The organism is Actinophytocola sp., assembly GCF_035634895.1.
Taxonomy (GTDB): domain Bacteria; phylum Actinomycetota; class Actinomycetes; order Mycobacteriales; family Pseudonocardiaceae; genus Actinophytocola.
The window spans coordinates 1-46419 of sequence record NZ_DASQCC010000032.1 but is presented as its reverse complement, the minus strand read 5'-3'; the positions used below and the strand labels follow the sequence as shown (position 1 = coordinate 46419).

The window sequence follows — 46419 nt, the reverse complement described above, 5'->3', positions numbered from 1 at the left end:
GGTCCACACGAAGATCGAGCAGGTGCCGCACCGGACGTATTCGCTGTCCTGGCGGGCATCGCGGCCCGGCCGGGCCGGCTGCGGGTCGCGGACTTCGCCCAGGAACTGGAAGGGTTTCTCGTCCATGCACACGACCGGACGGGCAGGATCGTGCGGGCGGGCGTAGACGGCGAGCACGTCTTCCATGCGGGCGGCGAACTCGGCGTTGGCCTTCGGCGGGATGTTCCAGCATTTCCTCAGATGAGGACGCAGTTCCGTTTTTTTAGAACCCGGCCGATGGTGGAGTGGTCCAGGTTCGGGATGTCCTCAATGAGCTCGACGTGCTTTTCCAACAGCCGCAACGACCACCGCGCATACCCGGCCGGCGGCGCCGAGCACGCCAGCGCGATCAGCCGGGCCTCGACCTCACCGGTCACCGGGGACGGCACCGGCGGCAGATCCCGCTTCTTGCGTCCGATCGTGGCCAGCACATCACCTCCAGTCTCAGCGAACCGCTTGGCGACCAGCCGCAGAGTTTCACCCGAGACCTCGAGCCTGTCCGCGATCACTTCCTTCGGATCAGGCTCGCCCACCGAGGTGTCCAACGCGAGCAGCACTCGTGCCCGCCTGATCGCCGACGCCGGATGCACACCTGTGCTGACAAGCCGGATCAACTCTTCACGATCCCGCGCCGACAACATGACTGGCCGCTTCAACTGGGAGCCCACGACCACAGCCTCCCAGCAACCTCCACCACAACTAAGCAGCGACACACTACTAGTACTACATGGCTAGATCTTTGGTGTGTTGATCCCTGAGATCGGCTGCTGGTTATGCGAGTGTTTGCGCCATTTACCGAGCTGTTTCTTATTTATCACCTGCGGCGGACAGATGGGTAATGAAAGTTTACCTGGAAGCAGTCGTTCGCGGTCTCCATCACAACGCAGCGACACAATCCGGATGCGGATCATGACCCAACCAAGCCAAATCACAAACTGGCGGCCGCGTCCGCCGGCGCACCCGACCCGGTCCTCGTACCGACGTCGCGTGGCGGCATACTCGGGGCCGTGAGTCCGGAGAGTCGTGGACGGAAGCCCAAGAAGCGCGACAAGTCCGCAGTGCGGTCCGCGCCCCTCAGCCTGGTCGCGGACACGGAGCCGTGTGACTGCCCCGCGTGCGCCGGGCCGCCGGTCGAGTTGTCCGAGCTGGTCGACGGAATACTCGCCGCCGTCGCGGACGGCGCGTTCCCCACCGACCCGATGGCGGCCGAGTTCGGGGCGGCGTTGTTCGTCGCCATGTGTGAGTTGGCTGGGGAGGATTACGAGGACGCGCTGGTTCACGGGTTCGTGCCCGAGTTCGAGTCGCGGGCGGACTCCGCCGCCCTGATCATGCTGCTGGCGCTTGGTTCGGTCTGCGGTGGCCGGGCGGGGGAGGCCGCGGGCGACGCCGCGCGTCGGATGGTCGGCGCCGGGGTCGAGTCGCCTGTCTGGGCTGCGGAGGTGGCGGAGCCCCTTCTGGTCGGAGACTGCTGGCGGTTTGCCGATCCCACCGGCGCCGGGGCCATGCTGATCTGCACGTTCGACCGGGCCGGGCGTTCGCATGCGTTCACGGTCGGCGTCGACGACACCGACTGCGGGGCCGCGGTGAGCATCGAGCTGCTCGACGCCGAGGGGGTGTCGCAGGCCATGGAGATGGTGCGGCGGTCCGGGGTCTCGGTCAGCGAGGAGCGGTTGGACCCGACGGAGCTGCGCTGGCAGGTCGAGTGCGCTCTGGATGCGCGGGCGGCACACGACGTGGGGGAGTTGCCGCTGGACGAGGACGGTCTGCCGGACTACTACCCGCTGGCCGTGCTGCTCCGGGCCCGGCTGAGGGGGCTGCCCGACTCCGGCAAGCCGAAGCCACCGCACGAGGACTCGCTGTCGTCGTTGCCACGGCTGTTGGATGCGCGGGCGATGCGGCCCGTGCCGCCGAAGCCGACCGGGCCGGCGCCGGTTTACCAGCTCAAGGTTGGTTTGAGCGGGGCGAAACCCCCGATCTGGCGGCGGTTGGAGGTGCCCGCGGACGTCAGCCTCGACCGGCTGCACGTGATCATCCAGGTCGCGTTCGACTGGGATGGCAGCCACCTGCACGTCTTCGAGACTCCCTACGGGGACTTCGGTCTTCCCGACCCCGAGCTTGGGCACCGGCCGGCCGACGAGGTGTCGCTGGCACAGGTGTTGCCCGGCGAGCGCGCGAAGATCACCTATGTGTACGACTTCGGTGACAACTGGCGGCACGAGATCGTCGTGGAGAAGGTGCTTGACCCGGACGGCTTGGTGACCTACCCGCGCTGTACCGGTGGTCGCCGGGCCACGCCGCCGGAGGACTGCGGCGGCATCTGGTCCTACGCCGACCTGCTGGAGGTGCTCGCCGACCCGGCGCACCCGGAACATGCCAACAGCCTGGAATGGCTGGGCCTGGACAGCGCGGCCGAGTTCGATCCGGCTGCCTTCGACGCCCCGGCGATCACGAAGGCGCTGTCGAGCCTGTCCTGACGCCGGCGTTGTCCCTCGCCGGGCCTGGGCCGAAACGGGCTGGCGAGCCAGGCTTGCCTGTCGGTCGAGTGAAGCGCGCCTTCAGGAAGGTCGCAGTGGCCGGAAATTGATCATTCCTCCCAGGGAATTGCGGCGCGCTATCCGCCACGACAGCGTGTGCATCGCAATCCCCAGAAGGAGGAGATTTTGCGTAACCCAAACGAGTTGGCCGATCGTTATGTGTCGGTTTGGAACGAGGCATTGCCGGACGTGCGCCGGGCCGCCGTGCGCGAGCTGTGGGCAGAGGACGGCGCGCACTTCCTCCAACCGCCGGACGAGGTCGTGGAGATCGCCTCCCGGCCCGGGGTCGGGGTCATCGCCGTCCTCCAGGCCCGTGGGCACGACGAGCTGACCGCACGGGTCGAGAGTGCCTACACCGAGTTCGTCGCGTCCGGGCAGCTGACCTTTCGGCGCCGCGGGGAGGTCAGCCGCGTGCACGACGTCGTTCGGTTCAGTTGGGAGGCGGTGTCGTCCGCCGACGGGTCGGTCGGTGGGTGGGGTACCGACTTCCTCGTCCTCGATGCCGACGGCCGCATCCGCGCCGACTACCAGTTCGTCGAGGCATGACCGGGTTCGGGTACCTGTTGCCGACCTTCGAACGCGGCGACATGGTCGAGCTGGGAGTCCAGGCGGAGGCGGCGGGGTTTGACTCCGTGTGGGTACCTGACAGCCCATTCGTGTATGGGTTACCTGATCCGGTGATGGTGTTGGCGGCCTTGGCCTCGGCCACGACTCGAGTGCGGCTGGCCACCGGTGTCCTGCTCGCGGCCCTGCGGCAGCCCGTGCTCCTGGCGCACAGCCTCGCCACGCTGGACCGCCTGTCCCACGGGCGGTTGATCGTCGGCCTCGGCTACGGCTTCGACGGGCCGGACAGCGAGCGGCAGTTCGCCGCCGCCGGCGTTCCCTTCGACACCAGGGTCGGCCGGGCGATCGAGACGGTCGGCATACTTCGCGCGCTGTGGACCGGCAAGCCCGTCAGCCACGCCGGGCGCCACTTCTCGTTCGACGAGTTGACCCTCTCGCCCGCACCGTCCCGTCCGCCGCAGATCTGGCTCGCCGGGACCGGTGCCGCCGCGGGCCGGCTGGCCGACGGTTGGTTGCCGTACCCACCCACTCCCGAGCTGTACGCGGCCGGCTGGCGTCGCGTGCGGGACGGGGGACGCGAGGTGACCGCGGGGCTCTACGCCACCGTCGCGCTTGACTCCGCTGAGGACACGGCGCAGCGACGACTCCGCACGACCGTCCAGCGGTGGTACGGACGCCCTTTCGAGGCTGTGTCCGCACGTCAGGCGATGTACGCGGGCACGACGCGGGGTCTGCGTGACTGGCTCGCGCCCTACCTCGACGCCGGTGTGCGGTACGTGGTGCTCCGTGTCGCGGACGACGACCCGAGGCGTGGGCTCGATGCCCTGAGCCACGCGATCGGCTCGTTGTAGCCGTTCGACGCGAAGGCCGGGGCGGGTGGCCCGCCCCGGCCTTCAACGTCAGAACGAGACGCGTTCGACGCTGTCCGCGCGCAGCACGGACTCCTGGTGGAACTGTGCCTTGTAGTCGGTGCGGATCTCCTCCAGCTCGCGGTTGGCCGAGTGGTCGCGGAAGGGGTACAGGATGATCAGCACGTACGAGTCCTCCTTGCCGCCCATCCACTGACCGTGTGCCTCGAGCCACGTGAGGCCGTCGGGGAAGGCCGGGGTGACCTCCTTGTCCAGGAACAGCTCGAACTCGGCGGGCGTGATCACGGAGCCGTCCGGCCGGCTGCCGCCGAAGTACAGCTCCGTGCGCTTGTACGACTCGCCGGGCGCGGCGGCGGTCCTGGTCGGGTCGGAGGCGGCGGTCCCTGCCGCGCCGGCGGTCGTGAACCCCACCAGGAGGGCGGTGAGCATGCCGGCGATGGCGGTGCGTCGTGTCGTCATGAGCCACATTCAAACGCCGACCGGGCAGGTCGCACAGACCGTCTCATTTTTGTCGGTGCCGAGGACTACCGTCGTCGGCGTGCGAGTTGCCACCTGGAACGTGAACTCTGTCAAGCAGCGGGTGCCCCGGCTGCTGCCCTGGCTCGACCAGCGGCGGCCGGATGTCGTGTGCCTGCAGGAGACCAAGCTGACCGACGCCGCGTTCGACGACTTACTCGGGACCCAGCTCGCCGAGCGGGGCTACGAGTTCGCGCTCGCGGGGCAGGCTCAGTGGAACGGTGTCGCGATCCTGTCGCGGGTGGGGCTTTCCGACGTCACGGTCGGGGTCGACGGGGCGCCCGGGTTCCCGGATCCGGAGGCCCGGGCGGTCGCCGCCACCTGCGGCGGCGTGCGGGTTCACTCGCTCTACGTGCCCAACGGCCGCACGCCGGACTCCGACCACTACCGGTACAAGCTGGCCTGGCTCGCCGCCCTGCGGGACGTCGTCAGGGCCACGCCCGGTGACGTGATGCTCTGTGGCGACATCAACATCGCGCCCGCCGACGCGGACGTCTTCGACCCGGCCGCCTACCTCGGGCAGACCCACGTCACGGGGCCGGAACGTGCCGCGCTGGCCGAGCTGCTGGCGCTCGGCCTGCACGACGTCATCCGCGAACGCTGGCCGGACGAGCGGGTCTTCACCTACTGGGACTACCGCGCCGGCATGTTCCACCAGGACCTCGGCATGCGCATCGACCTCGTGCTCGCCACCGCCCCGGTCACCGGGCGGGTCGCCGCCGCCTGGGTCGACCGTCACGCGCGCAAGGGCACCGGGCCCAGCGACCACGCGCCGGTGATCGTCGACCTCGACGAGGCGCCGGACGGGGACATCGGGCCGGTCGTGCCGCCGCCCTCGTCCCGTGGGCCGCGGAAGGGGGCGGTGAAGCTACCGCAGGCTAAATAGCACGTTCGAGGCAGACCGACAGCGACGAACCGACATAGCTGCCGAACAGCGGGATCTCGTGGTACCCCTCGCGGAGGTAGAAGCGTTGGGCGTCGGGTTGTTCGGTGCCCGTCTCCAGGCGCAGTGTCCGCCAGCCCCGCTCCGCGGCGGCCGTCTCCAGCGCACGCAGCACGTCGGCCGCCACCCCGCTGCCACGCAGCCGGGGAGTCACGTACATGCGCTTGATCTCCGCCAACGTGCCGTCCAGCCGGCGTAGCGCGCCGCAGGCGACGGCCTCCCCGGTCGGCCGGACCGCGACCAGGAACACGTCGGTGTCGGCCGCGGACGGCGGGGGACCCGGCTCGTGGTCGTCGGTGCCGTAGCGGGCGTCGAGCTCCGCGCGCTGCCGGGTGCGCAGCTCCGCGCCGGCCGGGTCGTCCCACGGCCTGGCCTCGATCGTCCACTCCATCGCGGCCCGCCTTTCGTAACATCTGTTACCGTAACAGATGTTATGGCAAGAACAGCCGATCGAACGGCCCGGCTCTCCCGCGCGGTGTGGGACGTGCTGGCCCACCAGGGCATCGAGCGCCTCACCATCCGCGCGGTCGCCGCGGCCGCCGGTTGCACCACGGGTCTGGTCATGCACGCCTACCCCAACCGCCAAGCCCTTCTCCGGCACGCCCGGCAGCTCCTGCACGGACGCACCCGCGAGCGCGTCGAGGCCATCGAGGCCGAGGCCGCGGACGCGGGGACCGCGCTGCGGGCCGTGCTCGCCCAGGGCCTCGCGCTCGACGACGAGACCGCCGCCGAGAGCATCGTCTGGGTGGGCTTCCTGGCCGCCGCCGTCGGCGACGAGCGGCTGATGTCCCTGCACCACGCCAACAACCGCGTCTGGCGGGAGCGTGTCGGCAGGCTCCTCGAAGCCGTCGCACCGGACTGGCCGGCGGAACGCGTCACCGCGACGGCCTTCGCTCTGATGGCGATGACGGAAGGCGCCGCCGCCCTCGCCTCGACCGATCCGGACGCCTACCCGCCCGCCACGCAGCTCGCGATGCTCGACACCACTCTCGCCGCGTTCGGCCTCTAGCGTCCCGCGCCGGTGGATCCAGGGTCCGCTGGCAAGGCGGCGGGTCGTACCCAGGCGGACCGGCGACGTCGCCAGGCGGAAGCCGGGCCGGCGCACCAGTTGCCAGAGTTCCAGGCGCGGGACGCTAACCGACCGTCGCCGCGATCGCGCGGACCGCGTCCCGTAGGTCGTGGCCCGAGGGGACGCTGTCCGGGTCCACCAGCCACTGCGCGGCCAGCCCGCCGACCAGCGCCTGGAGTACGGCGCCCGCCGCGTCGCCCGGCACGCCGAACAGGTCCGCCAACCCCTCCCGCGCCTGCTGGTTGGCCGCCGCGAACGCCGCCTGGATCTCCGGCTTGCTGTCCAGGAACGCCAGTATCTCGAACTGGACCGCCCAGAGCCGCTGGTTCGCCGCGAACGACCTGATGACCTGCGTCCACACCTCCTCGAACCGCTCCGCCGGCGTCGCGTCCCGGCGGGCCGACAGCGCCTCGCCCAGGTCGTTGCCCCATTCGGCCAGGGCCTGGTACAGCGCCGCGTTCAGCAGCTCGTCCTTGGTGCCGTAGTGGTAGCCGATCGCGGCCAGGCTCACCCCGGCCGCCGAGGCGATGTCGCGCGCGGTCGTGCGGGCATAGCCCTTCTCGTACAGGCATCTCATCGCGCCGGTCAGCAGGTCTTCTCGGTTACCCATGAGACAACCGTACAACACATCCGTCTTGCACATTTGTCTGACACAGGTGTACCGTCGGCGACGACAACGACAAAGGGAGCAGTCATGAAGCGCACCACCGTCCTCATCTCCGGCGCGGGCGTCGCGGGTATCACCCTCGCGTACTGGTTGCGCCGCAACGGGTTCACGCCGACCGTCGTCGAGCGGGCACGGTCCGTCCGGGACGGTGGCCACAAGATCGACATTCGTGGCGCCGCCCTGCCGGTCGTCGAGCGCATGGGACTGCTCGACCAGATCCGCGAGCGGGCCACCGGTGTGCGTGTGGCCTCGTTCGTCGACCACGAGGGCCGCCGGCTCGCGAGCATGGACGGCGACGCGTTCGGTGGCCGCGGCCACGACGACGCCGAGATCCTCCGCGGCGACCTGCTCCGCCTGCTGTTCGAGGCGACCGAGGGCGTCGAGTACCTCTGGGGCGAGGAGATCGCGGACCTCCACCAGACCGCCGACCACGTCGAGGTCACCTTCGCCCGCGGGGTCCGCCGCAGGTTCGACCTGGTCATCGGCGCGGACGGCGTGCACTCCGTGACCAGGGAGAAGGTGTTCGGCCCCGGTCACGTCCGCGACCTCGGCCACCGCGTTGCGGTCGCCGCCGTGCCCAACCACCTCGACCTGGACCGCGAGGAGGTGACCTACGCGAGCCCGGGTCGCACGGTCATCGTCTACTCGACCGCCCACGACACCGGCGCCAAGGCCATGTTCCTGCTCGCCGACGACCAGCCCGTGCCGGCCGACGCCCACCGGTACCTCGCCGACCGGTTCGCGGATGCGGGCTGGGAGGTGCCGACGCTGCTGGCGAACGCGGGCGACGACGTCTACCTGGACGCGGTCTGCCAGGTCCACCTGGACCGCTGGTCGTCCCACCGTGTCGCGCTGGTCGGCGACGCCGCCTACTGCGCGTCGGTCGCCTCGGGTCAGGGCACCAGCCTCGCGCTCGTCGGGGCGTACGTCCTCGCGGGCGAGCTGGCCGCCGCCCGGGACCACGCGGCGGGCTTCGCCGCCTACGAGGCCGAGCTGCGCGAGTTCGTCGCGATCAACCAGAAGATGGGGCCCGCCAACATCAAGCGCATGGTGCTCCGCGGCAGGGCAGGGGTCTGGCTGTCCATGAAGATGCTGTCGCTGCTGTGGAAACTGCCCATCAGGGACAAGATGATCGAGAAGGTCACCGGGCCGATCGATCGTGCCGCGAACGCGATCACGCTGAAGCACTATCCCGTGCGATGCTTCGCGGCATGACTGAACCGCGCAGTAGGTGGTCCGTGATCGCGGTGTTCGCGTTACTCGGGGCCGTCACCCAGGTCCTGTGGGTCACCTACGCCCCCGTCACCGACGCGGCCGGTCGCTACTACGACGTGGGTGACGGGGCGATCGGCTGGTTGGCCAACGTGTTCCCCCTGCTCTACGTGCTGCTCGCGATCCCGGCCGGCATCGTGCTGGACCGCCGGTTCGGCGGCGGGCTGGCCGCCGGCGGACTGCTCGTCGCGGCCGGCGCGCTGATCCGGATCCTGGGCGACGGCTACGCGTTCGCGCTCGCCGGCCAGCTGGTCGTCGCGGTCGCACAGCCGCTCGTGCTCAACGCGATCACCGGCGTCGTCGGCCGCTACCTCGCCGAGCGGGACCGGCCGACGGGCATCGCGATCGGCTCCGCCAGCACGTTCGCCGGGCTGATCGTCGGGTTCGGCCTCGGGGCCGTGTTCCCCGACGACCTCCGCACGCTCCTGCTGGTGCAGGCCGTGCTGGCGGTACTGGCCGCCGTCGCCGTGCTGGCCGTGCTGCGGACCCCGGCCGAGCATCGGGTCGAGAGCCCACCCGCCGGCCTCGGCGCCCTGCGGGTGGCGTGGGGCGACCCGTTCATCCGGCGGCTGTGTGCGCTCGTGTTCGTCCCGTTCGGGGTGTTCGTCGCGCTGTCGACGTTCACCCAGCCGCTGCTCGAACCGGCCGGGGTGTCCGAGTCGACCGCCGGCCTGATCCTCATCGCGAACGTCGTGGCCGGGGTGGTCGGGTGCGCGATCGTGCCGATCTGGGCGAACCGGCACGGCCGCGAGCTGGTCGTGCTGACGGCTTCACTGCTGGTCACGGCCGTTTCCTGTGTCGTGCTGGCGGTCGCCCCGGGGGTGGTGACGGGGTTCGTCGCGCTCACGCTGATCGGGTTCGGGCTGCTGCCGGCGCTGCCGATCGTGCTGGAGCTGACCGAGCGCCGGGCCGCCGCCACCGAGGGCACGGCCGCGGGGCTGATGTGGCTCACCGGCAACCTCGGCGGCCTTGTCGTCGCCGCCGTGACCGGCGCGCTGGTGAGCGTCCCGGCGCCCGCGTTCCTGCTGCTCGCGGCGCTGAGCCTGCTGACCCTGCCGTTGCTGCGGCTGTTCAGCCGGGTGAGTACGTCCTCGCCAGTGCGGCAACGGACGCACTGATCCGCTCCCGCAGCTCCGCAGGCGCGAGGACCTCGACGTCCGCGCCGAAACCGAGGAACAGCCGGTGCGCGTGGTCCATCTTCTCGATCGGCACCGTCGCGGTGATCCAGCCGTCCTCGTCCGGCTCCGACGCCGTGTCCTCCACCGCCCGGTGCACGCTGGGCTCGACCGCGTCCAGCAGGTGTTCCCGCAGTTCTGGGGAGACGCGGACGGTCGCGGTGTCGACGTGCCGGCGGGCGTCGAAGTCGGCGAGGTAGGACGCCCAGTAGGCGGCGAGGTCGAACCCGGGCGGGCGCTGGAACTCCTCGTCGAGCACGGTCAGCTCGCTGATCTGGGAGACGCGGTAGGTGCTGATCCGCTTGCTCGCCGCCACGAGGTACCAGCGGCCGGCCTTGAGTACCAGGCCGTAGGGGTCAACCGTTCGAGTTACCTCCGTCGGGGCACGCCAGCGGTGGTACCGGATGTGCACGCGCCGCTCCCGCCAGACGGCGTCGGCCGCGGCCGCGAGCGCGGGGGTGTCGTCCGGCTCGGCGTACCAGTTCGGCGCGTCGAGGTGGAACCGCTGCTGGATGCGGGTGGCGCGGTCGCGCAGCTCGGGCGGCAGGGCGGCGGTGAGCTTGAGCCGGGCCGCGGCGACCTCGGCGCCGAGGCCGAGCTCCCGCGCGGGGCCGGGGAGCCCGGTGAGGAACAGGGAGTCGGCCTCGTTCTCGGTCAGGCCGGTGAGCCTCGTGCGGTAGCCCTCGACGAGCTGGTAGCCGCCCGCGTGGCCGGCCTCGCCGTAGAGCGGGACGCCGGCCGCGTGCAGCGCGTCGACGTCGCGGTAGACCGTGCGGACGGAAACCTCCAGCTCGGCGGCCAGCTGCGCGGCGGTGAGCCGGCCCCTGGTCTGGAGCAGGAGCAGCAGCTGGACGATCCGCGAAGCACGCACGGACAATACTGACATTGGATGTCAGTGGATGCCCAATAGCTTGCGCCCATGAACAACTTCGACTGGCTCCACGGCACCTGGCAGACCACGCAGCGGAAGACGAAGCCGCTCAGCGGGAGCGACGAGTGGGAGACCACCGACGGGACGCTGACGTGCCACAACCTGTTCGACGGCGCCGCCAACGTGGACGAGGTGGACCTGCCGGGCTTCGGCTTCAAGGGAATCTCGCTACGGCTGCTGAACCCGGAGACCCAGGAGTGGTCCATCTACTGGGTGAACTCCCGCAACGGTCAGCTCGCACTGCCTCCGGTCGTCGGTCACTTCGACGAGACCGGCGTCGGCGAGTTCTTCAGCGACGAGGAGTACGAGGGCCGGCCCGTCCGCGTGCGGTACCGGTGGTCGAACATCACGGCGACCACCGCCCGCTGGGAGCAGGCGTTCTCCACCGACGAGGGCGAGACCTGGGAGACGAACTGGGAGTCGGACTTCACCCGCCCCGGGCGGTGATGGGCGGGTTCCGCGCACCCTGAACACCACGGCACCCTGACCGGGCTGCTACGCGTTCAGCGACCCGGACCGGCGATCGTGGTCCACCAACAGGGAGGAGGGGGCGCGCCACGCGAACCTGAAGCAGGCGGGCTTTCCGTTGAGCCGGGCGACGTCCCCGCCGGGAGCGGGGACGTCGCCGCGCCCGGCGCGTTCGCCGCCCCGGGCGGCGTAGAACGCCTGTGCCGTGGCGTTCTGCTCAAGAACCCACAGGTACAGGCCGGACGTCGGCGACCACCGCAGAACGGCCGCCGCGGTCAGGGCCAGCAGCCGGGTGCCGATGCCCTGCCTCTTGACCGTGTGCCGCACATGGAGGTTGTCCACCAGCGCACCCCAGCGCGGGTCGTTGTCGAGGAACGTGTGGGCGAGCCCGACCAGCTCGCCGTCGTGCTCGGCGAGGATGGTGCGGGTGTCGGCCGGCGCTGCCAGGCGTTCGGTCCACATGCGAGCCAGGTAGGCAGGTGCCTCGTCGTCCAGGAACGTGTCCGCGTACGCGCCCCGGTAGTGCCGCTGCCAACTGTCGGCATGCAGGCCGGCGACGGCGGGGGCGTCTTCCGCGCGGGCACTTCGGAACCGCGGAGCTGGCGCCGGCATGTCGTTCCTCCCCAACGGATGGCCCGTGACGGGTCACGCCGGTTGTGCCTTCCGTGCCGTCAGTGGGTGTGCGCCTCGCGGAGCGGAAGGCCGGTCAGGCGGGTGGCCGCGATCCTGGCGTGGTTCGGGCAGCCGCGGACGCCGTTCGGGCTTGGACAGGCCAGGCCGTGGACGATGGCCGTTCGGGCCGCCTGGGCCTGGGCGATGCGTTCGTCCAGTTCGGCGAGCTTGCGTTGGGCCAGCTCGCGCCAGACCCTGTCCTCGCCCACGGTGCGCTCGGTGACGATCACCTTCACCTCGCGGAGGGTGAAGCCGGCGTCGCGCAGTATCAGGATCTCCCCGACCAGGTCCACGGCGGACCGCGCGTACCGCCGCTGGCGCGACACCCGGGCCGGGGCGGGCAGCAGGCCGAGCTCCTCCCAGTAGCGCAACGCCGAGGTCGCCACACCGGTGGCGCGGGCCAGTTCGCCGATCGTCAGCTCTGTCATTGACTTCAAGCGTACTTGAAGATCTTGACTGTCGGCCATGACAGCACAGTCCATCAAGCGGCGCCTCATCAGCCAGTTCCACCGGCCCCGCGGTGTCGTCGGGCGCGCGGTCGGGTGGTTCATGGCCCACCGCGGTTCCAACCGGCAGCGCAACATCTGGGTCGTGTCCATACTCGACATCCAGCCGACGGACCGGGTGCTCGAGGTCGGCTTCGGGCCGGGCATCGCCATCGCCGAGCTGGCTCGTCGTGTCACCCGGGGGCGCGTCTACGGCATCGACCACTCCGAGGTCATGGTTCGCCAGGCGACCAGGCGCAACGCGGCGGCCGTGCGTGCCGGGCGGGTCGAGCTGCTGCACGCCCCGGTCGACCGGTTGCCGGCCTTCGACACCCCGCTCGACGTCATCCTCGCCGTGAACTCGCTCGGGTTCTGGCCCGATCCCGCCCAGCGGCTCAGCGAGCTGCGTGACCTGCTCCGGCCCGGCGGGCGGATCGCGCTGGTCAGCCAGCCCCGGTGCCCCGGCGCCGACGCCGCCACCACCGAGCGGGCCGGCCGGGAGCTGCGTGACCGGCTCACCGCGGCGGGGTTGACCGACATCCGCGTGGAAACCCTCGACCTCGACCCGCCGGTGGCCTGTGTCATAGCTCGTTGAACGGCTGGGCGTAGGCGAACGGCCCGCGCGCCGAACCGTCGTATGTGGACAGTGGACGGGCCTGGAAGTGGTTGCCCCACAACGGGTCCGGCGGTTCGATGCCAAGGGAGGCCGCGGGCCGGAAGCCGAACCTCGGGTAGTAGTCCGAGTGCCCCAGCAGCACCACCACGGGCTCGTCCAACGCGTCGGCCGCGGCCACCACCGCGTGCATCAGCGCGCTGCCGACGCCGCGCTTCTGCCGTGCCGGCAGCACACCCAGCGGGCCCAGGCCCAGTGCGGGCCGGCCGGCGACATGCGCACGGGTGCACACGACGTGCCCGACCACCCGGCCGCCGTCCTCGGCCACCAGTGACAATCGCGGGAGCCAGGCGGACGACGCCCGCAGGGCCGCGACCAGGTCCTTCTCGGCGTCACGCCCGAAGGCCGCCACGTGGATCGCGTCCGTCGCGGGCACGTCCGCCGCTTCTTCTCGTCTGACCAGCACGACGAGCACCCTCGCACGTCCGGCGTGTTCGGCTCACGTCGATTTCGCCCGCAGGGTCAGCAACTCCGGCGCCAGCACCACCACCGCGCCCGGCTCCACCGCCACCAGGCCCTCATCGGCGAGCGTGCCCAGCGCCCGGTTCACCGACACCCGCGTCAACCCCAGTGCCTCCGCCAGCCCCTGCTGCGCCCCCGCGCGGCCCGCGCACCGGCGGCGCCTGGCGCAACTCCACGAGGACGGCGTGCTCGTCATGGCCGGCCCCTGGGCGGACGATGGCGGCGCCCTGCTCGTGTTCGACGCCGACCGGTCCGAAGTGGACGCGGTCCTGGCCGAGGACCCTTACTACACAACGGAAGGCGTCCGGATCACGGGCCTACGGGACTGGCGGCCGATCGTCCCGTAGCCGGGGCGCGGTCTCGCGGATCAACGCGACGAGCGTCGTGGACAGCATGACCCGTACCTGTAGTCGCGAGAGTTCCTTGCGTACCAACCACTCCCGGCACGCCGACTTCACCATGCCGCCGTACGCGCGGACCATCGCCCGCAGCTCACCCGTGTCCGCGGACAGGCCCATCGCCTCCAGGACGCGGTCCGCGGCGGTCTCGTCGGCGTCCGCGAGCAGCCGTTCCACGTCCGGGTCCCAGCCACCCGTCGCCGCGAGCCACGCCTTCGGGTTGCGCGACACGCCGTCCAGGAACCATTCCACGGCCGAGGACACCCGTATCTCCAGCGGTCCGTCCGGCAACTGCTCGATCGCGAACCGCGGGATCGTCACCAGCCGCCGCACGACCTCCAGGTACAGGTCCCGCTTGGTGCCGAAGTAGTGGTTGATCAACCCGCGGGCGACGCCCGCCTCCCTGGCCAGCTCGGTCGTCGACACCGCGGCGTACGGGTGCTCGCCGAACAGCCGCATCGCGCACTCGAGGATCTGCTCCCGCCGCTCGTCCGGCTGCATGCGTTGGGTCGGCGGGCTCCGTTTCGCCCCGCCTGCCCCCGTCGTCGCGGGCTCGCCGTCCGGTCCGCACTCCCGAGCCGGCTCCCCGTTCCGGCCGGCGGCGGGCCCGGTGCCCCGCTCCCGGAGCCGCCGACCCGGTGCTGCGGTCATGCCGGCTCCCGGGGATCTGTTGGCAAATGGTCAACAGCCGGAGTATAGGAGCGTTCAGTGCCGCGCGCTGCCGACCAGCGACCGCAGCTGGGACAGCAGCTCGCTGCGGCTGGACGCGCCGAGCCGCTGTCGCATCCGCGCCACGTGGTGCTCGACCGTCTTCGCCGAGATGAACAGCCGGTCGCCGACGTCCTTGTACGTCATCCCGGACACCACCAGCTCCGCGACCTGAAGCTCCCGCTCCGACAGCGTCACCGACGACATCGTGGCCTGCTCGTCCGCCAGGTCCGGCACCCGCCGGGCGGTCACCGGCTTGCCCTGCAGCAGCCGCGCGCAGTCCAGCAGCCGCACCATGGCCTTGCGGTCGGCCGTCCGCGTCGCCGCCCGTCCGGCCAGGCGTGCCCCGTCCCAGGTGAACCCGGCCGCATGCAGTCCCTGCGCCGCGTCCTCGACGGCGTCCGGGTCGACCTTGCCGGCCATCAGGTCCGCCCAGCACCGCCCGGCGTTCGCCAGCATCCCGAACTGCTCGTCCTTCGCCGCCGCCCGCGCCATGGCCTCGACCTGGCGGTCGGCCTCGTCGGGCTGGTCGGCGATGACGGCCGCCTGCAGCCCGCCCCACCACAGGGGCGTCGCCCACAGCGGGGGCTCACCCAACCCGGACAGCAGCGCCCGAGCCTGCGACAGGTGGGCCGCCAGCCGCGCCTCGTCCCGCAGCCGCGCCGCGGCCACCACCAGCTCGCCGAGCGGCAGGATCGTGAACAGGTCCATGGGATGGCGCAGCAGCGCCTCGCCGGCCTGCGCCCATGCCCGGCCGAGCGTGTTCGTGTCCCCGGCCCGGCGCGCCACCCCCAGCTCGATGGCCACGGCGAACAGCCAGTCCCTCGGTTCCAGGTGCGTGCCCCGCAGCGAGGACAGCTGCTCGGCCGCCGCCGTCAGGTTGCCGCGCAGCATGGTGATCCACGTCCGCAGCAGCTGGTGCCGCATCGTGAGCGGCGCACCGCCGGTGCCGGCCGCGACCGCCCGGTCCAGCAGCGAGGACGCCGTCCCCAGCTCCCCGTAGTGCAGCGCGAGCAGTGCGCCCAGCGCGGCCGGGCTGTCCGGCAGCAGCACACCGCGTCCCACCGGCTCCAGCATGCCCGCCGCCCGCACCATCATCGAGAGCGCGTTGGTGGGTGTTCCGGCGACCGACTCGTGCAGGCCGCCGGCCATCAGCGTGAGCGCGCTGGACAGCGACGTCGGCGGGCCGTCCGAGGAGGCCGAGCCACGCAGCTCCCGGGCGTCCGCCAGGTCACCGATGCCCAGCAGCCCGAGCGTGGCGAGGTGCTTGCCCTCCTCGGTCCCCGACCACCGGTACAGCTGCGCGCTACGCAGCAGCTGACCCCGGTGCGCGAGCGCCGCCGCGGCGACCCCGGCCGCGTGCCGCCGTCCCGCCGCGGCCTCGGTCGTGATCACCTCGTCGGCCAGCCGCAGCGCGCCGTCCAGGTCGCCGGTCAGCGCGAGCGCCTCCGCCCGCCGGGCCGCGACCTGCAGCGGTGGCCGGCCGGCCGTCACCGCCGCCTCGTACAGCCTGGCCGCGAGCGCGGGATCCGTCGGCAGCGCCTCCGCGGCCGCCGCCTCGAACGCGGTCGCCGCGGCGGCCCCGCCGATGCCCGTGCCCAGCAGGGGCCGGACCAGCGCCAGGACCTGACCGCCGCGCGCCAGCTGCAGCTCGGCGAGCCGCTGGCGCATCCACGCCCGTCGCTCCACCGGCACCAGCACGCGGATCGCCCGGCGCGCGATCGGCAGCATCGCGCCGCCCTGGCCCATGAGCCCGGTCGAGCGGGCGGCGGCCACGATGTCGGACACCGCCGCCGCGTCCCGCTCCAGCAGCTCGGCCAGCAGGTCGAGGTGCAGGCCGATGCCCGCGTCGGCGGCCAGGACGAACGTCAGCACGTCGTCGTCGAGCCGGCCGAACTCGGTGCGGAACTCGGACAGCACCGCGACCGGCACCTCGGGCCTGCCCTCCGGCAGCGCCCGGGCCAGCCGGTCCACGAACGCCGGCACGCCGCCGGTCTCCGCGTGCACGAACTCGGCCAGCGCGTTGGTGCGCCGCCCCGCCGGCAGGCACGCCCTGACCTGCTCCTTGTCGAACGGCACGGGCAGCACCTGCTCCTGTGCCAGCTCCAGCAGCTCGGCGAGCGCAGGCGGGCGTGGCCACGGCCGGGCGGCGACCACCAGCCGGACCTGCACCGCCAGCGCACGCAGCCGGGCGAGGTCGGCGTCGTCGAGCAGGTGCGCGTCGTCGACGAGCAGCACGCCGTCGGTGGCGTCGGCGGCGGCCGTGTGCACCGTGGTGCCGGCCGCGCGGATCGCCGCGCCGAGCCGGTTCAGCTGGGTGGTCTTGCCGTACCCGCCGGGCGCGACGATCGCGACGTGCGCGCGCGGGTCGGCGGCCAGCGCGTCGAGGTGTCGCGTGGCGGCCTGGTCCAGGATCGGCGTCACTCGTCGTCCTCGTGGTCGGTCGGTCGGCGGCGTCTGCGGGGTGACTCGTCGGGGTCGCGGTCTCTGCGCCTGCCGGCCCGGTCGTCCAGGTCGTCGTACCGGTCGCGGTCCAGCTCGTCGACCTCGGTGCCCGCGCGGGTCCGGCGGGTGAGCCGGGCGAGGCCGCGGGCGGGCGGGTCGAGCGGCGCGAGCTCGACCGGCGGGCGGGGTGGCGGCGGGCCGATGTCGACCGCGTCGGGACCCAGGTCGTCGAACCGCATCAGGTCGGTGTGCGCGGTGACGCCCTCGGCCGGCGTGACCGTCGGCGTCACCGGCAACGGCTGTGCCCGTACGGTCGGCTTGGCCACCTTCCCGCCGGCCAGCGCGGCGCCGCGGGCGATGGCCGTGACCGGGTCGTCCGCCGCGGCGACCCGCACCCGCACGGCCGCCGTCACCAGCTCGGCGATCAGCGGCACGTGCCCACTGCCGCCGACCAGGACGACCGCGCGCAGCGCGTCCGAGTCCGCCCCACTGCCCTGGATCGCCTGCTGCAGGATCCGGACGGTGTGCTCGACGACCGGGCGGACCATGGTGTCGAAGTCGCTGCGGTTCAGCAGGACCGTGGCCTTCTTCGACCCCGGCGGCGTCGGGATGGTCACCGCGACCGCCGTCGACAGCCGCTCCTTCGCCTCGACGCACGAGGCCCGCAGCGCGGCGAGACCGGCCGGGTCGGCGGGGAGCTCACCGAGGTCGGCGGCGGCGTGTTCGGCGACCATGTCGTCGAACAGCGTGCCACCCAGCACGTCCACGCTGTCGGCGTGCCCCCGCAGCTCGAACCCGAACGCCCCGCGGCGCAGCACCGCCGCCTCGAACCGGCTCGCGCCGAGCGAGTAGACGCCGATCTCCTGGCCCACCTCGAGCCGCTCGGTGGCGGCGTAGGCCTCCGCGGCGGCGACCGGGCGGGGAAGCAGGGTCAGCTCGGGCAGGTTCAGGTCCCGCAGCGCCGACTGGAGCACGGTCCGCCGATGCACCCCCCAACCCACCGGGTGGGTGACCACCAGCTGGCTGGCGGGGGTGCCCTCGTGCTCTTCCACCCGGTCGGCCACCCACGCCACGAGCACGGCCGCGAGCATCTCGGCGGGGTAGTACCGGTCGCCGAGCGCGAGGGGGACCTCGTCGCCGATCCGGTCGAGGAAGTCACGGGCGACACGCTCGGGCTCCGCCGCGCCGGCGTGGATCGCCGCCTCGCCGACCTCGACCGCGTCGTCGCTGGTCAGGTACAGCACGGAGGCCACGCCGGGAGCGGTCGCGGCTGGGTCGAGCGGCACGACCTCGGGCTCGCTCCAGCTGTCGCGGTGGTTGCGGCTGACCGCCGCGACGGTCCGCGCGGAGCCGAGGTCGACCCCGAGGGCGTAGGGCATGCGGGCGTTACCTCCGTCCGTGCGAGCCGGCTCAGTCGTACCAGGGGGCGGCCCCCGAGGGGCAACCCCCCGGTCGGGGCGGGGGCAGCCCCTAATCCCCTAACGAGTGAGTCATTGTTAGCCCTAAGGGGCGAATCGACAACTCGGAGTGATCCCCGATGTCCCCCGGCCCCCGGCCTCCCTAGGTTGATCAACGCACGGCACCGCGGTGTCGGCCCACGCGTTCTTCCCGATCACCGCCGAGTGCCAGAACTAAATCCGCATAGGAGAAGTTGTTGTCCGCCAAATTCGAGAACTCGTCGTCAGCCTCGGCTGAAGCGGCCCCTGCTGAGGCCTCGGCGCAGACCACCACCGGTGCGGTCGCCGGCCCGGACACGGGTGCGTGCGCTCCTGGGGGAACGCTGCACGACTTCGTGTCGAACCTCATCAACGACCAGGCCGCCAAGGCCGCCTACCTCGCCGACCCGCTGGGCGCGCTGGGCGCCGCCGGCCTCGGTGACCTGACCCCCGCCGATGTCCAGGAGGTACTCCCGCTCGTGGCCGACAGCCTGCCCACCGACCTGCCCGCGCTGCCCGTCGCCGGTCTCCCCGCCGTGGGTGACCTGACCGGCGGTCTTCCGCTCGACGGCCTCTCGGGCCTGACCGGGGCTCTCCCCGTCAGCGGCCTGCCGTCGCTGGGCGACCTGCCCATCGACCTGCCCACGGGTGGCCTCCCGGCCGTCGGCGACCTGCCCGTCGTCGGCGACCTGCCGGTGGCCGTGCCGTCGCTGGACGACCTGTCGTCCGGTGACCTCCCGCTCGTCGGCGACCTGCCGATCGCCGTGCCCGCGCTGGGCGACCTGTCGTCCGTCCTGCCGGCCGGTGGCCTGCCCAGCCTGGGTGACCTGCCGGTGAGCCTGCCGAACGGTCTGCCGAGCCTCGGCGACCTGCCGATCGCGGTGCCGGGTCTGCCGACGCTGGAGACCCCGCTCGGCGACGTGACCACCGCCGTCGGCAACGCCGCCGCCGCGGTGGACCTGAACGGTGACGCCGTCGACGCCGCCGTGTCCGGTGTCCTGGCCAACCCGGCCGAGGGCGACGCGCCGACGGTCTCGGCCGCGGTCTCGTCCGTGTTCGGTGACTTCGCCGCGGGCGGCAAGGTCGACCCGCACGAGTTCGGCGGCTCCGTCGCCGGTAGCACCCCCCTCGCCGATTTCGGCACGGGTCTGGTCGGCCATGTCGGGGGCGACCTAGGCGCGTGGGGCGGCGCTGACACGGTGGTCGGCGACCTCGCCGGTGGCTTCATCGCCGGTCCGGACGGCGTGGAGGTCGCCGCGGAGTCTCCGCTGGGCAGTGTCCAGCTGAACTCCCACGGCGACTTCTCGATCCAGCCGGTGGACACCGCCGACCTGCTGGACGTCGACCACCTCGGCGCCACCGGTGACGTGGTCGCCGGCACCGTGGCCCACTACGTCAGCTCCGGTGCCGACGTGCTGGCCGGCGGCGTGGCCGCCGGTGGTGCCGGCCTCGGCGGTTACCTGACCGGCCTGGGGGCGGTCAGTGACACCGTCGAGTCCACCACGGACACGGTCAGCAACGGCATCCAGCAGGGTGGCGACACCCTGTCGGAGCACCTGAGCAACCTGCCGACCACCGACCACCTGCCGCTGGACCAGCTGCCCGAGCTGCCGCAGCTGCCGGACCTGCCGGACGTCGACTCCCACGACCTGCCCGGGTTGGGCGACGTGACCAGCCACCTGCCGGTCTCGCTCGACCAGCTGCCGGTCGACACGAGCGCCGTCACGGGTCTCGTGTCGAGCAACCCGGTGACCGATGTCGTCCACGACAGCCCTGTGGGTGGGCTCGTCAACGGCGTCACCGATCACCTTTCTCAGGTCGGCAACCACCTGCCGGTTGTCGGTGACCTGGACCTGGGTCTGTAACGCGCCTTTCAGCCCAGAATGAGGGGTTTGCCCCAACCCCGAGAAGCCGGGGCCCGCACCATCGCGGGCCCCGGCTCTTTCAGCCAGATGGGGGACACGGCACACTCTTCCGGGTGAGGACTCCGCCCTGGCTCACCGTTCTTGACGACACCATCGCGGCATGCATCACCCATCACCGGTCTGACCTGGCCGGACGGTTGGAGAAGCGGCGCTCGTTACTACTCGAGCCGAAGCTGCGGGTGCCGGTGATCGGTGAGCCGAACCAGGGCAAAAGCCAACTCGTCAACGCCCTCGTGAACGCCGAAGTGTGTGCCGTGGGTGATGATGTGACCACAATCACGCCGACGACTGTAACGCATGCCAAGACAGCCGCGGCCGCATTGGTCACGGACGTCTCGTCCGCCGGACGCCGTGCGATCGGACCGTCGAGCGAGGCGGCGAGGACCCCGGTGCCCGTTGAGGAGATCGCCCGGCGCGCGCTGGCGAGCCGGCACGCGGACGGTGGCGGCGAGGTGCACGCCGAGGTCGGCCTGCCCCGCGAGCTGCTCGCCGCCGGGCTCGTGCTGATCGACACGCCCGCGATCAACAGCACCGGCCCGCTGCGCACCGCCACCACGTTCGCCGCGCTCGCCAGCGCCGACGCGGTGCTCATGATCTCCGACGCCACGGGCGAGCTGTGCAGCTCCGAGCTCGAGCTGCTGAAGCAGGTCACCTCGCTGTGCCCGGTCGTGACGGTCGTGCTCACGAAGATCGACATCGTGCCGCGCTGGCGGGTCGTCGCCGAGCGCAACCGGGCCCGGCTCGCCGCCGCCGGCCTGCGGGTCAAGGTCGTCCCGGTCTCCGCGACCGTGCGCCTGGCCGCCGCGCGGACGGGTGACAAGCAGCTCAACGAGGAGTCCGGTTTCGGCGAGCTCGTGCGGACGCTGTCACAGGACGTGCTCGGCAACAGCGACGCCATCCACCGCGCGACGACCGCCGTCATGACCGCGCAGGTGACCAAGCAGCTGATGGAGCCGCTGACCGAGGCGCTGACCGAGATCCGCACCAGCGAGCAGGGCCGCGCGCAGGTGGTGTACCGCGCCGCCCAGCACCGGCTCGACGAGCTGCGCAGGCGCACGACCCGCTGGCAGACGATGCTGGCCGACGAGGTCGCGGACCTGATCTCCGACGTCGAGTACGACCTGCGCGACCGCACCCGCAAGATCGTCCGCGCCGCCGACGAGTTCTTCGACGCCGCCGATCCGGGCAAGACCTGGGACGACTTCGCGGAGTGGCTGCGGGAGGCGCTCGTCGAGACGGCCGACGTCAATTTCGCGTGGCTCGTCGAGCGGTTCCAGTGGGTGGCCGAGAAGATCGCCAGGCAGGTCGCCCTCGAGGAGGCCATCCCGGAGGAGCTGGCCACCGACGGCCTGCTGGACCACATCGGTGACCTGGAGCCGCCGCGCGTGGAGAAGTTCACCGTGGGCCAGCAGCTGTTCATCGGCCTGCGCGGGTCCTACGGTGGTCTGCTCATGTTCGGCCTCGCCACGACGATCGCCGGACTGCCGCTGATCAACCCGATCTCGCTGGGCGCTGGCGCCGCGTTCGGCGCGAAGAGCATCTGGGACGAGCGGTCGGGCCGGCTCAAGCGGCGGCAGGCCCTGGCGAAGCAGGCCGCGCAGCGCCACGTCGACGACTTCTTCCTGTCCTACGGCAAGGCCAGCAAGGACACCGCGCGCCAGGTGCAGCGCAAGCTCCGCGACCACTTCCAGTCGGTCGTCGAGCGGCTGCAGGAGGGCATCGCCGAGCAGGCGACCGCGGCCAAGCGCGCGGCCGAGGCGGAGATCGCCGAGCGGCGCAGGCGCAGCCAGGAGATCACCACCGAGGTGGAGCGGCTCGCCGGGCTGCACAAGCGGATCCAGGCACTGGTGGGCCAGTCCCCGGCACGTAAGGAACTGACGGCGTGAGCCTCGCGGACCGGGCGCACGGCATGTTGCGGGACGCGATCGAGGTGTACCGGGACAGCCCGCGCGCCACACACTGGCTGCGCCGCCACGTCGACCGGCTCGCCGAGCCCCTGCGGGTGGCGGTCGCCGGGCAGCCGCAGGTGGGCAAGTCGACGCTGGTGAACTCGCTGGTCGGCGAGGAGGTCGCGCCGCTGTCGGTCGAGGAGGGCAGCCAGGTCCTGGCGTGGTACCGGGGCGGGGTGAACCCGAGGGCCCAGGTGTTCCCGACGCAGGCGCCGCCGCGGGACGTGCCGGCCGCGCGGATGGGCGGCCGGTTGCACATCGACCTGGAAGGGTGGCGGTCGGACCGGATCGACCGGGTGGTCGTCGACTGGCCGTCGCGCACGCTGCGTGGCCTGACCCTGATCGACACCCCGGGCGTCGACCCGTCCGACGCCGGCACCAGGATCTCGCTGGACGCCGACGCCGTGCTGTACCTGATGCGCCAGCTGCACTCCACCGACGTGGGCTTCCTCCAGTCGCTCCAGGACCACCCCATCGCGCGCGAGACGCCGGTGAACTCGCTCGTCGTGCTGTCCCGGGCCGACGAGGTGGGTGGCGGCCGGATCGACGCGCTGACGTCGGCCAAGCGGCTCGCGCGGCGGTACCGCAAGGACGTCGCGTTGTCGGGGGTCTCGCAGACCGCGATCGCCGTGTCCGGTCTGCTGGCGCACGCCGGCCGGACGCTGACGCCGGAGGAGCTGTCGTCGCTGCAGGTGCTGGCCACGGCCGCGCGCCGGGAGCTGGAGATCGCGCTGGTGTCCGCGGACCGGTTCGTCGGCGAGGGCGTGCCGCTGCGGCTGGACGCGCGTACCCGTACCGCGCTGCTGGACCGCTTCGGCATGTTCGGCATCCGCCTGGTGACGACGCTGATCAGGCAGGGCTTCACCACGGTGGAGTCGCTGTCGGAGGAGCTGGTCGGCCGCAGCGGGTTGCACGAGCTGCGGGAGACGATGCGGCAGTGCTTCACCGACCGGCACGACGTGCTGAAGGCGCGGTCGGCGCTGCTCGCGCTGGAGGTCGTCCTGCGGATGGAGCCGCGACCGGCGGCGCGGCGGCTGGTCACGGAGCTGGAGGCGCTGGTGGTGAGCGCCCACGACTTCCGCGAGCTACGTCTGCTGGCCGCCATGGACGGCGGCCGCACGGCGCTGCCCGACCCGCTGGCCGACGAGGCCCGCCGCCTGGTCGGCGGCGTCGGCACGGCAATGCCCGCCCGGCTGGGCTTCACCCGTGAGGCGTCCGGCCACGAGCTGCACGGCGCGGTGTCGGACGCCCTGCGGCGCTGGCAGGAGCAGGCCGAGAACCACGCGCTGGGCGCCGGGCAGCGGCGCGCGGCGCGAGTCGTGGTCCGCAGCTGCGAGGGCATGGTGGCGGAACTGGCCAGGTACTGAGTCCGCTAGGTTGGCCACCTCAGACTTCGTACGTTCGTCAGTTTCGTTCTTCGAGGAGGACCCCGTGGCGCGCGACCCCGACACCATCCAGCGGGAGATCGAACAGGCGCGGGACGCGCTGGCGTCCACGCTGGACCAGCTGGGCACCAAGGCAAACCCGAAAAAGCTCGTGGACGAGGCCAAGACAGGCGCCGCAAACACCCTGTCCTCCCCAAAGGTCAAGTACCCCCTAATGGCCTTCGGCGCCCTGATAGTCCTAGTCCTCCTCCGCAAACTCTTCCGCTAACACCCGCGAGTCCCGCGTTCAGACACACCGAGTTCCGCGTTCACGCACACCGAGTTGCGGTTTCGTGCAGGCTGGCTGGACACGCACGAGGACGCGACTCGCCTTGCTGAAACGCAACTCGCCATGTCTGAGTGCGGGACTCGCTATGTGTGAGCGCGGGACTCGCGGTGTAAGCAGACCCCCATGTCTGAACGCGGGACTCGCGATGTTTGGGGGTCAGGTGCTGGAGTGGGCCGTTTCCTCGGCGGGGGCCGGCTGGGTGGTCGGTGACTCCGCGCGTGGCGTCGGGGTTGGCTTGGTCGCCGCCTCTGGGCCGGCCTTTGTGGAGGTCGCCGGGTGTGGGGCATCGTCCTCGGCGTTTGGGCCCGGCTCGGCGGGTGTCTCTGCGGCTTCGGCGGTCTTGGTGGCTTCGCCAAGGTCGTCGGCTGGCTTGTCGGCTTCGGCAAGCGCGTCGGCCGGCTCGTCGGCTTGACCGGGCGCGTCGGCTTCGGCTGGTGCCTTGGCTCGGGTGTGCTCGTCGCCTTTGCCGGGCTCGGTCGGCTCGTCGGCTTCGGTGGAGCCCTTCGGTGCGTCCGGGTTCGGTTGGTCCTCGTTGGTCTCCTCGGCGGCCGGGGGATCCTCGGTTCTTGCCAGGCGGGCCGTGAGGTAGGCGGTCGTGAACTCGACCGCGTCGCCGTTGAGCATGTGGACCACTGTCTTGCGGCCCGACTCCTCGGGGGTCAGCTGCGTCACCAACTGGTCGGCCATGTCGCGCGCCGCGATCAGGCCCGGGGCCCGTCCCGTCAGAGTCCGCCCCCGGCCCTGCACCGCGACCGTCCACTCGTCGCCGTCCAGGGTGTAATGCGCTTCGATCGGGTCAGCCATCTTCTTGTCTCCCGCCCTCTGTTGGCCTTCCCGCCCCCCGGTGGGAAAACCCCGTTCCGCTGACCATAATCGATCGGCGGTAACCGTGCGTGGTTAATCCGGACGCAGGCCGAACCAGACCATCCGCATCACCAGCTCGGCCGCCGCGGCGGCCGAGACGTCATCGCGCTGGACGTACCACAGCGACAGCCGCTCGCATGCGCCGACGACCATCTCCGCATACGCCTCCCGCTCATTGTGCGCCAGATCCTGCAGGAACGACGCGAACAGCCTGGTGTTCACCGCGGTCTGCTGCTGGCGAACGGCCTCGATCTCGGCCACCGCACCCGGCCCGGCGACCGCCGCCTCGGCCTGCAGAAGCTTCCACGACCGCCGGTGGGAGTCGGTGAACTCGAAGAACGCGGTGAGTCCGCGCCGCATCGCCTCCTCCGCCGACGTCACACCTTCGACTGATTTCAATGTCACGTTGAGTAGTTCCGCACGTGCCGACCGGATGCACGCGACGAACAGGCCCTCCTTGGAGCCGAAGTACTCGTAGATCATCGGTTTGGAGACGCCGACCTGTCCGGCCACGTCGTCCATCGACGTCGCGAGGAACCCGCGGTCGGCGAAGATCTCCTCGGCCACCTCGACCATCTGCCGCTCGCGCTCGGCACGCGGCATCCGCCTGCGGCGTTCTCTGGTAGGCCCCACGACACGACTCTACCGGAAGTAACCTACTCACAGTAAGGTAGGCCGGCATGGAGCTGCACACCGTCGTGATCGGCACCGGCTTCGCCGGCCTCGGCATGGCCATCCAGCTGAGACGGGACGGCCGGGAGGACTTCGTCGTGCTCGAGAAGGCCCACGACGTGGGCGGCACCTGGCGCGACAACACCTACCCGGGCTGCGCGTGCGACATCCAGTCGCACATGTACTCGTACAGCTTCGCGCTGAACCCGGCGTGGACCAGGTCGTTCTCGCCGCAGCGGGAGATCTGGGACTACCTGCGCGGGATCACCGAGCGGTACCGCCTGCGGGACCACATCCGCTTCGGCGTCGAGGTCACCGGCGCCCGCTGGGACGCCGCCGAGCGCCGCTGGCACGTCGACACGAGTGACGGTGAGTACGTCGCGCGCTTCCTCGTCGCCGGCATCGGCGCGCTGCACATCCCCAACGTCCCGAGGCTGCCCGGCATCGAGGGCTTCGCGGGCGAGTCGTTCCACTCCGCGCGGTGGAACCACGACTACGACCTCACCGGCAAGCGCGTCGCCGTCGTCGGCACCGGCGCCAGCGCGGTCCAGTTCGTCCCCCGCATCGCGCCGGACGTCGCGAAGCTGACCGTCTTCCAGCGCACGCCGCCGTGGATCATGCCCAAACCGGACCACGCGATGCCACGGTGGACGAGGACCCTGTTCCGCACGGTGCCCGGCGCGCAGCGGCTGTACCGCCACCTCATCTACTGGCTGCTCGAGGTGCGCGCGCTGGGCTTCAACGGCCACCCGGCGCTCATGAAGCTGGCCCAGCGGGTGCCCCGGGCCCATCTGGAGCGGCAGGTGAGCGACCCGGAGTTACGCCGCAAGCTCACCCCGGACTACCTCATGGGCTGCAAGCGCGTGCTGATCGCGAACGACTACTACCCGGCGCTGACCAGGGACAACGTCGAGGTCAACACGTCCGGGGTACAAGCGGTCACCGAGCACGGGGTCGTCGACGGGAACGGCGTCGAGCACGAGGTCGACGTGATCATCTACGGCACCGGCTTCCACGTCACCGACGCGTTCGACTACCTGGACATCACCGGCATCGGCGGCCGCGACCTGGCGAAGGAGTGGCGCGAGGAGGGCATACAGACCCACCTCGGCATCACCGTCGCCGGCTACCCCAACCTCTTCTTCCTGCTCGGACCCAACACCGGACTCGGCCACAACTCGGTCGTGTTCATGATCGAGTCACAGATCAGGTACGTGTCGCAGGCCATGACACTCGCCGACGAGTCCGGTGTCGCGGCGCTCGACACCAGACCGAGCGCGCAGGCCGAGTTCCAGTCGGACATCCAGCGCAGGCTGGCCGGCGGCGTGTGGACGCAGGGTGGCTGCACGAGCTGGTACCTGGACGCCCGGGGCGTCAACCGCACCATCTGGCCCGGCTTCACATGGCGCTACTGGCTGCGCACCCGCAGGCTCGATCCGGCCGCGTTCGACCTCGTTGCGTGACGGGGCGTAGGCATTAGGGGCACAGACGGGAAATAAACCACCCGTTTGGCCACACTACCCCTCTCACCTGCTTAAACTGGCTCGGAAAGCGCCACGAGTGGCTGATATCTGGCATCTGGGAACAGCGTGGGACCAATCTCCCGGGCCGATGATTCGCCACGAGCCCGGTACTCTGAGCGACGTGGTGATGACCCAAGAGCATCAACCACGAGGGCGAAGAGGGTAGTTGACCGGGCACCGCGAGGGTCGAGATTCGCCTTGCGGACGGCGGATGGCGGGGCAGCGTGATTCGTCGCTGACCTGGGCAGGTCTGCCACATACGAAGGTCGACACGGGGGTTGACATTGAGCCGAGGAACGCCCGGGTTCGCCGCCGCGCTGGCGGTGACCGAGTTCCGCGCACTCTGGTTCGCCGAGACACAGTCCGTGTTCGGGGACCAGCTCGCCAAGGTCGCGCTGACCATCCTCGTCTACGAAAGAACCGGCTCGCCGCTGCTCGCCGCACTGATGTACGCGTTGACCTTCCTGTCCGCGCTCATCGGTGGCCTCGGCCTGTCCCAGCTCGCCGACCGCTTCCCGCGCCGCAGGCTGATGATCGTGAGCGCCCTCGGTCAGGCCGTGCTGGTCGGCCTGATGGCCGTCCCGGGCATGCCGGTCGCGGTGCTGTGCGCGCTCGTGCTCGCCGTCGGTCTGCTCCAGTCACCCTCGGCCGCCGCGCAGAACGCGCTGACCCGCGAGATCTTCACCGACGACGAGGTGTACCTGCGCAGCCAGGACCTGCGCGGCATCAGCACCAACACGATCATGCTGGTCGGCCTGGCCTGCGGCGGCATGCTGGTGGTCGGGGTCGGCGCGAGCTGGGCGCTGGCCCTCAACGCGGTGACGTTCCTGATCAGCGCGTTCCTGATCGCCCGGTTCGTCAAGGAACGGCAGATCGCCGGCAGCAAGGAGGACGGCTGGTTCGGGGCCGCCAGATGGGTGTTCGGGCGCAGCCGCATGCGTGTGCTGCTCACCCTCTCGTGGCTCGTCGGCCTGGTCGTCATCCCGGAGGGCCTGGTCGCGCCACTGGCCGAGGAACTCGGGGAGTCGGACGCGGCGGTCGGCTGGTTGCTCGCCGCCGACCCACTCGGCTTCGTGCTCGGCGTGTACCTGCTGTCACGCTTCGTGGCCGCGCAACACCGCGTTCGGGTGATGGGCCTGCTCGCCGCTGGCGCGTCCGCGACCCTCATCGGGTTCGTCCTCCACCCGAACCTCGTCCTCGCGCTGGTGCTGCTCGCGATAGCGGGAATGTTCGGGGCATATCAGATCACCGTCAGTGCGACGTTCAATTCACTCGTGCCCAACGACATTCGCGGAGGAGCGTTCGGCATCATTCGAACGGGCCTTCGAGTATCACAGGGAATCGGCGTGGCAATTGGCGGAGCGGTAGCACAGGGTATTGGCTCGGCTACCAATACGATTGTTTGGGCAGGCGTTGCCGGCGTCGTGATCGCGGTGCCGGCCGCGGTGGCATGGGCCCGGCTCAACCGCGCCGAGCCGGAGACCGCCGGTCTCACGCGACTGAACTCACTGCCGTCCTGAGAGTTGCGCAAAGTGTTACGTAAGCACGTCACGCCTGGTGAACGCCGCCTGCGCGGGTCACAGATCGCGGTCCATCATCGCGGTTCACCTCCTGGCGGGGGAGACCAGAGCTGAACTGGCCGTACGTGGCATGAGATTGTGAAAGTAGCGTCACAGGTCGCGATCCGACATCAAACTCACCTCCCGTGGAGACGGGGTAGGTACCGAATGGCTTCACCGGGCGACAAACCGCCGAACGCGCAGTGGTGGCATGCTAGCGGTTCACACTGTTCGTTCGTTTTCGGCTGGCTCGGCTCACACTTGCGTGTGAAACCGATGGAGGACGTTTACCCATGAGTTTCACCGCTCACGGTGGGTCCGGGCAAGCGTCGCCTGCCGGAGAAAGCCAGGACGCCGGTACGGGACACGCTGGGGACGCGCCGACCGGTCGGACACAGGCCCGAGCTCCTGCATCACCCATAAGTGTGAACGCTCAGCGTGAACCAGAACAGCGGCGGCCCCTTTTCGTAGTACATCCAAGACTTTGGGCGTTCTGGCAGCAGCGGCCGCGGCTGATCGCGTACATGCTGGTCTGCGACCTGCTGGCGATCGGGTTCATCGTCCTCGCGACGGTCACCGCCCCCGGCCCGGTCCGCGGCGACTGGTTCCGCTTCGCGACGATCGCCATCTGTGCGACGGTCCACCTGCAGCTGTCACGCCGGCAGGAGGAACGCCGGCGCAGCAGGAAGCCCACCGTGCAGATCGACCTCGTGGGCATCTGGTCCTTCGCCGGCGTCGTCGTGCTGCCGATCCAGCTGGCGCTGCTCGCGATCGTCCTGTCGAGAACGCAGCGCTGGTTCGTCGCCCGCCGGCCCCTGTACCGGTTCATCTTCTCGACGTCGAGCGTGCTCCTGGCGGCGGTGGCGGCACATGAGACGGTGCAGAGTTTCGGTGCCAACGACTGGTCGCGGCTCGATGTCCCGCAGTCGTTCACCGCTTTCGGGGTCCTCTTTCTGGGTGGCCTCGTCTACTTTGCGTCACAGGCCGTGGTGATCGGCGCCGGCGCGATCCTTCTGTCGACCACGCGGCCGACGATGCGGGCGGTGCTGGGGACCAGAGAGGACAACGAGCTGGAGGTCGTGACCATCGCCCTCGGGACGGTGGCCGCCATCCTGCTCGTGAACGTCCCGGCCGCGCTGGTGATCATGGTGGCGGTCGGTGTCATCGCCAACCGGATAGCCGAGGTCCGGCAGCTCCAGGAGGACGTCCGCACCGACCCGAAGACCGGCCTGCTGAACATGCGCGGCTGGCGCGAGGTCGCGGAGCGTGAGATGAACCGGGCCAACCGCGACGCCCAGCACTGCGCGCTGCTGATGGTGGACCTGGACCACTTCAAGAGCATCAACGACACGTGGGGTCACCCGGCCGGTGACGACGTGCTGGAGTACGTGGCCCACGCGTTGCGCAGCGCCACCCGCCCCAGCGACGTGATCGGGCGTTTCGGCGGCGAGGAGTTCGTCCTGCTGCTGCCGGACGCGGACACCAAGGAGGCCGAGGCCGCGGGCGAGCGCATCCGACAGACGATCTCGGAACTGCACGTCCCGACCACGGACAAACGCGGCGGCCCGGTCGCGATCTCCGAACGCACGACCTCCATCGGCGTCGCCGTGTACCCGGTGCACGCGGACGCGCTGGACGCCCTCCTGCAGGCCGCCGACGCCGCGGTCTACGAGGCCAAGGAAGGCGGCCGCAACCAGGTCCGCATGGCTTAGGACCCGGGGACCAGCCCGCGCACACACCGGCCGACCTGGTCAACCCCGGGTATGACGGCAAAGATCAGGGTTGAGCCTGATGGCCGAGGTGACCTTGACGAGTAGCCTTCGGGCCATGGGGAAACCAGGAGGGTTGCCCCGGTTCAGCGCTCTGGTGGGGATCGTGTTGGCGGCGGCGGGGTTCGCGGTCATCGCGTCCCGGCCCGATCCGCCGCAGACCCGGCCGCCGACGGGGGACGTCGCCAAGGCGGAACGGGCCATCGAGGACCTGCTCGACCCGAGGTCCGGCCGGGATCCGATAGCGGATCTGCCGGCGGACTTCACGAAGGTCAGCGGGCGCGAACCGGTGCACATGAAGGCACCGGACGGCACGACGAGAGCCGTCCATCCTGGCGGGGGATGCTCGTCACCGTGGGGGGCGACGCGCTGGGACTACAGCGTGGGCTGCAAGGCCCACGACCTGGGCTACGACCTGCTCAGATACGCGGCGGCCAGGGGTCAGCCGCTGTCGCCGGAGCTGCGTGAGCGGCTCGACGACCGCCTGTCCAAGGACATGCACGCCCAGTGCCACTACAACCCGCGTGACTCCGCGGGTGCCTGCGAGGCGGTGGCCGACATCTACACCGCGGGCCTGGTCGTCAACTCGTGGCACCAGCGCTGGGGGCCGCCACGCAACGAGCCGGTCGGGCCGTGGTCGGTCGCCATGGTCGTGATCATGGTCCTCGTCGTGGCGCGGGCGCCCGGGATGGCGCGGAAGGTGCCGCGCGGGACCCGCATCTCGGCGCCGAAACCGGTGCTCACCGAGACCGAGCAGGCACAGGCGCACAGCATGAGCTACCTGCGCATCCTCAGCCTGACCGGCATCGTGCTCGGCGAGTCGCTCCTGGCCTTCGCCATGCGCGACGACATGGAGCCGGCCTGGACCTGGCCGTTCACCTGGCTGCTGCAGCTGGTCCCGCTGTTCTTCCTGGCCGGCGGCCACTCCAACCTGCTGGCCTGGCGCGCCATGGAGGGCCATTACGTCACGTTCCTCGCGAGCCGCGTCGGCTGGCTGATCCGGCCGGTGTTCGCGTTCGTCGTCGCGTGGCTGGTCGTTCCGCTGTCCCTGGAGTTACTCCAGGCGCCGGCGAGTGCCGGCGCCGCGTTCAGCCGCCTCATCGTCCAACCGCTGTGGCTGCTCGGCCTGTACCTGCTGGTCGTGGCCCTCACACCGGTCATGCACCGGCTGCACCGGACGCTGCCGCTGGTCACCCCGCTGGTGCTGACCGCGGCCGTCATCGGGCTCAGCTTCGCGGGCGGCTCCATCTCCGCGCACGCCGGCGGGGTCCTGGTGGCGCTGCTGTTCGCCCAACTGGCCTTCCACTACGCGGACGGCACGTTCTGGCGTGTCCCGCGGGGTGTGCTGATCGGTACGGCCGTGGTCGCGTTCGCCGGGCTCGTGGTGCTCACCACGCTCGGCGCGCAGCCGAAGCTGCAGCTCGCGGAGCCGAGCGGGTACGCGGCGTTCGCGCCGTCGCTGGCCGGTGTGCTGCTCATCGGCATCGTGCAGACCGCGCTGGTGGCGCTGCCCCGCGAACGCGGCCTGTCCATGCTGGTGACGAGCGCGCCCGCCAGGGTGGTCGCCGTGGTCCGGGCCGCGCCGATGACCGTCTACCTGGTCTACCTGTGCGCGATGCTGGTCATCGAGGGCCTGCTCAGCGTGGCCGGCGGCATCGGCTGGTTCGCCGAGCCACGCACGATCTTCGCGGTCGGGCTGGTCGCGCTGCCGACGCTGCTCGCGTTCCTGTGGTTCGAGCGACGCCCGCCCGCGCCGCCCGAACCGGGGTTCGACCCGCTGCCACGCCGGCACTGGGCCGACACGCTGGCCGCGATCCTCGGCGTCGCGTACGGCGGCCTCGGCGTGGTGGGCTTCGCGGTGGCCGGTCTGTCCGGTTGGACCGACTCGGCGAACGTGCTGGGCCTGCCCGTCGACCCCATGGCGAACCTGATCCACCTGCTGCTCGGCTGGTACCTGGTGCACTGCGTCCACCTGCACACGAGCTCGCGGCCGGGGCCGTGGGTGGTCACGGCCATCGCGTGTGTCGCGCCGATGCTCACGACGGTGAGCGGGGTCGGCACGGTTGTACACAGCGTGACGATGATCGTGGCGCTGGGCGTCGCCGTGGCGTGCACACCCGCCCTGACCCGCACCGCTACGCCACGACCCGTCCCCGCGAGTCGGTGAGAGAGGAAAGATATACGCGCCGGTACCATTACGCTCCGCAACGTGTGCGACGCTACGGACAACCAGCACGGGTTCAGCCGCGTCTAAGTTCTCGGGTGGGTTTCGTCCGCGGGAGCAGCGGGAGGAGTCGGGGTGAGCTATCGGTCGCCGAGGTCGGACGGGCCTGCGGCGGGACGCGGGCGGCCGCAGCCGTCGCGTTCCGGTGGGCGCGTGCCCCCGCCACCGGCCAATGCCGGTCGCGTCGTCGGCGGGCGTTCCGGCGCCGGCCAGGATCGCAACCGCGCTGACCGTCCTGACCGCGCCGACCGCGCCAGGGACGGCTACGGCCGGCCGGTCGACCGTGCCGCCGAGCGATCCGGCCCACGCGAGCGGCCGCCGTCCCGGACGTCCGACGCACGCTGGCAGCCGCATCCCAGGACACCGCCACCGCCGCGCCGCGCGACCGGCCGCGGCCTGGTCGGCGCCAAGGTCGGGGTCGCGGTGCTCTCGGCACTGGTGCTGATCGCCACCGGTTACTACGCGAACCGGCTCAACAACTTCGAGGACGGCCTGACCACCGCGGACGTCATCGAGGCGCCCCCGGTCGAGAAACCGGCCGACGGCGCGATCGACATCCTGATGGTCGGCATGGACAGCCGCACCGACGCGCAGGGGCACCCGTTGTCCAAGGACCAGCTCGCCATGCTGAGCGCGGGTGTCTCCGACGGTGAGCTGAACACCGACACGCTGATCATGATCCGGATCCCGAACGACGGCGGTCCCGCGGTCGGCGTGTCCATCCCGCGTGACTCCTACGTCCAGATCGCCGGCGACTACGGCAAACACAAGATCAACTCGGCGTACGTCCGGGCCAAGAACGACGCGATGAACCGGCTGAAGTCGCAGGGCGCCAACAACGACGCGGAGCTGCAGGTCAAGTCCAACCAGGACGGGGCGAAGAACCTGATCGCGACCATCCAGGACCTGACCGGCGCCCAGATCGACCACTACGCCGAGGTCAACCTGCTCGGCTTCTACGACATCACGAACGCGATCGGCGGCATCGACGTCTGCCTGAACAAGGCGGTCAAGGACCGGTACTCCGGCGCGAACTTCCCGGCCGGCCCGCAGACCATCGCCGGCGTGCAGGCGCTGCAGTTCGTGCGGCAGCGGCACGGGCTGCCCAACGGCGACCTGGACCGCATCGTGCGGCAGCAGACGTTCATGTCCGGGATGGCCAAGAAGGTGCTCTCCGGGGGCATGCTGGCGCCGGGGTCGGACACGTTCGACAAGCTGCAGGGCGCGATCCAGAAGTCGGTCGTGCTGGACAAGAACTGGAACGTCCTGCAGTTCGCCCAGCAGATGATCGGCATCACGGGCGGCAAGGTCGAGTTCAAGACGATCCCGACCGGCACGATCGACCTGCAGACCAGGAGCGACGGCTCGGCGGTCGAGGTCGACCCGACCGCGGTCCGCGAGTTCGTCACCGGCCTGCTGGGCACCAAGACCAAGACCAAGACGAGCACGTCGCCGCCGGCGGGCGGGGTCGACGACCCTTCGGCGAACGCGAAGATCACGGTGAACGTGCGCAACACGACGAACCGGGGTGGTCTCGCCGGCAGCGTCGCCAAGGCACTCACCAACCAGGGCTTCGTCCAGGGCGTCGTCGGCAACGCGAGCGCCGTGGAGTCCACTGTGGTGCGATACGCGTCCGGCGAGCAGGCCAGCGGCGACCGGGTCGCCAAGGCGTTGGGCGGCAACGTGCTGGTCGAGAAGGACGCGAACCTGCCGGCCGGGACGGTGTCCGTCCTGCTCGGCGACGACTACAGCGGTCCGGGCGGGTCCGGTTCGGACAGTGGCGAGCGGTTGGCGGGCAAGCCGATGCTGAGCCTGGACGGCCCACGGCTCGCGCAGGGGCAGCCCGCGCAGCCGGGGTGTGTCAACTGAAATAGGAGCGGGCTTGCCGTTGCTGCCCTTTTGTTCACCCGAACGGGCTACTTGCGAAAGCAAAGTTCGAAAATCCGCGTAATCGCACGGCACTTCGTCGCTTCCTCATATGTCGGCATCCCAGGCGGGGAGCGGATGCCACGAGGAGAGGGGCGATCGTGCTGCTGGACACAGCTACCTACCAGCGGGTACTCGGCGACGAGCTGCGCCGCCTGCGCAAGCAGCGCGGCTGGACGAGGCGTGACCTGAACCGCCGGTTGCAGAGCGACATCTCCCTCCAGACGCTGGCCACCTACGAGCTGGGGACGAGACAGTGTTCGGTGGTGCGGCTCGTGGAGCTGTGCCTGGCGCTCGGGGAGGTGCCACACGAGCTGATGGCCCGCGTGCACCAGCGCGTGTTCAGCGACTCGCCCGTGGGTCGCATCCGGATAGACCTGCGCAAGGTCGTGCGGGACATCCGGCCGGAGCTGGGGCCGCTTCGGCGCTGGGCCAAGGGAAAGCTGGCGGAGAGCAACGGCTCCCAGCACCCGCCGGAGGTGAGCCTGGACATCGCCGCCCTGGAGCGAATGGCGGAACTGTGTGGTTTGGAGACGGTCGAGCTGATCGGCCGCCTGCAGAAGATCGCCAGCGTGGCGGAACCGGCGGAGTGACTTCTCCCCGCGCACCCGCTTCGGCGTGAGGTTGCCCAGCGGCTGGAAGTTGTTGAGACACAAGCATTGTGACCGTGCTTGCGCTCACTGCTCCCGGTCTTTGTCGCATGGATGGGACTTTCGTTCGACTATTCCTCGCCTAAAGAGGAAATCGTCGGACCCTCCCGATAATCTGTCGGCATGACTCCTCCTGAAGACACTGTGGCCACGGCGGACGAGCGGCCGATGCTGGAGAAATGGCTCGACGTCCAGCGCGACGCGATCGTGAAGAAGATCGACGGACTGTCCGAGGTGGACATCCGGCGCCGGCTGGTGCCCTCGCTCACCACCGTCGGCGGCGTGGTGAGGCATCTGCGCTGGGTCGAGACCGGTTGGTTCGACCAGTTACTCGGCGCGCGCTCCGGGACCAACCGGCGTGCGCACGACACGGACTGGGAGTTCACCGTCCAACCCGACGACACCGGTGCCACGCTCATCGCCGACTACCGGGATGCCTGTGCTCGGTCACGTTCGGTCGCCGCCGAGTTGTCGCTCGACGACGCCGTGCCGCATCGCGGCATGGGGATGGTCTCGGTTCGGTGGGTCTTCATCCACCTGATCGAGGAGACCGCGCGCCATGCCGGCCACCTGGACATCCTGCGCGAACAATTGGAGGTTTCCTGACCGGTTGACCGGGTAGCCGTGCGGCAGACCGAACTTCGACCACGGGAGGAGTCAGTGATGTCGGACAAGGACAGAAGCGGCCCGGCCGAGGGCGCCAAGGGCGTCGTCGAGGACGTCAAGGGACGGTTCAAGGAAGCGCTCGGCGCGGTGACCGGGAACGACTCCAAGGTCCGCGAAGGCCAGGCGCAGCAGGACAAGGCCGCCGCGCAGCGTGAGGTCGCGGAGAAGGAAGCCGCGGCGGAGCGGGCTCGTACCGAAGCTGATGTCCATGAGGCGCGTGAACGGTCCCACCAGGACCGTTGATTCCTGATCCGATCGGCTTTCTCTTTCTCCTGCCCTTGCGGTGCTCTCCGGCTCCGGGCCGGGGTGGGCGGCCGGGCGGCGAGTGGACTGGCGAGGCTTGGCATGGTGGCTGGGTCGGGTTGGCTGGCTTGATCGAGTACGGCCTTCTCGGTCTGCCGGCTGGCTTCTCGGTCTGCCGGTTGGGTCGAGTCGGGTCCCTCTGGCATGGCTGGTGGGTCGGCTGGCTTGATCGAGCCGAGTCCCTATGGTTCGGCTGGCGATCCACTTGGTGCCTCGGTTCCGAGCCGCCCCTGTGATGGGCCAAGCGCGAACGCTGCGTGAAGGGCCCGGCGGGCTGCTCGCCTGACAGGCTTGCCGGTCGGATCTGGGATTGTGCGTGTCATACCTGCGGCGCCGGTGACCAGAGGTCCCGGCGCCGCGGACTGTCCGCATCGGGCCTTCGACGTTCGGCACAGCGGCCTTTGCCCAGGACCGCCACGTTTCTAACCCGAGATGTCCGCGACTGCCTCCAGCAGGCGGTCCACATCGGACTTTTCGGTGTACGGGGCGATTCCGGCGCGTACCGCGCCGGTCTCCTCGATGCCCAGGACCCGTGCGCATTCGTAGGCGTAGAACGTTCCCGCCGGGGCGTTCACGCCTCGGTCGGCCAGGCGTTGGTACACCTCTGCCGGTGGCACACCGGCCACTGTGAACAGGGTCGTCGGCGTTCGGTGGCGGTTGGGGTCGCCGTAGCGGGTGGTCCGTGGCAGTTGGGCCAGGCCGTCGTCCAGGTGGGCCAGGAGTTCCGACTCATGTTGTTCCAGTGCCTCCAGTGACGCGGCCAGTCGCTCCCGGCGTGTGCCCGTGCCGGGGACGAGGTCCGCCAGGAAGTCGATCGCCGCCGTGGTGCCTGCCATCGACTCGTAGGGGAGGGTGCCGTACTCGAAGCGTTCCGGGACCACGTCCGCCGACGGCAGTAGCTTGTCCGGGCGCAGTTCCTCCAGCAGCGCCGGCGCCGCCGCCAGCATCCCCAGGTGCGGCCCGAGGAACTTGTACGGCGAGCATGCGTAGAAGTCCGCCCCCAGCGCCGCCATGTCGACGAACGCGTGCGGGGTGAAGTGGACGCCGTCCACGTAGACCAGCGCCCCCGCCTCGTGTGCGGTCGCCGCCACCGTCGGCACGTCCGGGCGGCTGCCCAGCAGGTTCGACGCCGCCGTCAGCGCCACGAGGCGGGTCCTCGGCGACAGGGCCCGCGCCACGTCGTCCGCGGTCAGTACGCCGGTGGCCGGGTCGAACGTCGCCCAGCGCACCGTCGCGCCGGCCGCCTCCGCCGCCTGTACCCATGGGCGCACGTTCGCGTCGTGGTCCAGACGGGTCACCACCACCTCGTCGCCGGGGCCCCACGTCTTGGCCAGCGTTCGGGCGAAGTCATAGGTCAGCTGCGTCATGCTGCGCCCGAACACGATGCCCTGAGGGTCGCCGCCGACCAGGTCCGCGCCGGCGGCCCGTGCCGCGTCGACGATCTGGGTGGCGCGGCGTTCGGCCGCGGTCATCACGCCCTTGTTCGCGACCGCTGACGTCAGCACGTCCGCGACCGCGCGTGCCACCTGCGTCGGCGACTGTGAGCCGCCCGGGCCGTCGAAGTGCGCCGCGCCCTCCAGGAGTGCGGGGAAGTGCGCACGCACCGCGGTCACGTCGTAGCTCATCCAGAACCTCCGGCCAGCCGTTGACACCCTTGCCACCTACATTAGGGCGACCACGGCCACTGCGGTCCGTCGAGCCTCGGCGCGAGTGCCGCGCTCGTGCCATCATGGGTGCGGGTTGCCGGCACACCGGGGCGGAGCGCGATGCCACTCATCTCTGCTGACGAACTGCTCGCGCTCGGCATCGAGATCCTCGAGGCCGCCGGCACCCCCAGCGCCGCGGCGCGGACGGTGGCCGGTTCCCTCGTGCGGACCAACCTCGTCGGCCACGACTCGCACGGGGTGCTGCGGCTGCCCAGGTACGTCGCCGAGATCCACAAAGGACGAATAGACCCGCGCGCGGAGCCGACGGCCGAGCAGACCCGTCCCGGCGCCGTCGTGGTGCACGGGCGGCGGGCGTTCGGGCAGCTGTCCGCCGGCCGTGCCGTGCGGGAGCTCGTTGCCCTGCACGGTGTCGGGGTCGCGGTCGTCCGGGGGTGCAACCACATCGGCCGGGTCGGCGAGTACGTCGCCGAGCTGGCCGAGCACGACCTCGTCGGCATCGCGTTCGGCAACACCACCACGTCCGTCGCCCCCTACGGCGGCCGCGAGCGGCGGCTCGGCACCAACCCGCTCGCCTGGGCCGTCCCGCGGGAACGCGGCAAGCCGCCGATCGTCATGGACTGGGCCACGTCCGTCGTCGCGGAGGGCAAGCTGGCCGTCGCCAGGGATCGCGGGCTACCCGTCGCGGAGGGGCTCGTGCGGGACGCGGACGGCCGGATGTCCACCGACCCCAACGACTTCTACGCCGGTGGCATGCTCCTCCCGTTCGCCGACCACAAGGGGTACGGCCTGTCCGTGCTCATCGAGCTGGTCGCCGGCCTGCTCACCGGCGCCGGCATCGCCAGCATGCCCGACTACGCGGGCGACTTCGGCACCGTGCTCATGTCGTTCCCCATCGACACCTTCCAGCCGGTGGAGGAGTTCCGCACGAGAACCGAGGAGTTCTGCCGGCGCCTCGCCGAGACCCCGCTCGCACCGGGCCACACCGAGGTCCTGGTGCCCGGCGAGCCGGAGGAACGCACCAGGGCCGAACGCGAGCGTGCCGGCATCCCGATCACCGACACGATCCTCGGCGAGCTGAAAAGCCTTGTCCGGTAGGAACGGACATCACATCGGCTAGAGATCGAAGTCCACGACGATGGCCGCGTGGTCCGAGGCCTGCTGGTCGTGGTTCGCGATCTCCGGGTAGGTCTCCCAGTCGGTGGGCCGTGTCTGCCTGGTGCCCCACAGGCCCTTCCGGAACAGGTGGCCCGACGTGAACCTGGGGCGCAACGACTTCGAGACGAACACGTAGTCCAGCCGGTTCCGGATGCCGCACGAGTCGAACGAACCCGGCTTCGGTCCCGGGTCGAAGCCGTCCAGCTCGTAGCACGACACGAGTGGGCCGGCCGGGTCGAACAGTGGCTTCAGGTTCGTGGCCGGTCTGGTCAGCGACGGTTGGCCCTCGTTGAGGTCGCCCAGCACGATCACGTTCCTGCCCTCGGCCACCAGTTCGTCGGCGATGGCGCGGACCGCGCGGGCCTGGCGCCGGCGTTTCGTCGCACCCCCGCCCGACTGTGACTTGAAGTGGTTCACCAGCACGTGCACCACCTCGCCGGACGGCGTGCGGATCTCGTACTGGGCGCAGTCCCGCGAGAACACCTGCCCGGACCGGTCCTTCAGGTCCACATTGGACTTCATGGACCGGATGTCGAAGCCCTTCTTCGTCATGATGCCGACGTCGATGCCGCGCTCGTCGTTGCCGTCCACCAGCATCACGTGCTCGTACCGGTCGGCGAGCAGCTCGTGGTTCAGCCGGACCAGGGACGGGCGGTCCTCCACCTCGATCATCGCGATAACGTCGGCGTTCACGTCGGTGATCACGCGGGCGGTGTTGCGGGTGCCGGCCTCGTCGACGGCCTCCTTGGCCAGCTCCACCCAGCCGATCCAGTCGCCGCGGCCGGTCGCGATGATCTCCACGTCCTTCGCAGGGTCCCGTGGCTCGCGGTCGAAGCTGCCGCGGTTCTTGCGGAACCAGGCCCATCGTGGCGTCGAGGTCTGCTTGCGCCGCACGGCACCCCGCTCGTTGACCGTGTAGATCTCCAGTCGCACCAACAGCTCCCGCATGCGCTCGCGGTCGGCGTCGGTGTACCGCGGCGCGGCGACGAGGCCGTTGAACTCGTGGTACGCCGCCAGCACCGGCTCGCCGGCCGCCGGATCGGTCGGGTCGAACGCCTTCGGCCGCGCGAACAGGTTCTCGACGTTGTAGGACGCCACCCGCATTTTCGCCATACCCACCAAGTCGAGGCGGCGCCGCCCGCGATACCGCTCCGGCCTCTCCGGGCGGCGGTCCCCGCCCGAAGAGGAGGCCGAACGTGCGGGCCGGGGAGCTAACGCACCACGTCGAAGCGGAGGTGGGTCGCGGCGGGAGTGGCGACCACGCGCCTGCGCCTGAGGGTGACCGGGCCGCCGAGGTGGTCGAACAGCCGCGTGCCGCCGCCGAGCAGCACCGGCACGACGTGGACCTGGATCTCGTCGAGCAGCCCGAGGTTCAACGCCTGCTGTGCCGTGGTCGCCCCGTGCAGGCCGACGTCCTTGTCCCCGGCGGCGGCCCTGGCCTGCCTGATCGCGCTCTCGACACCGTCGGTGACGAAGGTGAACACGGACGGGTACCGCCTGGTCGGCGCGTGGTGCGTGACGACGAAGACCGGCGTGTCGCCGACCGGACCGCCGTCGCCCCAGCCGCCGTCGCCCTCGTTCTTCTCGAACGACCTGCGGCCCATGACGAGCGCACCGCAGTGCGCGACCGCCTCGTCGAGGATGGCGGCGTCCTCGTCGGTGCTGTCCTTGAAGATCCAGTCGTGCAGGCCCTCCGCGCCCGTGCCGAACGGGTTCTCACGGCTGTCGTCGGGCCCGGTGACGAACCCGTCGAGGGACATGGACATGTCGGAGATGACGCGGGTCATGGTGTCGCTCCCTGTTCAGGCGGCTCTTGCCAACGCGTCGAGCGAACACGGTGTGACTCGACAACGCGCGCCGGAAAACTCGCGGGGGTCAGGCACGCATGGCCAGTCGGTCGATGGCCGCCGGGTCGAAGACCGCCTCCGCGGCCAGGCCGGCCATGCCGACCAGCGGGGCCTGTTCGCCCAGGACGGCCGGGCCCACGTCCAGGCCGCGGGCCGCCACCTCGTGGGCCTGTTCGGTCAGGGTCTCCGCCAGCCCCGCGCGGAACGGGGCCAGCGCGCCGATCTCGCCGCCCACCCGGACCATGTGCGGGTTGAGGATCGTCACGACGGTCGCCAGGACCGTGCCGACCAGGCGGCCGGCGTCCGTCGCCATGGCCACCGCGTGCGGCGCCCCCGACTCGACGCGGCGGATCACGTCCGGCAGGGACCGGACGCCGTCCCCGCGCAGCTGGCGGATCAGTGCCTTCCCGCTGGCCAGGGCCGCCACGCACCCGCCCCGCCCGCACGTGCACCGCTCGTCGTGGTTCTCGATGCGGATGTGGCCGATCTCGCCTGCGCAGCCCGTCGCGCCCCGGTGCGGCCGGCCGCCGATCACCACTCCGGCGCCGATGCCGGTGCCGACGGCCACGCCCAGCACGGTCGACTGCCAGTTGCCCGCCGCCAGGTACTCGCCGTACGCCAGGGCGTTCGCGTCGTTCTCCAGCAGGACCTCGACGCCGAGGCCGTCGGCCAGCGCGTCCCGGAGCGGCTGCTCACGCCACGCTGTCATGGTCGCCGGCATGATCGAGATGCCGGTCGCCTGGTCGATCTGCCCCGGCACCGCCAGCCCGACCGCGGCGAGGTCACCGGTGCGTCCGGTCGCGGACAGCTGCTTGCGTGCCGTGTCGACGAGCCACGGTTGCACGTCCGCCGGCGTGTGGCCCAGCGGCAGCCGCTCGGTGTGGTCGACCAGCACCTTCCCGGCCAGGTCCGCGATCCCCACCGACACGTGGCTCGCGCCCAGCCAGGCCACGACGGCGACGCGGCTCGTCCGGTCCGCCTCCAGCAGCTCCGCGCGCCGCCCACCTCGCGACGCGTCGTGTCCGGCCGTGCGCACCATGCGTAGTCGTTGCAGCGTGTCCAGCCGCTCGACGAGCGTGGCCCGCGACAGCCCGAGCAGCGCCTGCAGCTGCTGACGGGTCAGCGGGCCCGCGTCGCGTAACACGGCGACAACATTTCCGGGGGACGCTGCGCCACCGGTCGATAAAGCTCTGTTGACGTCGCCCATGGCTCCAGCCTAAATTGGTATGCGCCACTTCTGTCTAACAATTAGACATAAGTCTTTACGGAGGTGCACGGTGGCACCGGTTTCACGGCGGTCCGTCCTGCGCGGGCTGCTGGCGACATCGGTCGGCGGCGCCGCGCTGAGCGGCTGTGGAGCACTGACCGGGTTCGCCACGACCGGCGGGTCGGGGATGACATTCTTCTCGACCCAGTTCACGCCCGTCGAGGAGGCCGAGCGGTTCCGCGGCCTCCTGAAGGCCGAGGTCGACGGGGAGGTCAGCTACGTGACCACCGACCCCGGCCCGTTCGCCACGCAGATCCGCACCCAGGTCGACGCCGGCTCGGTCCGCACGTCGCTGCTGGGCGGCCTGCACGGCGACCTCGCGCCGCTCGCCGACGGCTACCTGACCGACCTTACCGACCTGCTCGACGGCCTCGGTGACCTCGGCTGGCCCGCCGAGTTCCTCGACCTGGCCCGCGTCGGCACCGGCCGGACCTGGTACGTGCCGTGGGCGCAGGCCAGCTACGTCATCTGCGCGCGCAAGGAGACACTCGAGCACCTGCCGTCCGGCGCGGACGTGAACGCGCTGACCTACGACCAGTTCCTCGACTGGGTCACCGCCGCCCGCCGCGCCAACGGCGGCAAGCCCGTGCTCGCGCTGCCCGCGGGGCCGAAGGGCCTGCTGCACCGGTTCACGCAGGGCTTCCTGCTGCCGTCGTTCACCGGCGGGCAGATCACGACGTACCGGTCGCGGGACGCGGTCGAGGCCTGGCGGTACTTCCGCGAGCTGTGGCGCAACGCCGTGCCGACCTCGACCACGTACGACTTCGTGCAGGAGCCCCTCGCCGCGGGCGAGGCCACGATCGGCTGGTACCACGTCGCCCGGCTGATCAACGCCCCGCGGGACGAGCCGGACGAGTGGGTCATGGCGCCGTCGCCGCGTGGGCCCAAGGGGCTCGGGTACATGGTCGTGCTGACCGGCATGGCGGTGCCCAGGGGCGCGCCGGAGGAGGACGTGGCACAACAGGTGATCGCGGCGCTGTCGCGGCCGGCCGCGCAGGTGGAGCTGTTGCGGGCCAACGCGTTCTTCCCGACCGTGCGGGTGGACCTGCCCGGTGACCTGACGCCGGCGATCAGGCTGGAGGCCGACGCCGTCCAGCGGCAGCGGACCGCGCCGGACGCGCTCGTGGCGCTGCCGCCGGTCGGGGTCGGCACCCGCGAGGGCGAGGTGAGCAAGGTCTTCAAGGACACGTTCCAGTCGATCGTGCTGGGCGACGCGGACATCCGGTCCACTTTGGACTCTCAGGCCAGGGTCATGAACCAGCTGCTCGGCGAGCTGAAGGTGTCCTGCTGGCCGCCGGACCCGGCCGGCTCACCCTGTGTGGTGGCGTGATGAGCGGAGCTTGCGGAGCGGGCGAGGGGGCGTCATGAGGAGCCGCATCCCCTGGTTACTGCTCGCGCCGTCGATCGTGTTCATGCTGCTGCTGTTCGGGTGGCCGCTGGTGCAGGGGGTCCTGGCCGCGTTCCGGTCCGGCGACTCGTTCACCGTGGACAACTGGACGCGCATGTGGGGCGACGCCTACTTCGGGCGGGCGTTGCGGAACACGTTGCTGCTCACGGTGGTCGTCGTACCGGTCCAGTTCGTGCTGGCCATCGGCATGGCGTTGCTGTTGCAGTCCCGGCCGAAGCTCGCCGGCGTGCACTTCTACCTGTGGACGATCCCGCTCGCGATGTCCGAGCTGGCCGCGGGCCTCGTGTGGCTGTCGATCTTCTCGAACCGCGGGTACCTCAACTCGTTCCTGTCCTGGCTGGGGATCGCGCCGGACGGGATCGGCTGGCTCGACTACGACAACCCCGCCGGGATGCTGTTCGCGGTCGTCGTCGCCGAGGTGTGGCGGGCCACGTCGCTCGTGTTCGTGATCGTGGTGGCCGGCCTGCAGATGGTGCCGAAGGACTTCGACGAGGCCGCGCAGGTGTTCGGGGCGACGGCGTGGCAGCGGCTGTGGCACGTGACGCTGCCGGCGATCAGGCCGAGCCTCCAGGTCGCGTTGATCCTGCGCACGATCCTCGCGATCCAGGTCTTCGCGGTCGCGCAGGCCCTGACGGGCAGGAACTTCCCGCTGCTTGTCGGTGAGACCTACCAGTGGTACGTGAACCTGCAGAACGCGGCGGTGGCGAGCGCGCTGGCGCTGGTGGTGCTGGCGATCTCGCTGGCCGTGTCGATCGTGTACCTGCGGACACTGCGGAGGGAGCGGGCATGACGGCCACCAGACCCGTGTCCGCTCCCGCCGCGGACAGGGTGCTCCCGCCGGTCGACCTGGAGCCGTTGCGGCGCAGGCGGATCCGGCGCGCGCTGGTCCAGCTCGCCTGCGTGCTCGTGTCGCTTCTCATGGTGGTGCCGATCGTGCTGGTCGCGTTCGCCGCACTGTCCACATCGGACGAGCTGGCCGAGTTCCCGAAGTCGTTCGTCCCGTCGGACTGGACGCTCGACACCGTCCGCGGCTTCGTGACCAGCACCGGCGTGCTGCCGGCCTTCGGCAACTCCGTGCTGACCGGTCTCTACACGGTCGTCCTGTCGCTCGCGATCGGCGCGCCGGCCGGCTACGCGCTGGCCCGGCACGCCTTCCGGGGCCGGGACGCCTACCAGGTCTTCATGCTGATGGTGCGGGCACTGCCGATCGTCGTGCTGTCCGTGCCGCTGGCCACGATCTTCCTGCGGGCCGGCGCGTACGACACGGTCGCGGCCGTCACGCTCGTGCACACCGCGCTCGCGATGCCGACCACCGTGCTGATCACGGCGAGCATCTTCGTCGCCGTGCCGGCGGAGCTGGAGGAGGCCGCGCGCGTGTTCGGCTGCACGCGGGCGGAGACCTTCCGCCGGGTCGTCCTGCCACTCGCCGTGCCGGGGCTGGCCGCGGCGGCGGTGTTCACGTTCGTGCTGTCCTGGAACGAGGTGCTCGGCGCCGGCGTGCTGACCATCGGGCACCGCACGCTACCGGCGCAGGTGCTGGTGGCGCTGGCCGACTCGCCGCAGTCCTACCGTTTCGCCGGCGGGCTCGCGCTCGTGCTGCCCGCGCTGCTGTTCATCCTCCTGATGCGCCGTTACCTGTTGAGCATGTGGGGTTCGCGTGGCTGACGTCGAGTTGCGTTCACTGGTCAAGACCTACCCGGGCGGGAGCACCCGGGCCACCGACGACGTCTCACTGTCCATAGCAGACGGTGAGTTCATGGTGCTGCTCGGCCCGTCCGGCTGCGGCAAGACCACGTTGCTGCGGGCCGTGGCCGGGCTGGAGCTGCCCGACGAGGGCCAGGTCGTGATCGGCGGCCGGGACGTGACGTACCTGGAACCGCGGCACCGCAACCTGTCCATGGTGTTCCAGTCCTACGCGGTGTTCCCGCACAAGCGGGTCCGCGACAACATCGGCTTCGGGCTGAAGGTCCGCGGTGTGCCGGCCGGCGAGATCCGCCGCAAGGTCGAGTGGGCGGCGGAGATGCTGGAGCTGACCGACTACCTGGACCGGTACCCGGCCAAGCTGTCGGGCGGCCAGCGGCAGCGGGTGGCGGTCGCGCGGGCGATCGTGGTGGAGTCGGACGTCCTGCTGATGGACGAGCCACTGTCCAACCTGGACGCGCTGCTGCGGCTGTCGTTCCGCGCCGACCTCAAGAAGCTCGTGGGCGAGCTGGGTTTGACCACGATCTACGTGACGCACGACCAGGTCGAGGCGCTCTCGCTCGGTGACCGCGTCGCGGTGATGAAGGACGGCCGGGTGACACAGTGCGCGCACCCGACGGACGTGTACGACAACCCGGCGACCGAGTTCGTCGGCGGGTTCCTCGGCAGCCCGCCGATGAACTTCCTGTCCGGCACGGTGTCCGAGAACGGCCACGGTCTCGCGCTGGAGCTCGGTGACCAGTGGGTGCCCGTGCCGGCCGAGCTGTCGACCTACCGCGACCGCAGGCTGGACCTCGGCGTGCGGGCGGAGTCGCTCGAGGTTGTCGGCCCCGGCGAGGGGCTGGCCTGCACGGTCGAGGTGTACGAGCCGCTCGGTTCCTCGGTGCTGCTCACCACCGTCCTGAGTGGACAGCGGGTGAAGGTGTCCGCGCCACCTGGCTTCCGGGCCGCGCCGGGCGACGAGCTCCGCGTGGCCCCCACCCAGACCCGTTGGTACGACCCCGAAACACAACTGCTGCTGGAGGTCAGGTGAGAACCAGCTTGGGCCCCGTGCAGCTGGCGGCGAGCGCGGCGTGGACCCTGTCGGGCAACGACATCGGCACGATGATCACGGCCGCGCCGCGGCTGTACCCACACATGTGGAGCTGGGACACGGCGTTCATCTCCATCGGCCTCGCGCACCTCTCGGCGGAGCGGGCCGCGCAGGAGCTCCGGACACTGCTGTCCGCGCAGTGGCGCAACGGGATGATCCCGCACATCGTGTTCTCCGAGGGCGCCGGCTACTTCCCCGGGCCGGAGCGATGG

General features: G+C 70.9%; 46 protein-coding genes and 1 pseudogene. 28 read left to right on the top strand and 19 right to left on the bottom strand.

All coding sequences use genetic code 11. The features are described from left to right. A pseudogene (locus tag VET29_RS05295) lies at positions 1 to 186 on the bottom strand (IS630 family transposase); the annotation flags it as partial. 50 nt (positions 187 to 236) lie between these two features. Continuing rightward, positions 237 to 707, bottom strand: coding sequence for a helix-turn-helix domain-containing protein (locus VET29_RS05290; protein WP_324915386.1), 471 nt, complete (start codon positions 705 to 707; stop codon positions 237 to 239). Between the two features lie 339 nt (positions 708 to 1046). On the opposite strand from VET29_RS05290, the gene VET29_RS05285 reads away from it, so the two are divergent. The 3 genes from VET29_RS05285 to VET29_RS05275 all read left to right on the top strand — a co-directional run bounded on the left by VET29_RS05285 (position 1047) and on the right by VET29_RS05275 (position 3988). Further along, positions 1047 to 2513, top strand: a complete 1467-nt coding sequence (locus VET29_RS05285; RefSeq protein ID WP_324915382.1) for a plasmid pRiA4b ORF-3 family protein — start codon at positions 1047 to 1049, stop codon at positions 2511 to 2513. A gap of 219 nt (positions 2514 to 2732) precedes the next feature. Further along, a complete protein-coding gene (locus VET29_RS05280) occupies positions 2733 to 3119 on the top strand; it encodes a hypothetical protein (protein WP_324915380.1) in 387 nt (128 codons plus the stop codon). Beyond that, on the top strand, positions 3116 to 3988 hold the full coding sequence (locus VET29_RS05275) for an LLM class flavin-dependent oxidoreductase (RefSeq protein WP_324915378.1): 873 nt from the start codon (positions 3116 to 3118) through the stop codon (positions 3986 to 3988). Before VET29_RS05280 ends, VET29_RS05275 begins: the two co-directional genes overlap by 4 nt. A gap of 48 nt (positions 3989 to 4036) precedes the next feature. Here the strand turns inward: VET29_RS05275 and VET29_RS05270 are convergent, their stop codons facing one another. Continuing rightward, positions 4037 to 4465, bottom strand: coding sequence for a DUF3574 domain-containing protein (locus tag VET29_RS05270; protein ID WP_324915375.1), 429 nt, complete (start codon positions 4463 to 4465; stop codon positions 4037 to 4039). Between the two features lie 79 nt (positions 4466 to 4544). Here VET29_RS05270 and VET29_RS05265 point away from each other — a divergent pair, with 79 nt between their 5' ends. Further along, entirely contained in the window at positions 4545 to 5408 is an 864-nt protein-coding gene (locus tag VET29_RS05265; protein WP_324915373.1) for an exodeoxyribonuclease III, read from the top strand. Here the strand turns inward: VET29_RS05265 and VET29_RS05260 are convergent. Continuing rightward, on the bottom strand, positions 5401 to 5856 hold the full coding sequence (locus VET29_RS05260) for a GNAT family N-acetyltransferase (protein ID WP_324915370.1): 456 nt from the start codon (positions 5854 to 5856) through the stop codon (positions 5401 to 5403). The genes VET29_RS05265 and VET29_RS05260 overlap by 8 nt on opposite strands. 42 nt (positions 5857 to 5898) lie before the next feature. Between VET29_RS05260 and VET29_RS05255 the strand changes: the two genes are divergently transcribed. Beyond that, positions 5899 to 6474, top strand: a complete 576-nt coding sequence (locus VET29_RS05255) for a TetR family transcriptional regulator C-terminal domain-containing protein (protein ID WP_324915368.1) — start codon at positions 5899 to 5901, stop codon at positions 6472 to 6474. A 124-nt stretch (positions 6475 to 6598) separates the two neighbouring features. Here VET29_RS05255 and VET29_RS05250 read toward each other — a convergent pair whose 3' ends face one another. Next, positions 6599 to 7144, bottom strand: coding sequence for a TetR/AcrR family transcriptional regulator (locus tag VET29_RS05250; protein WP_324915364.1), 546 nt, complete (start codon positions 7142 to 7144; stop codon positions 6599 to 6601). Positions 7145 to 7228: 84 nt separating this feature from the next. Between VET29_RS05250 and VET29_RS05245 the strand changes: the two genes are divergently transcribed. Continuing rightward, a complete protein-coding gene (locus tag VET29_RS05245) occupies positions 7229 to 8416 on the top strand; it encodes an FAD-dependent monooxygenase (RefSeq protein ID WP_324915362.1) in 1188 nt (395 codons plus the stop codon). Then, on the top strand, positions 8413 to 9591 hold the full coding sequence (locus tag VET29_RS05240; RefSeq protein WP_324915358.1) for an MFS transporter: 1179 nt from the start codon (positions 8413 to 8415) through the stop codon (positions 9589 to 9591). Before VET29_RS05245 ends, VET29_RS05240 begins: the two co-directional genes overlap by 4 nt. Here the strand turns inward: VET29_RS05240 and VET29_RS05235 are convergent. Further along, positions 9545 to 10534, bottom strand: a complete 990-nt coding sequence (locus tag VET29_RS05235) for a YafY family protein (protein WP_324915356.1) — start codon at positions 10532 to 10534, stop codon at positions 9545 to 9547. The two genes, VET29_RS05240 and VET29_RS05235, sit on opposite strands and share 47 nt — an antisense overlap. Positions 10535 to 10567: 33 nt before the next feature. Between VET29_RS05235 and VET29_RS05230 the strand changes: the two genes are divergently transcribed. After that, a complete protein-coding gene (locus tag VET29_RS05230) occupies positions 10568 to 11026 on the top strand; it encodes a hypothetical protein (protein WP_324915352.1) in 459 nt (152 codons plus the stop codon). Between the two features lie 48 nt (positions 11027 to 11074). Here VET29_RS05230 and VET29_RS05225 read toward each other — a convergent pair whose 3' ends face one another. Further along, positions 11075 to 11659 (bottom strand): GNAT family N-acetyltransferase, encoded by a 585-nt coding sequence (locus VET29_RS05225; protein ID WP_324915349.1) that lies wholly within the window; start codon positions 11657 to 11659, stop codon positions 11075 to 11077. A gap of 59 nt (positions 11660 to 11718) precedes the next feature. Beyond that, on the bottom strand, positions 11719 to 12147 hold the full coding sequence (locus VET29_RS05220; protein ID WP_324915346.1) for a MerR family transcriptional regulator: 429 nt from the start codon (positions 12145 to 12147) through the stop codon (positions 11719 to 11721). Positions 12148 to 12184: 37 nt separating this feature from the next. Between VET29_RS05220 and VET29_RS05215 the strand changes: the two genes are divergently transcribed. Next, on the top strand, positions 12185 to 12799 hold the full coding sequence (locus VET29_RS05215) for a class I SAM-dependent methyltransferase (protein ID WP_324915343.1): 615 nt from the start codon (positions 12185 to 12187) through the stop codon (positions 12797 to 12799). Here VET29_RS05215 and VET29_RS05210 read toward each other — a convergent pair. Then, positions 12786 to 13283 (bottom strand): N-acetyltransferase, encoded by a 498-nt coding sequence (locus VET29_RS05210; protein ID WP_324915341.1) that lies wholly within the window; start codon positions 13281 to 13283, stop codon positions 12786 to 12788. The genes VET29_RS05215 and VET29_RS05210 overlap by 14 nt on opposite strands. Positions 13284 to 13316: 33 nt before the next feature. Next, positions 13317 to 13535: a helix-turn-helix domain-containing protein gene (locus VET29_RS05205; RefSeq protein WP_324915339.1), complete on the bottom strand. Its 219-nt coding sequence runs from the start codon at positions 13533 to 13535 to the stop codon at positions 13317 to 13319. Between VET29_RS05205 and VET29_RS05200 the strand changes: the two genes are divergently transcribed. Beyond that, entirely contained in the window at positions 13534 to 13686 is a 153-nt protein-coding gene (locus tag VET29_RS05200) for a hypothetical protein (protein WP_324915336.1), read from the top strand. The two genes, VET29_RS05205 and VET29_RS05200, sit on opposite strands and share 2 nt — an antisense overlap. Here VET29_RS05200 and VET29_RS05195 read toward each other — a convergent pair. From VET29_RS05195 to VET29_RS05185, 3 genes are all read right to left on the bottom strand, one after another. Beyond that, positions 13657 to 14238, bottom strand: a complete 582-nt coding sequence (locus VET29_RS05195) for a TetR/AcrR family transcriptional regulator (RefSeq protein ID WP_324915388.1) — start codon at positions 14236 to 14238, stop codon at positions 13657 to 13659. The genes VET29_RS05200 and VET29_RS05195 overlap by 30 nt on opposite strands. A 204-nt stretch (positions 14239 to 14442) precedes the next feature. Then, complete coding sequence (locus VET29_RS05190; RefSeq protein ID WP_324915332.1) at positions 14443 to 16869, bottom strand: helix-turn-helix transcriptional regulator; 2427 nt, start codon at positions 16867 to 16869, stop codon at positions 14443 to 14445. Continuing rightward, entirely contained in the window at positions 16866 to 18269 is a 1404-nt protein-coding gene (locus VET29_RS05185) for an Hsp70 family protein (RefSeq protein WP_324915328.1), read from the bottom strand. The genes VET29_RS05190 and VET29_RS05185 overlap by 4 nt, the downstream gene beginning before the upstream one ends. A gap of 275 nt (positions 18270 to 18544) precedes the next feature. Between VET29_RS05185 and VET29_RS05180 the strand changes: the two genes are divergently transcribed. The 4 genes from VET29_RS05180 to VET29_RS05165 all read left to right on the top strand — a co-directional run bounded on the left by VET29_RS05180 (position 18545) and on the right by VET29_RS05165 (position 23853). Further along, complete coding sequence (locus VET29_RS05180; protein ID WP_324915326.1) at positions 18545 to 20191, top strand: IniB N-terminal domain-containing protein; 1647 nt, start codon at positions 18545 to 18547, stop codon at positions 20189 to 20191. Between the two features lie 113 nt (positions 20192 to 20304). Next, positions 20305 to 22137 (top strand): dynamin family protein, encoded by a 1833-nt coding sequence (locus VET29_RS05175; protein WP_324915322.1) that lies wholly within the window; start codon positions 20305 to 20307, stop codon positions 22135 to 22137. After that, a complete protein-coding gene (locus VET29_RS05170) occupies positions 22134 to 23567 on the top strand; it encodes a GTPase (protein WP_324915319.1) in 1434 nt (477 codons plus the stop codon). Before VET29_RS05175 ends, VET29_RS05170 begins: the two co-directional genes overlap by 4 nt. A 64-nt stretch (positions 23568 to 23631) precedes the next feature. Continuing rightward, positions 23632 to 23853 carry a DUF3618 domain-containing protein gene (locus VET29_RS05165; protein ID WP_324915315.1) on the top strand — a complete coding sequence of 74 codons (222 nt, stop codon included), beginning with the start codon at positions 23632 to 23634 and terminating at the stop codon, positions 23851 to 23853. A gap of 216 nt (positions 23854 to 24069) precedes the next feature. Here the strand turns inward: VET29_RS05165 and VET29_RS05160 are convergent, their stop codons facing one another. Further along, on the bottom strand, positions 24070 to 24717 hold the full coding sequence (locus tag VET29_RS05160) for a hypothetical protein (protein WP_324915312.1): 648 nt from the start codon (positions 24715 to 24717) through the stop codon (positions 24070 to 24072). Positions 24718 to 24810: 93 nt separating this feature from the next. Then, positions 24811 to 25410, bottom strand: a complete 600-nt coding sequence (locus VET29_RS05155) for a TetR/AcrR family transcriptional regulator (protein WP_324915307.1) — start codon at positions 25408 to 25410, stop codon at positions 24811 to 24813. A gap of 47 nt (positions 25411 to 25457) precedes the next feature. Between VET29_RS05155 and VET29_RS05150 the strand changes: the two genes are divergently transcribed. The 8 genes from VET29_RS05150 (at position 25458) to VET29_RS05115 (ending at position 36009) form a co-directional block, all read left to right on the top strand. Then, on the top strand, positions 25458 to 26912 hold the full coding sequence (locus VET29_RS05150) for an NAD(P)/FAD-dependent oxidoreductase (protein WP_324915304.1): 1455 nt from the start codon (positions 25458 to 25460) through the stop codon (positions 26910 to 26912). Positions 26913 to 27256: 344 nt separating this feature from the next. Beyond that, positions 27257 to 28492, top strand: coding sequence for an MFS transporter (locus VET29_RS05145; RefSeq protein ID WP_324915300.1), 1236 nt, complete (start codon positions 27257 to 27259; stop codon positions 28490 to 28492). A gap of 563 nt (positions 28493 to 29055) precedes the next feature. Further along, positions 29056 to 30243, top strand: coding sequence for a GGDEF domain-containing protein (locus VET29_RS05140; protein ID WP_324915294.1), 1188 nt, complete (start codon positions 29056 to 29058; stop codon positions 30241 to 30243). Between the two features lie 115 nt (positions 30244 to 30358). Further along, positions 30359 to 32467, top strand: coding sequence for a phospholipase A2 (locus VET29_RS05135; RefSeq protein ID WP_324915290.1), 2109 nt, complete (start codon positions 30359 to 30361; stop codon positions 32465 to 32467). A 132-nt stretch (positions 32468 to 32599) separates the two neighbouring features. Next, a complete protein-coding gene (locus VET29_RS05130; RefSeq protein ID WP_324915288.1) occupies positions 32600 to 34393 on the top strand; it encodes an LCP family protein in 1794 nt (597 codons plus the stop codon). A 158-nt stretch (positions 34394 to 34551) separates the two neighbouring features. Next, complete coding sequence (locus VET29_RS05125) at positions 34552 to 35043, top strand: helix-turn-helix transcriptional regulator (protein ID WP_324915285.1); 492 nt, start codon at positions 34552 to 34554, stop codon at positions 35041 to 35043. Positions 35044 to 35223: 180 nt separating this feature from the next. Beyond that, a complete protein-coding gene (locus VET29_RS05120; RefSeq protein ID WP_324915283.1) occupies positions 35224 to 35706 on the top strand; it encodes a DinB family protein in 483 nt (160 codons plus the stop codon). Positions 35707 to 35763: 57 nt separating this feature from the next. Next, on the top strand, positions 35764 to 36009 hold the full coding sequence (locus VET29_RS05115) for a CsbD family protein (protein ID WP_324915281.1): 246 nt from the start codon (positions 35764 to 35766) through the stop codon (positions 36007 to 36009). A gap of 482 nt (positions 36010 to 36491) precedes the next feature. On the opposite strand, the gene VET29_RS05110 is transcribed toward VET29_RS05115, so the two are convergent. Continuing rightward, positions 36492 to 37694, bottom strand: coding sequence for a cysteine desulfurase-like protein (locus VET29_RS05110; RefSeq protein ID WP_324915279.1), 1203 nt, complete (start codon positions 37692 to 37694; stop codon positions 36492 to 36494). A 141-nt stretch (positions 37695 to 37835) separates the two neighbouring features. Between VET29_RS05110 and VET29_RS05105 the strand changes: the two genes are divergently transcribed. Next, entirely contained in the window at positions 37836 to 38831 is a 996-nt protein-coding gene (locus tag VET29_RS05105; RefSeq protein WP_324915275.1) for an Ldh family oxidoreductase, read from the top strand. Between the two features lie 18 nt (positions 38832 to 38849). On the opposite strand, the gene VET29_RS05100 is transcribed toward VET29_RS05105, so the two are convergent. The 3 genes from VET29_RS05100 to VET29_RS05090 all read right to left on the bottom strand — a co-directional run bounded on the left by VET29_RS05100 (position 38850) and on the right by VET29_RS05090 (position 41882). Beyond that, positions 38850 to 40004, bottom strand: coding sequence for an endonuclease/exonuclease/phosphatase family protein (locus VET29_RS05100; RefSeq protein ID WP_324915270.1), 1155 nt, complete (start codon positions 40002 to 40004; stop codon positions 38850 to 38852). A gap of 98 nt (positions 40005 to 40102) precedes the next feature. After that, a complete protein-coding gene (locus tag VET29_RS05095) occupies positions 40103 to 40678 on the bottom strand; it encodes a dihydrofolate reductase family protein (protein ID WP_324915266.1) in 576 nt (191 codons plus the stop codon). Between the two features lie 88 nt (positions 40679 to 40766). Continuing rightward, entirely contained in the window at positions 40767 to 41882 is a 1116-nt protein-coding gene (locus VET29_RS05090; RefSeq protein ID WP_324915262.1) for an ROK family protein, read from the bottom strand. 133 nt (positions 41883 to 42015) lie between these two features. Here VET29_RS05090 and VET29_RS05085 point away from each other — a divergent pair, with 133 nt between their 5' ends. The 5 genes from VET29_RS05085 to VET29_RS05065 all read left to right on the top strand — a co-directional run. After that, positions 42016 to 43335 carry an ABC transporter substrate-binding protein gene (locus VET29_RS05085; protein WP_324915257.1) on the top strand — a complete coding sequence of 440 codons (1320 nt, stop codon included), beginning with the start codon at positions 42016 to 42018 and terminating at the stop codon, positions 43333 to 43335. Positions 43336 to 43369: 34 nt separating this feature from the next. Beyond that, a complete protein-coding gene (locus VET29_RS05080; RefSeq protein ID WP_324915254.1) occupies positions 43370 to 44203 on the top strand; it encodes a sugar ABC transporter permease in 834 nt (277 codons plus the stop codon). After that, positions 44200 to 45078: a carbohydrate ABC transporter permease gene (locus VET29_RS05075; protein ID WP_324915250.1), complete on the top strand. Its 879-nt coding sequence runs from the start codon at positions 44200 to 44202 to the stop codon at positions 45076 to 45078. Before VET29_RS05080 ends, VET29_RS05075 begins: the two co-directional genes overlap by 4 nt. Then, on the top strand, positions 45071 to 46147 hold the full coding sequence (locus VET29_RS05070) for an ABC transporter ATP-binding protein (RefSeq protein WP_324915247.1): 1077 nt from the start codon (positions 45071 to 45073) through the stop codon (positions 46145 to 46147). Before VET29_RS05075 ends, VET29_RS05070 begins: the two co-directional genes overlap by 8 nt. After that, the coding region (locus VET29_RS05065; protein ID WP_414636448.1) for an MGH1-like glycoside hydrolase domain-containing protein at positions 46144 to 46419 on the top strand (276 nt) is incomplete at its 3' end. The genes VET29_RS05070 and VET29_RS05065, both read left to right, overlap by 4 nt.

Excerpts from the sequence above, each read along its gene's own strand:
- VET29_RS05235 (WP_324915356.1), bottom strand. The coding sequence starts at position 10,534 with ATGTCAGTATTGTCCGTGCGTGCTTCGCGGATCGTCCAGCTGCTGCTC.
- VET29_RS05195 (WP_324915388.1), bottom strand. The coding sequence starts at position 14,238 with ATGCAGCCGGACGAGCGGCGGGAGCAGATCCTCGAGTGCGCGATGCGG.
- VET29_RS05185 (WP_324915328.1), bottom strand. The coding sequence starts at position 18,269 with ATGCCCTACGCCCTCGGGGTCGACCTCGGCTCCGCGCGGACCGTCGCG.
- VET29_RS05260 (WP_324915370.1), bottom strand. The coding sequence starts at position 5,856 with ATGGAGTGGACGATCGAGGCCAGGCCGTGGGACGACCCGGCCGGCGCG.
- VET29_RS05250 (WP_324915364.1), bottom strand. The coding sequence starts at position 7,144 with ATGGGTAACCGAGAAGACCTGCTGACCGGCGCGATGAGATGCCTGTAC.
- VET29_RS05160 (WP_324915312.1), bottom strand. The coding sequence starts at position 24,717 with ATGGCTGACCCGATCGAAGCGCATTACACCCTGGACGGCGACGAGTGG.
- VET29_RS05230 (WP_324915352.1), top strand. The coding sequence starts at position 10,568 with ATGAACAACTTCGACTGGCTCCACGGCACCTGGCAGACCACGCAGCGG.
- VET29_RS05100 (WP_324915270.1), bottom strand. The coding sequence starts at position 40,004 with ATGGCGAAAATGCGGGTGGCGTCCTACAACGTCGAGAACCTGTTCGCG.
- VET29_RS05270 (WP_324915375.1), bottom strand. The coding sequence starts at position 4,465 with ATGACGACACGACGCACCGCCATCGCCGGCATGCTCACCGCCCTCCTG.
- VET29_RS05225 (WP_324915349.1), bottom strand. The coding sequence starts at position 11,659 with ATGCCGGCGCCAGCTCCGCGGTTCCGAAGTGCCCGCGCGGAAGACGCC.
- VET29_RS05120 (WP_324915283.1), top strand. The coding sequence starts at position 35,224 with ATGACTCCTCCTGAAGACACTGTGGCCACGGCGGACGAGCGGCCGATG.
- VET29_RS05105 (WP_324915275.1), top strand. The coding sequence starts at position 37,836 with ATGCCACTCATCTCTGCTGACGAACTGCTCGCGCTCGGCATCGAGATC.
- VET29_RS05205 (WP_324915339.1), bottom strand. The coding sequence starts at position 13,535 with ATGACGAGCACGCCGTCCTCGTGGAGTTGCGCCAGGCGCCGCCGGTGC.
- VET29_RS05245 (WP_324915362.1), top strand. The coding sequence starts at position 7,229 with ATGAAGCGCACCACCGTCCTCATCTCCGGCGCGGGCGTCGCGGGTATC.
- VET29_RS05275 (WP_324915378.1), top strand. The coding sequence starts at position 3,116 with ATGACCGGGTTCGGGTACCTGTTGCCGACCTTCGAACGCGGCGACATG.
- VET29_RS05075 (WP_324915250.1), top strand. The coding sequence starts at position 44,200 with ATGACGGCCACCAGACCCGTGTCCGCTCCCGCCGCGGACAGGGTGCTC.
- VET29_RS05220 (WP_324915346.1), bottom strand. The coding sequence starts at position 12,147 with ATGACAGAGCTGACGATCGGCGAACTGGCCCGCGCCACCGGTGTGGCG.
- VET29_RS05200 (WP_324915336.1), top strand. The coding sequence starts at position 13,534 with ATGGCCGGCCCCTGGGCGGACGATGGCGGCGCCCTGCTCGTGTTCGAC.
- VET29_RS05215 (WP_324915343.1), top strand. The coding sequence starts at position 12,185 with ATGACAGCACAGTCCATCAAGCGGCGCCTCATCAGCCAGTTCCACCGG.
- VET29_RS05240 (WP_324915358.1), top strand. The coding sequence starts at position 8,413 with ATGACTGAACCGCGCAGTAGGTGGTCCGTGATCGCGGTGTTCGCGTTA.
- VET29_RS05115 (WP_324915281.1), top strand. The coding sequence starts at position 35,764 with ATGTCGGACAAGGACAGAAGCGGCCCGGCCGAGGGCGCCAAGGGCGTC.
- VET29_RS05255 (WP_324915368.1), top strand. The coding sequence starts at position 5,899 with ATGGCAAGAACAGCCGATCGAACGGCCCGGCTCTCCCGCGCGGTGTGG.
- VET29_RS05140 (WP_324915294.1), top strand. The coding sequence starts at position 29,056 with ATGCTGGTCTGCGACCTGCTGGCGATCGGGTTCATCGTCCTCGCGACG.
- VET29_RS05080 (WP_324915254.1), top strand. The coding sequence starts at position 43,370 with ATGAGGAGCCGCATCCCCTGGTTACTGCTCGCGCCGTCGATCGTGTTC.
- VET29_RS05110 (WP_324915279.1), bottom strand. The coding sequence starts at position 37,694 with ATGAGCTACGACGTGACCGCGGTGCGTGCGCACTTCCCCGCACTCCTG.
- VET29_RS05135 (WP_324915290.1), top strand. The coding sequence starts at position 30,359 with ATGGGGAAACCAGGAGGGTTGCCCCGGTTCAGCGCTCTGGTGGGGATC.
- VET29_RS05095 (WP_324915266.1), bottom strand. The coding sequence starts at position 40,678 with ATGACCCGCGTCATCTCCGACATGTCCATGTCCCTCGACGGGTTCGTC.
- VET29_RS05150 (WP_324915304.1), top strand. The coding sequence starts at position 25,458 with ATGGAGCTGCACACCGTCGTGATCGGCACCGGCTTCGCCGGCCTCGGC.